At 39.2% G+C, this 57,671-nt stretch carries 52 protein-coding genes and 1 tRNA gene (1 of these 53 running past the window's edge); 30 read left to right on the forward strand and 23 right to left on the reverse strand.

Annotated elements, in window-relative coordinates:
• Positions 1 to 112 precede the first annotated feature (112 nt).
• Together M9949_05095 and M9949_05100 are read right to left on the reverse strand one after the other, a co-directional pair.
• Positions 113 to 544, reverse strand: a complete 432-nt coding sequence (locus M9949_05095) for a hypothetical protein (GenBank protein ID MCO5250783.1) — start codon at positions 542 to 544, stop codon at positions 113 to 115.
• A gap of 295 nt (positions 545 to 839) precedes the next feature.
• On the reverse strand, positions 840 to 2,027 hold the full coding sequence (locus M9949_05100) for an RHS repeat-associated core domain-containing protein (GenBank protein MCO5250784.1): 1,188 nt from the start codon (positions 2,025 to 2,027) through the stop codon (positions 840 to 842).
• Between the two features lie 293 nt (positions 2,028 to 2,320).
• Between M9949_05100 and M9949_05105 the strand changes: the two genes are divergently transcribed.
• Positions 2,321 to 2,692, forward strand: a complete 372-nt coding sequence (locus M9949_05105) for a VOC family protein (protein ID MCO5250785.1) — start codon at positions 2,321 to 2,323, stop codon at positions 2,690 to 2,692.
• A gap of 19 nt (positions 2,693 to 2,711) precedes the next feature.
• Here the strand turns inward: M9949_05105 and M9949_05110 are convergent, their stop codons facing one another.
• A complete protein-coding gene (locus M9949_05110; GenBank protein MCO5250786.1) occupies positions 2,712 to 2,912 on the reverse strand; it encodes a DUF2892 domain-containing protein in 201 nt (66 codons plus the stop codon).
• Between the two features lie 164 nt (positions 2,913 to 3,076).
• Here M9949_05110 and M9949_05115 point away from each other — a divergent pair, with 164 nt between their 5' ends.
• Complete coding sequence (locus tag M9949_05115) at positions 3,077 to 3,376, forward strand: metalloregulator ArsR/SmtB family transcription factor (GenBank protein ID MCO5250787.1); 300 nt, start codon at positions 3,077 to 3,079, stop codon at positions 3,374 to 3,376.
• Positions 3,377 to 3,386: 10 nt separating this feature from the next.
• On the forward strand, positions 3,387 to 3,677 hold the full coding sequence (locus tag M9949_05120; protein MCO5250788.1) for a rhodanese-like domain-containing protein: 291 nt from the start codon (positions 3,387 to 3,389) through the stop codon (positions 3,675 to 3,677).
• Positions 3,678 to 3,875: 198 nt separating this feature from the next.
• On the opposite strand, the gene M9949_05125 is transcribed toward M9949_05120, so the two are convergent.
• The 3 genes from M9949_05125 to rpmG all read right to left on the reverse strand — a co-directional run bounded on the left by M9949_05125 (position 3,876) and on the right by rpmG (position 6,985).
• Complete coding sequence (locus M9949_05125; protein MCO5250789.1) at positions 3,876 to 4,529, reverse strand: hypothetical protein; 654 nt, start codon at positions 4,527 to 4,529, stop codon at positions 3,876 to 3,878.
• Positions 4,530 to 4,531: 2 nt separating this feature from the next.
• Complete coding sequence (locus M9949_05130) at positions 4,532 to 6,121, reverse strand: RHS repeat-associated core domain-containing protein (protein MCO5250790.1); 1,590 nt, start codon at positions 6,119 to 6,121, stop codon at positions 4,532 to 4,534.
• Positions 6,122 to 6,805: 684 nt separating this feature from the next.
• The gene (gene rpmG / locus M9949_05135) at positions 6,806 to 6,985 is read right to left on the reverse strand and encodes a 50S ribosomal protein L33 (GenBank protein MCO5250791.1); all 180 of its coding nucleotides are present in this window, start codon (positions 6,983 to 6,985) and stop codon (positions 6,806 to 6,808) included.
• A gap of 122 nt (positions 6,986 to 7,107) precedes the next feature.
• On the opposite strand from rpmG, the gene M9949_05140 reads away from it, so the two are divergent.
• Positions 7,108 to 9,162 carry a TGS domain-containing protein gene (locus M9949_05140; protein MCO5250792.1) on the forward strand — a complete coding sequence of 685 codons (2,055 nt, stop codon included), beginning with the start codon at positions 7,108 to 7,110 and terminating at the stop codon, positions 9,160 to 9,162.
• A 9-nt stretch (positions 9,163 to 9,171) separates the two neighbouring features.
• Here M9949_05140 and M9949_05145 read toward each other — a convergent pair whose 3' ends face one another.
• Entirely contained in the window at positions 9,172 to 9,903 is a 732-nt protein-coding gene (locus M9949_05145) for an MtnX-like HAD-IB family phosphatase (protein ID MCO5250793.1), read from the reverse strand.
• A gap of 41 nt (positions 9,904 to 9,944) precedes the next feature.
• Between M9949_05145 and M9949_05150 the strand changes: the two genes are divergently transcribed.
• The 5 genes from M9949_05150 to M9949_05170 all read left to right on the forward strand — a co-directional run bounded on the left by M9949_05150 (position 9,945) and on the right by M9949_05170 (position 13,939).
• Positions 9,945 to 10,862, forward strand: a complete 918-nt coding sequence (locus M9949_05150; protein MCO5250794.1) for a phosphatidate cytidylyltransferase — start codon at positions 9,945 to 9,947, stop codon at positions 10,860 to 10,862.
• Between the two features lie 138 nt (positions 10,863 to 11,000).
• Positions 11,001 to 11,357: an NADH-quinone oxidoreductase subunit A gene (ndhC, locus tag M9949_05155; GenBank protein MCO5250795.1), complete on the forward strand. Its 357-nt coding sequence runs from the start codon at positions 11,001 to 11,003 to the stop codon at positions 11,355 to 11,357.
• Positions 11,348 to 11,926, forward strand: a complete 579-nt coding sequence (locus M9949_05160; GenBank protein ID MCO5250796.1) for an NADH-quinone oxidoreductase subunit B — start codon at positions 11,348 to 11,350, stop codon at positions 11,924 to 11,926. Before ndhC ends, M9949_05160 begins: the two co-directional genes overlap by 10 nt.
• Before the next feature lie 140 nt (positions 11,927 to 12,066).
• Positions 12,067 to 13,506, forward strand: a complete 1,440-nt coding sequence (locus M9949_05165) for an MATE family efflux transporter (protein MCO5250797.1) — start codon at positions 12,067 to 12,069, stop codon at positions 13,504 to 13,506.
• A 55-nt stretch (positions 13,507 to 13,561) separates the two neighbouring features.
• Positions 13,562 to 13,939 (forward strand): RidA family protein, encoded by a 378-nt coding sequence (locus tag M9949_05170; GenBank protein ID MCO5250798.1) that lies wholly within the window; start codon positions 13,562 to 13,564, stop codon positions 13,937 to 13,939.
• 275 nt (positions 13,940 to 14,214) lie between these two features.
• On the opposite strand, the gene M9949_05175 is transcribed toward M9949_05170, so the two are convergent.
• Entirely contained in the window at positions 14,215 to 16,590 is a 2,376-nt protein-coding gene (locus tag M9949_05175) for a T9SS type A sorting domain-containing protein (GenBank protein ID MCO5250799.1), read from the reverse strand.
• Between the two features lie 262 nt (positions 16,591 to 16,852).
• Here M9949_05175 and M9949_05180 point away from each other — a divergent pair, with 262 nt between their 5' ends.
• Entirely contained in the window at positions 16,853 to 18,070 is a 1,218-nt protein-coding gene (locus M9949_05180; protein ID MCO5250800.1) for a radical SAM protein, read from the forward strand.
• 348 nt (positions 18,071 to 18,418) lie between these two features.
• Positions 18,419 to 19,261 carry a hypothetical protein gene (locus M9949_05185; protein ID MCO5250801.1) on the forward strand — a complete coding sequence of 281 codons (843 nt, stop codon included), beginning with the start codon at positions 18,419 to 18,421 and terminating at the stop codon, positions 19,259 to 19,261.
• Positions 19,262 to 19,474: 213 nt separating this feature from the next.
• Here the strand turns inward: M9949_05185 and M9949_05190 are convergent, their stop codons facing one another.
• A complete protein-coding gene (locus tag M9949_05190; GenBank protein MCO5250802.1) occupies positions 19,475 to 20,392 on the reverse strand; it encodes a MerR family transcriptional regulator in 918 nt (305 codons plus the stop codon).
• A 347-nt stretch (positions 20,393 to 20,739) separates the two neighbouring features.
• Between M9949_05190 and M9949_05195 the strand changes: the two genes are divergently transcribed.
• Positions 20,740 to 23,028 (forward strand): DUF4397 domain-containing protein, encoded by a 2,289-nt coding sequence (locus tag M9949_05195; protein MCO5250803.1) that lies wholly within the window; start codon positions 20,740 to 20,742, stop codon positions 23,026 to 23,028.
• A 77-nt stretch (positions 23,029 to 23,105) separates the two neighbouring features.
• Here M9949_05195 and M9949_05200 read toward each other — a convergent pair.
• From M9949_05200 to M9949_05215, 4 genes are all read right to left on the reverse strand, one after another.
• Positions 23,106 to 23,178, reverse strand: a tRNA-Phe gene (locus M9949_05200).
• An 80-nt stretch (positions 23,179 to 23,258) separates the two neighbouring features.
• Positions 23,259 to 24,407, reverse strand: a complete 1,149-nt coding sequence (locus M9949_05205) for a thiamine pyrophosphate-dependent enzyme (protein MCO5250804.1) — start codon at positions 24,405 to 24,407, stop codon at positions 23,259 to 23,261.
• 1 nt (position 24,408) lies between these two features.
• Complete coding sequence (locus M9949_05210; protein ID MCO5250805.1) at positions 24,409 to 25,122, reverse strand: 1-acyl-sn-glycerol-3-phosphate acyltransferase; 714 nt, start codon at positions 25,120 to 25,122, stop codon at positions 24,409 to 24,411.
• A gap of 18 nt (positions 25,123 to 25,140) precedes the next feature.
• On the reverse strand, positions 25,141 to 25,464 hold the full coding sequence (locus M9949_05215) for a metalloregulator ArsR/SmtB family transcription factor (GenBank protein MCO5250806.1): 324 nt from the start codon (positions 25,462 to 25,464) through the stop codon (positions 25,141 to 25,143).
• A 216-nt stretch (positions 25,465 to 25,680) separates the two neighbouring features.
• Between M9949_05215 and M9949_05220 the strand changes: the two genes are divergently transcribed.
• Positions 25,681 to 25,881, forward strand: a complete 201-nt coding sequence (locus M9949_05220) for a hypothetical protein (protein MCO5250807.1) — start codon at positions 25,681 to 25,683, stop codon at positions 25,879 to 25,881.
• Positions 25,882 to 25,914: 33 nt separating this feature from the next.
• Here the strand turns inward: M9949_05220 and M9949_05225 are convergent, their stop codons facing one another.
• A complete protein-coding gene (locus M9949_05225) occupies positions 25,915 to 27,114 on the reverse strand; it encodes a 3-hydroxyacyl-CoA dehydrogenase NAD-binding domain-containing protein (protein ID MCO5250808.1) in 1,200 nt (399 codons plus the stop codon).
• Between the two features lie 16 nt (positions 27,115 to 27,130).
• Entirely contained in the window at positions 27,131 to 27,910 is a 780-nt protein-coding gene (locus tag M9949_05230) for an enoyl-CoA hydratase-related protein (protein MCO5250809.1), read from the reverse strand.
• Between the two features lie 391 nt (positions 27,911 to 28,301).
• On the opposite strand from M9949_05230, the gene rho reads away from it, so the two are divergent.
• Entirely contained in the window at positions 28,302 to 29,570 is a 1,269-nt protein-coding gene (gene rho, locus M9949_05235; protein ID MCO5250810.1) for a transcription termination factor Rho, read from the forward strand.
• A gap of 77 nt (positions 29,571 to 29,647) precedes the next feature.
• On the opposite strand, the gene M9949_05240 is transcribed toward rho, so the two are convergent.
• From M9949_05240 to M9949_05260, 5 genes are all read right to left on the reverse strand, one after another.
• A complete protein-coding gene (locus M9949_05240) occupies positions 29,648 to 30,298 on the reverse strand; it encodes a peroxiredoxin (GenBank protein ID MCO5250811.1) in 651 nt (216 codons plus the stop codon).
• Positions 30,299 to 30,385: 87 nt separating this feature from the next.
• On the reverse strand, positions 30,386 to 31,144 hold the full coding sequence (locus tag M9949_05245; protein MCO5250812.1) for an alpha/beta hydrolase: 759 nt from the start codon (positions 31,142 to 31,144) through the stop codon (positions 30,386 to 30,388).
• Positions 31,141 to 31,764 carry a glycerol-3-phosphate acyltransferase gene (locus M9949_05250; GenBank protein MCO5250813.1) on the reverse strand — a complete coding sequence of 208 codons (624 nt, stop codon included), beginning with the start codon at positions 31,762 to 31,764 and terminating at the stop codon, positions 31,141 to 31,143. Before M9949_05250 ends, M9949_05245 begins: the two co-directional genes overlap by 4 nt.
• A gap of 3 nt (positions 31,765 to 31,767) precedes the next feature.
• Positions 31,768 to 32,649 carry a sugar ABC transporter permease gene (locus M9949_05255; GenBank protein ID MCO5250814.1) on the reverse strand — a complete coding sequence of 294 codons (882 nt, stop codon included), beginning with the start codon at positions 32,647 to 32,649 and terminating at the stop codon, positions 31,768 to 31,770.
• Positions 32,636 to 33,253 (reverse strand): Maf family protein, encoded by a 618-nt coding sequence (locus M9949_05260; GenBank protein MCO5250815.1) that lies wholly within the window; start codon positions 33,251 to 33,253, stop codon positions 32,636 to 32,638. Before M9949_05260 ends, M9949_05255 begins: the two co-directional genes overlap by 14 nt.
• A 110-nt stretch (positions 33,254 to 33,363) precedes the next feature.
• Here M9949_05260 and M9949_05265 point away from each other — a divergent pair, with 110 nt between their 5' ends.
• The 9 genes from M9949_05265 (at position 33,364) to M9949_05305 (ending at position 45,791) form a co-directional block, all read left to right on the forward strand.
• Positions 33,364 to 38,775, forward strand: coding sequence for an MG2 domain-containing protein (locus tag M9949_05265; protein ID MCO5250816.1), 5,412 nt, complete (start codon positions 33,364 to 33,366; stop codon positions 38,773 to 38,775).
• Positions 38,772 to 39,740, forward strand: coding sequence for a tetratricopeptide repeat protein (locus M9949_05270; protein ID MCO5250817.1), 969 nt, complete (start codon positions 38,772 to 38,774; stop codon positions 39,738 to 39,740). Before M9949_05265 ends, M9949_05270 begins: the two co-directional genes overlap by 4 nt.
• Positions 39,741 to 39,804: 64 nt before the next feature.
• A complete protein-coding gene (locus tag M9949_05275) occupies positions 39,805 to 40,734 on the forward strand; it encodes a hypothetical protein (protein ID MCO5250818.1) in 930 nt (309 codons plus the stop codon).
• 1 nt (position 40,735) lies between these two features.
• Entirely contained in the window at positions 40,736 to 41,299 is a 564-nt protein-coding gene (gene rsmD, locus M9949_05280) for a 16S rRNA (guanine(966)-N(2))-methyltransferase RsmD (GenBank protein ID MCO5250819.1), read from the forward strand.
• Positions 41,300 to 41,359: 60 nt separating this feature from the next.
• Positions 41,360 to 42,403, forward strand: a complete 1,044-nt coding sequence (locus tag M9949_05285; protein MCO5250820.1) for a VWA domain-containing protein — start codon at positions 41,360 to 41,362, stop codon at positions 42,401 to 42,403.
• Positions 42,400 to 43,173, forward strand: a complete 774-nt coding sequence (locus M9949_05290) for a tetratricopeptide repeat protein (GenBank protein ID MCO5250821.1) — start codon at positions 42,400 to 42,402, stop codon at positions 43,171 to 43,173. The genes M9949_05285 and M9949_05290 overlap by 4 nt, the downstream gene beginning before the upstream one ends.
• A gap of 20 nt (positions 43,174 to 43,193) precedes the next feature.
• On the forward strand, positions 43,194 to 44,459 hold the full coding sequence (locus M9949_05295; protein ID MCO5250822.1) for a BatD family protein: 1,266 nt from the start codon (positions 43,194 to 43,196) through the stop codon (positions 44,457 to 44,459).
• Entirely contained in the window at positions 44,428 to 45,033 is a 606-nt protein-coding gene (locus tag M9949_05300; protein MCO5250823.1) for a hypothetical protein, read from the forward strand. Before M9949_05295 ends, M9949_05300 begins: the two co-directional genes overlap by 32 nt.
• Entirely contained in the window at positions 45,030 to 45,791 is a 762-nt protein-coding gene (locus tag M9949_05305) for a tetratricopeptide repeat protein (protein MCO5250824.1), read from the forward strand. Before M9949_05300 ends, M9949_05305 begins: the two co-directional genes overlap by 4 nt.
• Positions 45,792 to 45,800: 9 nt before the next feature.
• Here the strand turns inward: M9949_05305 and M9949_05310 are convergent, their stop codons facing one another.
• Both M9949_05310 and M9949_05315 read right to left on the reverse strand, forming a co-directional pair.
• On the reverse strand, positions 45,801 to 47,126 hold the full coding sequence (locus tag M9949_05310; protein MCO5250825.1) for a nodulation protein NfeD: 1,326 nt from the start codon (positions 47,124 to 47,126) through the stop codon (positions 45,801 to 45,803).
• Positions 47,127 to 47,131: 5 nt separating this feature from the next.
• The gene (locus tag M9949_05315) at positions 47,132 to 48,769 is read right to left on the reverse strand and encodes a C69 family dipeptidase (protein MCO5250826.1); all 1,638 of its coding nucleotides are present in this window, start codon (positions 48,767 to 48,769) and stop codon (positions 47,132 to 47,134) included.
• A 213-nt stretch (positions 48,770 to 48,982) separates the two neighbouring features.
• Here M9949_05315 and M9949_05320 point away from each other — a divergent pair, with 213 nt between their 5' ends.
• From M9949_05320 to M9949_05350, 7 genes are read left to right on the forward strand one after another with little or no spacing between them, the layout of a single operon-like run.
• On the forward strand, positions 48,983 to 49,978 hold the full coding sequence (locus tag M9949_05320; protein ID MCO5250827.1) for an AAA family ATPase: 996 nt from the start codon (positions 48,983 to 48,985) through the stop codon (positions 49,976 to 49,978).
• On the forward strand, positions 49,978 to 50,853 hold the full coding sequence (locus M9949_05325) for a DUF58 domain-containing protein (protein MCO5250828.1): 876 nt from the start codon (positions 49,978 to 49,980) through the stop codon (positions 50,851 to 50,853). The genes M9949_05320 and M9949_05325 overlap by 1 nt, the downstream gene beginning before the upstream one ends.
• A gap of 32 nt (positions 50,854 to 50,885) precedes the next feature.
• Complete coding sequence (locus M9949_05330; protein ID MCO5250829.1) at positions 50,886 to 54,254, forward strand: T9SS type A sorting domain-containing protein; 3,369 nt, start codon at positions 50,886 to 50,888, stop codon at positions 54,252 to 54,254.
• A 16-nt stretch (positions 54,255 to 54,270) separates the two neighbouring features.
• Positions 54,271 to 55,236, forward strand: a complete 966-nt coding sequence (locus tag M9949_05335) for a hypothetical protein (GenBank protein MCO5250830.1) — start codon at positions 54,271 to 54,273, stop codon at positions 55,234 to 55,236.
• Positions 55,229 to 56,224 (forward strand): VWA domain-containing protein, encoded by a 996-nt coding sequence (locus tag M9949_05340; GenBank protein MCO5250831.1) that lies wholly within the window; start codon positions 55,229 to 55,231, stop codon positions 56,222 to 56,224. The genes M9949_05335 and M9949_05340 overlap by 8 nt, the downstream gene beginning before the upstream one ends.
• Positions 56,221 to 56,847 (forward strand): N-glycosylase/DNA lyase, encoded by a 627-nt coding sequence (locus tag M9949_05345; protein MCO5250832.1) that lies wholly within the window; start codon positions 56,221 to 56,223, stop codon positions 56,845 to 56,847. Before M9949_05340 ends, M9949_05345 begins: the two co-directional genes overlap by 4 nt.
• Positions 56,848 to 56,861: 14 nt before the next feature.
• Positions 56,862 to 57,293 carry a hypothetical protein gene (locus M9949_05350; protein ID MCO5250833.1) on the forward strand — a complete coding sequence of 144 codons (432 nt, stop codon included), beginning with the start codon at positions 56,862 to 56,864 and terminating at the stop codon, positions 57,291 to 57,293.
• Here the strand turns inward: M9949_05350 and M9949_05355 are convergent.
• Positions 57,280 to 57,671, reverse strand: partial view of an aminodeoxychorismate/anthranilate synthase component II gene (locus tag M9949_05355; GenBank protein ID MCO5250834.1) — the 3' portion only. 187 nt of this gene lie beyond the right edge of the window; the window shows 392 of its 579 coding nt (coding positions 188-579); its start codon lies off the right edge, out of view; it ends in the stop codon at positions 57,280 to 57,282. The genes M9949_05350 and M9949_05355 overlap by 14 nt on opposite strands.

Genomic DNA, 57,671 nt, shown 5'->3' on the forward strand with positions numbered 1-57,671 from the left:
ATCCCCCTCCAGCCCCGCTCTCGTGGCGGGGCTGACCTGGGGGGGGGTATGGGTGAATTTTATTGAACGGGTCCTCTTAATAAATCATTGCAAACTGAGGGAAAATTTACTTTTAAAATTTATAATCTGTGAAACCGAAATCTTTTGTAAAAATACCATAACGTGCCAAATGTCTAAACCAATCAAATATAAAGTATGCATCTTTATCATAAAGGACATAATCAACATTCAAATATTTGCATTTTTGTTCGAATCTCCAAAATGACAATAAATTTGTGACAATGTCTTCGCTATCCGCATTAATCTTAATTATTGCAGCATCGAACATGAATCTGGGCTTTTGAAAACTGATTTTTATATTCAACTTTTCATCTCTCATGATTTTCATGCTCAATGCTGTTTCTGTACCATTATAAATGCAAATCGAATCTTTATCATCATAATATATGTATTTCATACGTGGATGCCCTTCCCATAAATCAATTGTATCAATATCCACAAAACAGTATTCAATGTAATATATTGTATCTAGGTGGTTTATCATATCAGGTAATGAACTGCTAGAACTTACTCTATTTATTAATAAAAGATACGGTTTTTGAAAATTTGAGTCAACTATATTTTTTAAATTCTTGAATTTTTGAGTTTCTCTGATATCCAGCAACTTGCTACTTACGATGACTGGATCTGAAATTAATGTGTCTAATAAGGAAGTAACAGCAAAATATGGATTTTCCAACCAAAAGAGTCCCTTTTGATTTTGTGTAAACAAATTCTGATAGTCAAGTAATACTACACTTACAATTATTAATATCAATTTAATATTATATTTCATTTTATCACCTTTTGTAATTTTTAGTTCTATAATAATGTTCTAAATTATAATCAGGGTGGAATAATTCATTAGTGGAAACTGGGATTATATATTCAATTTCCCGACCATTTGGAGAATAGAAAAAATATGAGCCTTGAATGATTTTCTCAGAGTAATGGTTAATGTTGCTAAAATAGTCTAACAAAACTGAATTCCCGAATTGTAAAGCCTGAAAATCATCTTCCAGAAAGTTATAAGTAACTCCATCTACTGTAAATGAAGAATGAACATTTCCATTTAAATCACCCGTAAGCCATTCAGTGAAATGATAGTATTCATGTGCTAATATATATAAATAACTTTTAGGGTCTGTTGAAAAATCAAAAAATGACTCTGGTAAATAAATATGATATTTATCTTTATCGTTCCTATCTTCCATTGCCCAACCTGAATTCCCACCTATTTTATGGTACACAAGTGTCTTACCCTCTTCTTTTGCTTTTTTATCAAAAGCAGTCATAGTATCGTCTAATAATTTAGATTTCTTTTTCCTTGTTTCCAAAATCTCTTTCTCCTCTTTTGATAGTTCCTTGGCATTCTGTAAATTAGGCTTTTGTCCATTTGATCCCCGTCCATCTTCTCCTGTTCTTCCACCTAATCTAACCATACTACCATCACTCAAAATCCAAGTTTCAATACCCATATAACGTAAATCTGTTGCATAGGCCATCCTTTCCATTTGAGCTCTTGAAGCTATAATGAAATTGTCCATTGCAATTTTTTTCATCATAAGTTCTTCAGTGGATTCATAATAAGTCTCGTATGCAAACCTTAAATCGTCATCTGAGAAACGTTCCATCAACCTATCTTGGTCTTTCTCGTTCTCAGGTATCAGCCCTGACGGGTCTTTCCAAACAAGTGGGGAATTGAAGGAATAATGATAGGTTGTGTGGCGTGGCATTGCCTCGAACAGCGGGTCAACACTCAGAAAACGCCCGAGCTCTGCCGAATACATTCGCATTCCCATTGCAAAGCAACTCGATTCGCCGTCGTATTCTGCGGTCGCAAATCCGTGTTTCGTCGGTTCGTCACCACCGTCCAACTCTCCGAAGGGCTTGTAGTCAAAGCTTTTGATGTCCTTCAAACCGACATCATCCCAAATCACTCTAAGCCCCTCTTGATAATTGGGGAATTGCTTTTGTGCTTTTACCACTCTATGCGAGTTGTTCCACATCGCGATATTATGAATTTAGTTTGAAAACAGAATCCAATTCTTTTTCACAAACATATGAAAAAAAAGTAAAGTAGCAAATTTTGAGATTGTTTTTGTCTTTCTCCCTTTCCTTCGGAGAGGGTCGGGGTGAGGTTTCTTAGTATTCCCACGAATAAATTCATGGGCTATGTTTCTTGCCCGTCCTGTCAGGTGTAACACCTGACGCGACAATCCAAACACTCTACAATTCCCATCTTCGTCCCTAATTTTTTCATTTTTGAAGGGAGAATGATATGAAATTAGGAGCATTTTCGATTAGCCTGAGTGTCAAGGATATTCGGGCATCGCAAGAGTTTTACCATACGTTGGGATTTATTGATTTTGGCGGCGATATTGAGCAAAATTGGCTGATAATGAAGAACGGAAACGCAATGATTGGGCTATTCCAAGGCATGTTCGAGGGTAATATAATCACTTTCAATCCGGGTTGGGACGAGCATGCGAACAATTTGGAAGCTTTCGACGATGTTCGCCTAATTCAAAAGCATCTGAAAAGCCATGGCATCAAACTCGAATCCGAAGCGGACGAAAGCACAACGGGACCTGCAAGTGTAGTATTGCTAGACCCCGACAAAAATGTGCTTTTGCTTGACCAGCACAGATAAAATTAGTATAATAGCGAGCTTACATTTTGCAGGTATTCATGCCCAAGATGGCGTAAAGTCCGCAAAGTTTGAATGTTGCAGTAAGTGCCAATATCACTGCGGCAACCAAGAATATTATGCCTAATGTGCCTGTTACGACGCCCGTAAAATACAAAATTGCTAATAAGATTGCGACCCCGAATCTTATGATTCTGTCTGTATTGCCTACGTTTACTTTCATGAGATACTCCAAATTGTATATTAATTGCAAATATTGCCATTTGTTCATATAGACGTTTTGCCAAACATTATCTTACAAACATATTTTCAAATATTCGTTAATTTTCAATTACACTTGAACTAATGTTCATTCGTTTATTAGTAAGATATATTTGGAGGAAATGAATGGAAAAATTTAGGGAATTGAGTGTAGATCAACTCGTTAAGATAGCAGATGTGCTGAAGACAATCGCACATCCTGTACGGCTCGATATTATCAAATTGCTCGAAAAGCACGACAAACTCTGCGTCAACGACATCGTGGAGCATACTAAAATCGAGCAATCGCTGCTGTCGCACCATCTGACAAAGATGAAGGACCGTGGCATACTCAGTTCCAAACGCGAAGGCAAGCACATTTTCTATTCCATTTCGATGACAAATATACCGAGCATTTTTGATTGTATGGAACGTTGTAAAATTTAATGGTGGACTGATGTCTTATAAGAATTTGAATTTAGAAGAATTTACGAATTTATCCCAATCTTTACCCGATGCGAAAGTCATTGATTGCCGTACTTTTGGCGAGCTGAAATTCAGAAGCCTCAAATACGACATTCACCTCGATGTGTCTAATCCGGGATTTTTGAACCAAGTGAAAGAGCTCGACAAGAGCAAGCCCTATTTTGTGTATTGCGCAAGTGGTGGCAGAAGCTCTATGCTCTGCAGCTACCTTGAGCGTTACGGTTTTGGCAATTTGTATAATCTTTCGACGGGTGTGATGTAGTTACAGAACAGCGTTCTGTCTTAAACATAGCCCACGGTTTTAACCGTGGGAAAATAAAGGAACCTCACACCGACCCCTCCTTGAAAGAAAATAAATCCCCCTCCAGCCCCGCTCTCGTGGCGGGGCTGACCTGGGGGGCGATAGTGGTAGTTTGATGATTTAAGGATTTCATATTTTGAAAATTACTATGATTATTATCTAATCTAACTCACGATCCTCATATTTCATGTACGGGATGCTGTCACCCCAAATTTTTGCACTTTTAAACGAAAGCAAATATAATCCACTTTTAGAGTCAATGATTTTATATAACTGTAAATATTCATGTGATGGATGTTTTAATATCAAAAACCTTGACAAGTCGTCATCATAATGAAATGTTTTATACATGTCATAATATTCCTTATAATCACAGATTAAAAAATCATAATATGTGTCATAACTAAAGCTCGTTATATCATTCTTATTTAAGTATTGAAATAGGAAGACAAATCTCTTCATAGTTTCAATATCAAAATTCATAAAATAAGAATCATTCGTCAATATTTCCAAATCTAATTTTCCAATTCTTCTCTCGTTGATTTGCAAAATACTATCTGCCGTTGAAATGTCAACAAAAGTGTTTTTAAGTCTAGGTAATGTAGAAAACATTTCTTTCATCAATAACTGCATACTTTGCAAAGAATCTCGAACATTTTCAATTGAATCATGGCGAAAAATAATATAGTTCCTCTCAGTTGGATTTTCTTTGTCTTTATGAAAAATAACTACGATAATTGCAAAAATTAGGTAAAATATTATAATTGACGCAAATATTTTGCCAATTAATTTCAAATCTCTTTTATCAAACATATCTATTTCCCCTCTATAAATTTCTTATATGAATGAAAATATCCACGGATGATCATTTTGCTATCTTTCCATTCATCAGTAAATCCAATAATATTCCACCAGTTCTTATGTGAACCTTTCCAAATTCCAAAAGCCCCTCCTCCCATTAGAGCTTCATGCAAATGTACACCACTTGCTTTGGCAGCGACGCCATATGCATAGTTTCCAAAATCGTCACCTTCAAAATATTTTCCTTCATACATTCCTCCACGCTTATATTTTGCAGTTTGCTTTAAATTCAAGAAATCAGAATTGTGCCCCATAAATTGAATTACACCGAATGGTAAAATATTCAGATTAAGCCCAAGTGATCCTGGTAGCAATCGATTATTAAACCTTCTAAAAAATCTGTCAATTTCCGTCAAATGTGTATTAAAGTCCTTTGTCAAATCACGTGGTCTTTCAGCTTCTACAATGACAGTTCCTTCTATGGAATAGCTTTTAATGAAATTTAGATACCAATCAGTAAAATTCTGTAACGAGGCATACGGAATTTTTGAAACTCCTTTTTTATCCTTTGAATCTTTATCACTCTTATTACTTTTCCCACTTCCATTATTTCCACCACCGCTTGCTCCACCACCGCTTGTACCAGCACCACTTCCATTCGTTCCACTTCCATCTCCACCGGTTCTTCCGTCAGATTCTCCTCCGCCGCCAGCACCGCCACCACCACCCCAGCCAGGTGGTCCGTTTGGGTTGTCACCTCGATTCATTTGGTCGTCAATAAATGCGTCATGAGCTGCAATTAGATTACCCCAAGAACAAGATTCAATAATTTCATATTCAAATCTATAAGAATCAATATGATAATTTGATTCGCTTAAATCCGGAAATTGCAATGCCATCAACCTATCCTGGTCTTTCTCATTCTCTGGCATCAGCCCTGATGGGTCTTTCCATACGAGTGGGGAATTGAAGGAATAATGATAGGGGGTGTGTCGTGGCATCGCCTCGAATAGTGGGTCAACACTCAGGAAACGCCCGAGCTCTGCCGAATACATTCGCATTCCCATTGCAAAGCAACTCGATTCGCCGTCGTATTCTGCCGTCGCAAATCCGTGTTTCGTCGGTTCGTCACCACCGTCCAACTCACCGAAGGGCTTGTAGTCAAAGCTTTTGATGTCCTTCAAACCTCCACTATCCCAAATCACGATACTCCGCACCGAGCCGAGATTGTCAGTGATATGTACCTCCTTCGTCGTGCCGTCCGCTTGGAACTGCAATTCACCACCGGCAGCATAATACTTGAATGGTGAAATATATACCCGTCGCCCGACATCAGTCTTGTTTTCATTCGGCTCTGTCGTTGTCGCCGTCTGCAATCCCTTGTAAAGCACGTAAAGTTCGCCTGCAACTCCCGAGAGCGAGTATTCCCACAAGTGAGCGTAATCATCGCCGAGGTCGTCCGTGCCGTCTCCATGAGGAGATATAAGCAATCGCTTTTGTTCACGAGTATCGAAAGCACCCTTGCGATACTGCCAGAGCCACTTTTGTGGGTCGTAGCTTATTGCATCGGGACTTGCGTATTCTCTATGCGAGTTGTTCCACATCGCGATATTATGAATTTAGTTTGAAAACAGAATTCAATTCTTTCACAAACATATGAAAAAATCGAATAGTAGCAAATTTTGAAATTGTTTTTGTCATTCTCCCTCTCCTTCGGAGAGGATCGGGGTGAGGTTCTTTGTTTTCAGATGTGCCACACCTCCGAGGTGTGGCACATCCATGACGTTGACATTCTTCTCCCACGGTTAAAACCGTGGGCTATGTTTTGGACAGAACGCTCTTGCAGTCCAAACGAATAAAATTCCCCTCTTGAGGGGTGTCTGCGAAGCAGACGGGGTGGTTGTTTTATATTCACCCACGGTTGAAACCGTGGGCTATGTTTACATCAATTTTTTAAAACCGTATCTTTGTCAAGGGATTTTAGGATTAATAAAAATACAACACACCCCCTAACCATCTTGATAGAGGGGGAAAGGCTTTTGGGGTTTCTTTGTATTCTTTGCGTGTCTTATTTTGCGTTATTTGCGGTTAATTGTTTTAATCCTGTCCATCACGAAATCTTGATAATCTTGTTCAGGACAAACAATCCTGTCCATCACGAAATCTTGATAATCCTGTTCAAGAATCTTCACCCAAACAACAAAAGGCTAAACGAAATTCAATTGAATTAGTTTAGCCTGTTATTAGGCGTATGCGTAGTAAAAGCACTATGAGGGGGCGCTGTTACTTTACTTTATTTCTTTGTGCAAAGTGTGTTTCTTCATGAATGGATTGTATTTCTTGAGTTCCAATCTTGAAGGTGTGTTTTGCTTATTTTTCGTTGTAGAATAACGTGAAGTCGGCACTCCTGCCGCTTTTGCCTCGGTACATTCGACCGTGATTATTATTCTCTGCTCTTTCTTTGCCATTTCTATACATTCCTGAGTAATTTACTATCAAAGAACTACAAATGTACGCAAGATTTTCCGAATAGCAAAAAAAATATTTAACTCTTTGTTTCGAGATTATAAGAAACATATTAACAGGACTTATGACGCTGGATATTGAAAATCAATTAGAATCTTTTGCACAAAGTTTCATCCCAACGCTCGATTTGGTGCGTTCCAAGTCTGTTTTCGAGGAAGTGAAGCAACTCAAGCTCGGCGATACGGCTCTGGCTACGGCTTTTCTAATCAACGCAGATTTGAGTGACCCGAAGACCAAAAAGCAGGTCGCAGAGACATTCGGTCAAAAAGTTGTTGATAATATCGAACTTTTGGGACGCATTGGCAAGGTGCAATTTATGGAAACTACTAAGAATATTGCGGCTTTGCGGAAGCATTTTATCGAATTGACCGAAGAAGTTGAAATTATTTTCATCAAACTTGCCGAACGTCTTTGCAACCTGAACTTTGCCGATAAAGAGCAGCACGAAGACATTTTGAATTTGTCCGAAGAGGCGCTCTATCTGTATTCTCCGATTGCACAACAACTCGGTATCCGGAAGTTTTACACCGAAATGGAGGATATCGCTTTCCGCAATCTGTATCCGGATGATTTCAAATATTTGGAAAAGATGATTGAAGCCAAACGCAATGTGTTCAACGCTAAATTGAATTCGATGCGGCACGATTTGAACAAAGTTCTGGAAAAATATTCGATTAAGGCGAAATTTCAAGCGCGTGTTAAAAGACCTTACAGTATTTATCGAAAATTGAAAAAGCAAAAAGTTCCGCTCGATAAAATCTATGATTTGCTCGCTCTGCGAGTGATTATTGATTCGGTAGAGCATTGCTATTTGACTCTCGGGGCGGTACATAGCAATTGGATACCGATTGACGGACGTTTCCGAGATTGGATTTCATTTCCCAAAGCAAACGGCTATCGCTCCATTCAGACGACTGTTGTGACTCGGAACGGCGACAAGTTCGAAATTCAAATCCGTACCGAAGATATGCACCAAGAAGCCGAATACGGTTCATCGGCACATTGGGCTTACAAGCAAGGTGCTCAATCAACTACAAATAGTTGGATTGTCAGATTGCGCGAATTTCTCGAAAATGAAGAATATTTCGACAATCCATATGAAGTTTTCGACAAGTTGAAATCGGAAATGAAGCGGGATTACATCAACGTACTCACACCAAAGGGCGAAATATTTTCACTACCCGAAGGCTCGACTCCTTTGGATTACTCATTTTCGGTTCATACGGATTTGGGCTATAGAACTACAGGAGCACGCGTAAACGGGAAATTTGTTAAGCTGAACACGGAACTAAAATCCGGCGACGTAATTGATATAATTAGCTCCAAAACTTCTACTCCGTCTCGTGATTGGCTTAAAATTGTCAAAACGAACCGAGCTCGCTCGAAAATTTTAAGATGGTTCAAGAAAAACGAGCAGGAAGTTTTCATTTTCGAGGGCAAAGTAGCTTGGGAAAAGCTCAAGACCAAAAATGTGAAAAAGCTCAAGGGATTTGACGACGAAAATAAATTCAAAAATGGATTGAACAAACTCGGCTATAAATCGCCCGATGAATTTTATTATGCGATTGCCAATGGCTCTGCGAAGTGCTCATTGTTCACGCTCAAAAGGATTTATCCTGATGCTTTCCGCAAGAAAGAGGATTCAGAGAGAAAATCAAGCAGTTCACACCCCAAAGATGTGATGCCGAAAATCAATGTTGAAGGTATGAGCGGAATTACAACCATTTTGGCTAAATGCTGCAACCCGATTAAAGGCGAGCCGGTCATTGCATACATCACAAAAAGGTCTGAACTAAAGATTCATTCGGCAAATTGCCAATATCTGAAGACTCAGAACCTTGACCAAAGCAATTTCAAAAAAGCCGAATGGACTGATGGCGACTCTTATCAAGTCGTCAAATTGCGGATTTTTGGCGAATCTTACTCCAATTTGCTTTCGATTGTTGTGGACGAAGCCGACCAATGCAAGTTGAGGATTATGGATTCCTCGCGAATTATCAATCGTGCTGCTACTACCGGCTTATTGCTCGAAATTGAGGTGAACGACATCAATCATCTAACGAAATTTACAAATAAATTGAAAAATCATAAGGCAGTCGAAAGCGTCAAGAGCGTCTAATTGTTTCAATTATTCTGTCTCGAATGCTTGTTTGCGTTTTACAATGGCAGCCCTACGTTGCTTCATTTTGACTTTTGCCAAAATCACATTTTCAAAAATATTTCGCACATCGAAAAAACTTTTGAATGGATAATGTGGCACTTTGTTGTTGTTGCAATATCGGGCAAGAAATTTCTTAGCGAAAATTATATCGCTATGCTCGGCGGCACAAAAATCCGAGTAACCATCGCCGATATAAACGATAATCGCATCTTCGGGCGAATTTGTTAGCAATACGTTCCGCTTGCAGGAGGCGCTCAGACAATTGCATGATTCATCTGCACCATAAAATTCGGGTGAAATTTTATTGCCAAAATTCAATTTATTGGCATACAAAGGCAATTTGGAAAGTCCCGCCAATTCAAGAAGTGGCTCGATATATTCGCGGTAGCCATCGCTGACAAGCGTTATTTCAATTCCGCGTCCCTGGCAAAAATGCACAAAATCCACAAAATAGGGGTCAATCTCAAATTCTTTAGCAAATTCGGCAATGATTTCCGGATTTAGCTTGTTGTCCAAAGTTTCGGTGATGCGGTACCAATAGGTTTTGATGTCAATTTCACCACTTTTGAGCTTTTTGCTCAATTCATCAAATTCTCCGAAACGCTTGAAAATTTCATCTCCTAAGTCCTTAGAAGTCACCGTTCCATCAAAATCACAGAAAATTTTTATTTCGAAATTCGAGTTTTTATCTACAGCCATAACATTTAAAAAGATTAAATTCTTATTTTGCAAAATTAATATTGGTAAAATTAAGAAAAAAGGCTGAACAATTGAACGAACTATCCAAACGTAGCTTGGTAGGTGTAATCGGAATTCCGTTAGCACTTATAGTGATTTACTTCGGCTCATGGTATTTCGCCGCTGTTGTGATTTTGCTCTCGGTGTTGGCTCTGTGGGAATATTATGTTTTAGCCGAAAGAAAAAACGCCCGCCCGGCAAAGTATTTCGGGCTTGTAATGAACGTAGCTATGCTGCTCAATTTTTTTCTATTTTTCGACAAGGGATATTTCGCCATAGTGATGTTTGCCCAACTAAGTGTATTATTTGTTGGCTCGATGCTCATTCAACTATATATGCGGAATGAACAAGCAATATTCAATTTAGCGACTACCGTTGCAGGCGTATTGTATATGACCTTCCTTTTGGGTCCCTTGCTTCTTTTGCGAGAATTTGCTTCAGTCATCCAAATGTTCGATAGTTTTGGGATGTCGGGTAATTATCTTAATAAACCAATATTTTTGGAAAACAGCACTTGGGGGATTTTTGTCATAATAATTTTCTTCTCAATTTGGATTTGCGATTCGGCTGCATATTTCATTGGTAAAGCTTACGGCAAAAAAAAGCTGTTCGCGAGAGTCAGCCCGAAAAAAACTTGGGAAGGAGCAATTGCAGGGTTCATATTCGCAGTTTTATCATTTTATGCATTCAGTCTATTCTTTTTGCCGGAACTGCCGGCAATCCATTCAATTGTACTCGGGATTATCGTCGGGACTGCGGGGCAAATTGGCGATCTCGCAGAATCGCAACTTAAGCGTGATGCAGAAGTAAAAGACAGTTCTGATTTATTGCCCGGACATGGTGGTGTGCTTGATAGATTTGACAGCATAATGTTTGTAAGTCCGATAATTTTGATATATTTACTCCTATCGAATATTTAATCAAATACGACTAATTTAGTCCAATTTTAAATATTTTTTTACGTCATTCTATCTAACACTTCAAATATTTTTGTTTATTTGGAATGAATGAGCTAAATTTGAACTTCGTAGAGTTCGTAATTTAAGGAATTTGAATAAATGTTAGTTGATTATTTACCGGTATTCATTATGATAGCCTTGGGTGCCATTGTCGGGGTAGCCTTTTTGTTTGGCTCAGAGTATCTCGGTGCAAGGCGTTCAACAAAAGTGAAGCAATCCACGTACGAATCGGGGATGGTTCCTCGTGGTACAGCAAGAAATCGCTTCACAATTAAGTTTTACATGGTAGCTGTAAGCTTTTTGATATTCGATATCGAAGTAGTGTTCATGTACCCATGGGCAGTGCAATTAAAGGAAATCGGCTTTACGGCTTTTTGGGCAATGTTAGTGTTCATAGTAATTCTCTTCGCAGGGTATTTCTATGAATTGAAAAAAGGAGGATTCGAATGGGATTAGAAAATATATTATCGAAAGATGGATTCCTCACCACATCGGTTGAGGCAATTGGAAAATGGGCACAAAAGAATTCGGCATGGCCCATGCCGCTCGGGATTTCGTGCTGTGGTATCGAGATGATGGCTTTCGCTGCTGCTCGTTTCGACGTGGCGCGATTTGGCTCTGAAGTATTTCGTATGACTCCGAGACAATCGGATATTTTGCTCGTAGCAGGTACCGTTACTTACAAGATGGCTTGGGTGGTTCGTAAAATTTACGACCAAATGCCCGACCCAAAATGGGTAATGTCTATGGGCGTATGTGCCAGCTCAGGCGGTATGTTCAGAAGCTATTCGGTTGTGCAGGGAATTGACCTCTTCTTGCCGGTTGATGTTTACATCTCGGGATGTCCGCCAAGACCGGAAGCCGTTATTCAAGGATTGATGACAATTCAGGAAAAAATCCAAAAGGCGCACCGACCCGATTTGATTAATTTGGGCAAAAATGTATCTATGACTCCTACCGGAGAAAAATTTGATTCTGATTTGGTCTTCGACCCCTTGAAATCGAAAAAATTAGTATTGAAATAAACGACAATAATTTTATATACAGGGCTTGATTATCAAGCCCTTCTTTATTTGTATCTACTGCCGTCATCAAAAGAAAAAGAGCCATGAATGCCGTTTTGCAAACATGGGTGAATTTTATATTGATAAAATAAAACGCGCGTATGAAGGAAAATAATTCTGAGCATTTAAACATATATGAGAAAGCGCCCAAACCGAACGATTCGATTTGGCAACAACTCAAAGACGCTATCAGAGGAACTGAAGCGGATTATACACAAATCACCATCAAGAAAGCTATTTTCTTATTGTCGGTGCCGATGATATTAGAATTGGTGATGGAATCTACTTTTGCCGTTGTTGATATTTTCTTCGTCGGCAAGATTGGTCCTTCGGCTGTAGCAACCGTCGGTTTGACAGAAACCTACTTATTCTTCCTCTATTCAATCGCAATGGGACTTTCGATGGCTGTAACGGCAATCGTTGCTCGGCGAATTGGCGAAAAAAGCAAGGAGGGTGCCAGCAAAGCCGCTGTCCAATCAATCATAGTCGGACTCGTTGCATCATTGCCATTTATGGTAGCGGGGATTTTCTACGCAAAAGAATTACTTGCCCTCATGGGTGCTGATGCCTGGGCTCTGGAACATGGCTATCGCTATACACAATGGATGCTCGGCGGTAATGCAGTGATTATGCTGCTGTTCATAATCAATGCAATATTCAGAGGTGCCGGAGATGCTGCGATTGCTATGCGAGTGCTGTGGATTTCAAACGGTATCAATTTGATTTTAGACCCGATTCTGATTTTCGGATGGGGACCGATCCCGGCTTATGGTATCGAAGGCGCTGCAATTGCCACAAACATAGGTCGCGGAACCGCTGTTTTGGTGCAACTTTTCGTGCTTTTCCGAGGTGGTAAGCATATCAAAGTCTTAGTTTCGCATCTTCGACTTGATGCAAAAGTCATGCTCAACATTCTGAAGACCTCAATCGGCGGTATCGGACAAATGTTAGTCGCAATGTCTGCATGGGTGTTTTTGATGCGTATATTGTCCGACGTTGGGAGCGAAGCCGTCGCCGGTGCAACAATCGCCATTCGCATTATGATGTTCATGATGATGCCTGCATGGGGGCTATCCAATGCCGCAGCAACATTAGTCGGACAAAACTTGGGCGCCGGAAGCCCCGAAAGAGCTGAACAAGCCGTCTGGAGAGCAGGATTCTACAATATGGCTTATTTGGTGTTGGTATCGGTGATATTTTTTGCTTTCAACGAAGAGCTGATGAATATTTTTACAGACGACGCCAAAGTCATTGCCATTGGTTCGGAATGGTTGCGAATCCTCTCGTTCTCATTTTTTGTTTACGGATGGTGGATGGTGACCGTTCAAGCATTCAACGGTGCCGGAGACACGCGTACACCAACTTTGATTAACATCGTATTTTTCTGGCTGATTCAAATTCCGCTTGCATATTATTTGGCGATACATTTGGATTACCAGCATACAGGCGTATTTTGGGCTGTTTTCGTTTCAGAAACCTCAGTAGGATTGTTCACACTTTGGATATTCACCAAAGGGCGATGGAAAACGATGCAAGTTTGATAATTCTTTGCCGAATCCGTATATTTGAATTTTGAATATACGGATTTAGCTTATAATGAAAACAATCACAATCGCGAACGCATTGCCGCCGGCAGGACATTACAGCCCCGCATTAGTCTCGGGTGGCTTAGTCTTTGTTTCGGGCATCTTACCAATTGACCCCTATGCCGGCACAAAATTGAACGATAAAGATTTTGCAACCCAAACCGAACAAGTTCTCGCAAATTTGGAATTAATACTGAATGAAGCGGGAAGCAGCTTATCGAAACTACTCAAAGTAACAGTCTATGTCACCAATATCAGCGATTGGGACGAATTCAACCGCCTTTATGCCGCCAAATTGGGCGACCACAAACCCGCCCGCACCGTCGTCCCCGTTCCAGAGCTGCACTTCGGACTCAAATTAGAGCTCGATGCAATAGCGCAGGTATGAGGGAGGGAAATTACATAGCCCATGAATTCATTCGTGGGTGGTGAATATGTAGGGACAGAACAGCGTTCTGTCCAAAACATAGCCCACGGTTTTAACCGTGGGATGGGGAAATTGTTAATTCATCCAATGACTTGAAGTATTAAGATTAATTTAATTGATTAAAGCTGTGACACAACTAAGTGGGAGTCATAGGATGAATTATAATGTCCCGTCAGGTGTTACACCTGACGGAAAAATGTAATCATTTAAATCAAACAAATCATAGTTCAGACAGACTACCACTTTACAAACTTCTCCACTTTATTGCCTATCCTAACGAAATACAAGCCAGTTTGCAGATGTTCTATATTCATCCGATGACTTGGAGTCATCGGATGAATTTGTTCATTTATCACACATTCACCCAGAGTGTTGAAGATTTTGATTCCTGATGCTTCATCAACCCCACGGTTAACCGTAGGGTTGATAATAATTTCGATATATTCGCTTGCCGGATTGGGATAGATAAATAAGCCATTTCCTCGGGACAGTATCGGTTCGTCTGTGTTTTCAACTGAACTTACAACTTTATCTTTTGTTCGCCATAAGCCCATATAGTTCATTGCGTATAGTTTGCCGTCATTACCGAGTTGCAACTCAGTGATTACGGATGGTTCAAGCAAACCCTTACTCATATTGTGAAAAGACCTCAAAGAATCTGTAGAGCGGTATATGCCACCCCAAGTTGGGGCATAGAAGTATCCGGTTGATAAATCTGTTATAATTTCTCTATAACGAGTTGATGTACTGTATCTAAAGGCTGAATAAATAAATTCATAAATCGGTTCAAGCGGAGCTTGATTTGTATATGTTGTCCATGTTCGTCCATGGTCTCTAGTTAATAGCATTAATCCATAACCTTGATATAATGCAAACCCTACACCCGTTGTTGAGTTGTATGTTGTATTAATATATGAGCTATTTTCTCTATTACTAAAGTAAGGGTTCAATGATTCATCGTGAACTAATTTCCAACTTTTTCCTTTATCGGTTGATAAGTGAACTTTGGCTGAATCTCCGATATATAGAAATTCATCATATTTGTTAAATCTAAAACAACCATCTGAATAACTGCCGTTATGAGGTAAATAAGCATTCTCTAATATTTCCCATGTTTCGCAATTATCTTTTGATTCCAAAATATAAAAATTTCGTTGATTATTATCTAACTCAACTAATCCACTTGCTAAGTATCTATGCTGATTTTTCTCAATCCAATTATAGATTGTAAATATTAAAATTGAATCATGAGCTATGAACTCTTCGTATTTATCAAAAGGAAATTGAGTGTGAACTAATCCACAACTTGAAAATCGAAGTGCTATTCTATCGTTTGGCAGAATTCTCATTTGACTTTGCGGAAGTTGTACTCTACACTCTGTCCAAATATTTTCAAGATTTATCCATTCGCCATCTTTATAATATAAATTCCCTCTCAAAATCTCTGATTTGGAATTAACCTGAAAATATCCACCCGATGCATTCAGAAGACCTGACCATGACGCTGTCCAATTCGTTTCTCCATCTTTCAGTCTGAACACTAAATTATCAAGACGATAAACATTGTTTGTACTGTCTATTGCTAAGTCATTACATCGGGTATATTGCAAATTATAGTCAATGTCCTCCCATGTTTTCATTGTATCTCGGGAGCGACGTAGATTAGGTCTATTATTCTCATTGAAACTTGTAAATGCGTAAAATTCTGATTCATCTCGTTTGAATAAACGATATGGTTGCAACATATTATTTACCATCTCTGTTAGTTCATATGACTTATTATCAATATCTATGACCATATTGCCTCGGTCAAGAGTTATATATAACTTTTTTTGTGAATAAATATAGGAAGTCGCATAAGGTTGAAGGCTGTTTTTCCCTATTTCAAAGAAAATACTACCTTCTGAATTTGAATAAAGTGTGTCCCATGATTGCCCGAGATTAGTAGAACGAAAGATGCATAAAAAAGGGTCATCAAAACCCTCCTTTTTTTGGAAAAAAGCAAATATCGTAGAATCCTCAATAATATAATTCACTAAAGAAAAATTATCCAATAGCTCTAATTTAGCATGAAATGTATCATTTATATAGTCATATCTAAAGATTGAATATTTATATTGATATTTTTGATTTATCTTGCTATATTCTTGTGAACTGCCCCAAATGTTACCGAATTTATCGATACAATTGATGTTTTGAAAATAGTATGGATCGCTAATACCTATAATAAAGGGGTAGGTTTCCCAATGTTTACCGTAATCTTTTGATATAACTATGTATTGAGCAACACCAGCGTCACCATACCATTGATTATACTCATAGCTCCGTCCTAAAATTGCAATTGTGTTATTCATAAGTAACATACTTCTTTCAACGTATATTAGCGAATCAGGCATATTAAGTCTCGCCCAGTTATCACCTTGGTTAGTTGATTTGAATACACCTGTGGGTAGAGATACAAAAAGTTCATTCCTATCATTTACTGCGATTTTGGACTGATAAGGTCCATAATATCCCGAATAATCCAACTTTTCCCATTCGGGAAAATCCTCCTGGGCGGAAAGCCGTAATTGTACAAATATAAGTATAAAAAATAATATAAATATCCTCATTTTCATTCACCAAAATTTCAACAAAACACGCCCTATATATCCTATGACACATGAAATCAAAATTTATCTCAGTATATTTTCAAAATTGTATAAAAAATAGAGTTCGTCATTTTGAGCGAAGAAGAATCCCACGAATAAATTCATGGGCTATGTTTGCGTTCTTCTTTATCTATGGGGAACTTTCTTTCATATTGATATTTTTTCTTATTTTTAAGTTTGTAAAAAAACTGTTTTGTAAATAAATTTTAAAATGAGATAAGCAATGAACACAGTCTTTTCTCCCACAAATCTCTACCGACTACCTTGGAACTTTGCCGACAATTCAATTTCGTGGCTCGAACCCACCAGCAAATGCAACTTATATTGCGACGGATGTTACCGCGAAAACCGCAACAACTCCCACAAAACTCTCGAACTGATTGACCACGAGCTCGATGTGCTCGAACGTTACCGCAAAACTGATGGCGTTTCAATCGCAGGTGGCGAGCCGCTTACTCACCCCGACATTGTCGAAATCGTCCGAATGGTGCGTAAACGCGGCTGGAAACCGATTATCAATTCAAACGGCGCCCTGCTGACAATTGAAATGCTGAAAGAGTTGAAAAAAGCCGGCTGCGAAGGTTTTACTTTCCACGTTGATAGTGGGCAAAAACGCCAAGGATGGACGGGCAAAAACGAGATTGAGCTGAACGAACTGCGACTTACTTATGCCAATATGATAGCCGAAGTTGGTGGACTATCGTGCTCTTTCAATGCAACCATATATCCGGACAACATCCAATACGTGCCGGATTTGATGGAATTTGCCCAGCAACACATTGATAAAATTCACGTGATGGTGTTTATACTTTATAGAATGGCAATTTTGGGCAAAGATTTCGATTTCTATGTAGGTTCAGAAAAAGTAGAATTCGACGAAATGATGTACTCGAAAAATGACGATAATCGCCGTACCGACATTACCTCGCCCGAGCTTGTGGAAATCATCCGACAATATGACCCGAATTTTACTCCATCGGCTTTTTTGAACGGTACAGAAAAAGTGGACAGCTACAAATGGCTCTTCACCGGAAGAATGGGCAATAAGCACCAAGTTTTCGGGCATATCGGACCGAAATTTATGGAAATCGTCCAAACCTTCAAGCACCTATTCACAGGCAGCTATTTGGCATATTCGAACCCATCGCTATTGAAAATGGGACGACTCTATTTCCTACTATTGCCCTTTGACAAAGGCATTCGCGAAGTGGCAAAAAAATATTTCCGCTCTATCTTCGCTAATCCGCGTGCATTCTTCTCGCGCATACATTTTCAATCAGTGATGATAATCCAACCCGCCGACATTCACAAGGACGGACGAATAAATATGTGCGACGGATGCCCCGACATTACAGTTTGGAACGACGAACTCGTATGGTCCTGCCGAATGGAAGAGCAAAATCGTTGGGGGCAAAACATTCGCATGGTGCCGAAGGAGTAAGATTTGCAACATAGCCCATGAATTTATTCGTGGTGTGAAGAATTTTAAGAAAAGACAACCACCCCGTCTGCTGGCGCAGACACCCCTCAAGAGGGGAATTTAAGTCGTAGGGACAGAACAGCGTTCTGTCCTTTTCATTTTGAACAAGATTATCAAGATTTCAGGATGGACAGGATTTTATTATCGAAAACCACGAAGTGGTAAAATATGAATAGCCCCGTATGAAATGCGGGGAACGATTTATGAGCGAATCAATCTGCTCCCTGAGCTTGTCGAAGGGAGAACGCTTCAATAAGACAAAACATAGTTTGAAAATTTGATACTATTCTTTTTTTTCATATGTTTGTGATGGGAATTGTTGGAAACAGAAATGAAAATTTTGTTAAAAGGGAAAAAATGAAAGCGTTCATTATATTATTCATATTTCATTGGGCATACTTTGTGTTCTGCGAGCAAAATAATCCTTTCTTTTTGCAGCTGACTGAAAAGTGGAAAACATCACATTTAGAATATACAAATAATTATTCCAAATATATTAACACACCTTTAAGCGAACAGGCTTTTGCTTGGAGTTGGGGTAATTTCTACAAATTTTATTATAATGATACCAATGTTTACACAAAATACCAAAAACGAAACAATTTGTTAAATGAATATTTAAACGGTATTATAACATCTGAGCATACTGTATTTCGTATAATCAATAAACAGAACTATCAAGGTTTAAATTTTAATGATCATGAAGAACACATAAGACAAACACCAGATATTGTATTTATTTATGGAATCGACGCTATTTATAGATTGGTATACTGCACTGAAGATTTGAAAATCATTGACACATTGATAAATTTGAAAAGGATTGATTTTGATTATTTATTATATGAAAATAATTATGAAGGATTTGAAAGTGAACTTGAATGGAATACATTTTTAAAGATTTATTCCGGTGTTGGGGTATCAATAAGTGTTTATACACCTGAAAGCAATTTTATTGCAGGCGCTTATAGATTTTGGAATTATAAAGACGATAAAATAGTCGGATTCAACAATACATATGGAGACCCAAAGACTGCTCAAGAATTAAGAAAATTGATGAGCTATTTGCTTGAATTTGGTATTTTTAAGGATGGGCGTAAAGCTCACTATTATATTGATGATTGGTTGAAGAAAGTACAAATTCAAGAATAAAAGAGAATCACAATGGTTGTGAGTTCAACATCAACAGTTTCCCCACTTCCACCACCCACGAATAAATTCATGGGCTATGTTTTTTTTTTCGATTTGCCTAAACAAAAAAAAGATGGCGTAATGCCCTCCTTTTGTGTGAAGAGTGGTCAGAGAGAGAGTTGCCAAGTTAATTTTCAATAACAATGCATAAAATGAACTTAATACCGTTTGAAGCTAAGTTTTGAGAAAAGCTTTTTCCAATTGAGGTACAATTGCATTAATATCGGTAATGTAGTTTACTCCAAGCAAATTCAATTTCTCTCCAAAGGAATCATTTAGATTTCCACCTACAAGTATAGGTGCTTTATTAATATATTCTCTGAGTCTTTGAAACTCTGTGAGAAGAAAACTATCAATTTCAGGAATAATAATAGAAATTACAATAGCATCTGCCCCCGATTTCAAAAATGATGCAGCAATTTCCTCTGTTGGTGAATTGGCACCTAAATATATTACTTTATAACCTCCTTCGCTTATTAAAACAGATGCAGCAAGAGCACCTATCTCATGGTATTGCCCTGATAGGGTGCAAACAACAACTTTACGGCTTAACTGATATTTTTTGTTGTTTTCCCGCATGTTTGTCAGATAATTTGATATTATTGCTGAAATAAAATGCTCATGAGAAATCCTCATTTCTCCACTTTTCCATTTTGCTCCAACTTCTCTCATTAATGGCAAAATTATATTATTGATAATCATAGGCTTTGAATAATTAATTCTCAATTCACTAATTAATGTCTTTATACTTTGCTCATCATATTTCTCGACTAAATTTAACAAATCCACAACCAAAGTATTATGCGAAGAATTACTGATATGCTCTTGAGAGTGCTCTTCATCAAAATCAGTTTTTTTTACAATTAGCGTCCTCAGTTCTGAATCAGTTAAGTTGACTATGTCAGAAATCCTAAACCCAAAATTTCTAACCTCTGATAAAAGGCAAAGCCTTGTGATATCTTCTTCGGAATATAATCTATGGTTTCCCTCTGTTCTTTCAGGTTTAAGAATATTATAGCGATTCTCCCAAGCTCTGATTAGAATCGGTGTTAGTCCTGAAAGTTTTGATGCCATTTCAATCGAATATTTCATGTCATGTTTCATATTTATCAATAAATATCTATACATAAAGTCGAAAAATCTATACGTAAATTGCACAGTATATGAATATCATATAAAAATTTTAGTATATTTATACAAAACTTAAAATATAATTATACATATATCGTTTTGTACTTTGTAATGGATAAAATATTGATGATTAACCTATACAAATATTATACATAACTTATTTTGGAGATCTTATGAATTTATTAAAAGCAATGATGGTATCACTAGCTATAGTGATTTTAACAAGTTTAAGCTTAACAGCTCAAACCGCCAGAGTACAGGTAATACACAACTCTGCAGATAAGGCTGCTGCAGAAGTTGATGTATGGTTGAATGACGTTAAACTTTTGGAGAATTTTGCCTTCAGGACAGCTACACCATTCATTGATGCACCCGCAGGAGTTGAGTTTACTGTTGCCATTCAGGCACCAGGCAGTACAAGTCCTGAAAATCCTATATGGTCAGAGAAATACACCTTAGCCGAAGGAGAAACCTATATTCTTGTAGCTAATGGTATTGTAAGCGCTTCAGGTTACGAACCTTCAAAACCCTTTGACATTTATGTTTACAATATGGGAAGAGAGGAAGCAAGTACATCAAGCAATACAGATATACTTGTACACCATGGTTCAACTGATGCCCCAACTATTCAAGTAGTTGAAGCTGGTGTTGGTTATGGTAGAATCATTGATAATATTTCTTATGGAGAATTTGACGGCTATTTTGAATTACCCACTTCAGATAGATACCGTCTAAATCTTTTTGAAGCGGTGAACGGAACTTTTGCAACTTATGAAGTTCCTTTGTCTTCCTTGGGATTAAATGGAGATGCGATAACAGTAGTCGCATCCGGATTTTTTAATCCTGAAAATAATAGTAATGGTGAAGAGCTAAGTTTATGGGTAGCCCTCCCAACAGGTGGTGAGCTTATAGAGCTACCATTGATTCCACAGCAAAATGAATTTGCTAAATTACAAATCATACATAATTCTGCAGATGCCGCCGCCGCTACAGTAGATGTTTGGATAGAAGACATCAGGATAGAAGACTTTGCTTTCCGTACAGCTATTCCATTTGTTGAAGTTACTGCAGGTTTAGCTACCATTGCTATACAGCCCACCGGTAGTACAAGTCCTGAAAATCCTATCAAGTCGAAAGAATTTCTATTAGAAGATGGTGAAACCTATATAATCGTTCTTAATGGTATTGTAAGCCCTGATGGATATAACCCACAAGAAGAGTTTGATATTTATGTTTATGCAATGGGCCGCGATGTTGCTATGAGTGAAAATAATACAGACGTTCTCGTTTTTCATGGAGCGACTGATGCACCAACTGTAGATGTAGTTGAAGTAGGTGTCGGTGCCGGAACCATAGTTGATGATTTATCATACAGCGAATTCCAAGGTTATTTAGAATTACCTACTGCAGATTACAAATTAGAAATCAGAGATGAAACAGGCACTGTAACAGTAGCAAGTTATTTAGCACCATTAAGTACTTTGGGTTTGGAAGGAGAAGCTATCACAGTTATAGCTTCAGGTTTTTTGAACCCTGCTAATAACAGCAATGGCTCAGCATTTGGCTTGTGGGTAGCTCATCCATGGGGTGGACCACTTTTAGAACTACAACCTGTAACAAGCGAAACTTCTACATCACGTGTACAAATCATACATAACTCAGCGGATGCTGCTGCCGCTAGCGTTGACGTTTGGTTAAATGAAACTAAACTTTTGGAAAATTTTGCCTTCAGGACAGCTACACCTTTTATAGATGCACCTGCAGGAGTCGAATTTACTGTTTCCATTCAAGCACCCGGCAGTACAAGTCCTGAAAATCCTATATGGTCAGAGAAATACACCTTAGCCGAAGGAGAAACATATATTCTTGTCGCCAATGGTATTGTCAGTGCTTCAGGTTACATTCCTGTACAACCATTTAACCTTTATGTTTATGATATGGGACGTGAAGCGGCAGTCGATAACATGAAAACAGACGTATTGGTTTTTCATGGTTCAACTGATGCACCTAAAGTAGATGTAGTAGAGACATTAGTTGGAGCAGGCACAATTATTGACGACCTTTCTTATGGCGAGTTCTCAGGTTACTTAGAACTACCTAATGCAGACTTTATATTAGAAGTCAGAGATGAGACAGGTGAAGTAACTGTAGCTACTTATTCAGCCCCACTCAAAACTTTACAGGCTCAGGGTGCTGCAATTAGTGTATTTGCAAGTGGATTTCTAAATCCTATTCTGAATTCAGATGGTCCTGCTTTTGGTCTTTTTGCTGCTCTTGCTGATGGCACAGTTTTAGAATTACCTTTAACTAATATCGCTTCTGTTGATGAAATAAATGAAATTGGTTTACTGATTGAAAATTATCCTAATCCATTCAATGATGTTATTTCAGTTAATCTTAGTATTGAGCAGAGCGGCTTCATTCAATTAGACTTAGTTGATGTCTTGGGTAATGTTGTAAGCAAAGTAGCAAGTCAAAACATGACAGAAGGAGTTCATACATTTAGTGTTGATGCTAATTCACTAAATTCTGGTGTGTATTTCCTGAGAATAATGAGCCAAGGGAAATCCGGCATAAGTAAATTAGTTAAGTATTAAGAGTTAAAAAAAGAGAATAGTGTTAAAATAAGTAAACAAAAAAAAGAGGGCTTTGATGCCCTCTTTTTTTTGAATCGTGGTCAGAGAGGGAGTTGAACCCCCGACACGTGGATTTTCAGTCCACTGCTCTACCAACTGAGCTACCTGACCAAAATACAAGAATACAAAAGTAGCTATTTGAATTGAAATCACCAAATTTGTTCTGAAAATAGTGCGGAATTTTTGTTGAATTACACTTTTATATGCAAAATTTCCAATTTTTTGGATTCTGCCATCACGAAAAGTATGATGTTTAGCTCGTCGGCTCTTGTTTCGGAGAGTGAAATTTTCGTGGTTCTGTCTTTGTATGGCATTAGCAATGACTCAAGTAATGCGGTGTTTACGGGTTGACCGCCTGTGGCTCCGGCGATTCCGTTGTCGAAAAGCACTATTTTGAGCGGGATTTCGCGGTTGATTGCCTCTTGCAAGCCGATTATGCCGCATGATAAAAAGGCGAAATCTCCCAGCACTGCCCACGCTTTGGAATACCCGGCAAGGTATGCTCCGATTGCCGTTGGTATGCTTCCGCCCATGTGGAGCGTGATGTCAATGCACGAATACGGCTCAAGTGCGAACAAGGTCGGCAAACTTGTATCGCCGACTGTGACGTCGCGTTTTATTGTCTTGAAAATCTCGAAAAATGGAATGTAATCCTCTGTGACTCTTTGCCATTCGGGCGGCAATTGGGACATTTGCGGCAATGTTGGCTTTGGGATGTCATCATGCGGTTGCGATGCAATGCGGCGTTGCAAGACTTGATATTGATAATCTGCGAGTATTGGCGTGACCAGGTTTTTGTATATGTTGCGGCTGTATGGCTTGGTGCATTGCTTGTGTTTCATTTCTGAATATGCGCCATCGCTCTCAATATCTGCTGCATCAACCACGATGACGCAGGGCAGTTCGCTATTTTCGGATTTATTGGTAGAATCAATCAATGAGTGCTGAATGTTTGCGGGCGTTGAGACAACTGTCGGAAGATTTGCACCTCTGACTATTGGCACTATATCAAAAATATTGTCGGAGTGAGTGCCGGTTTTGTCGTCGAAAATGATAAATAGGAGCGAAGCGTTGACTCCGGACGTCATCACATCAATTATGCAGTTCATGGATTTGAGCAAACCGTGAGTTTTGATGATGACGGCTGCTCTTGTTCCGGTAATTGCCGCACCAGCTGCCACTGCCGAAGCAATTTCTTCGTGATAACTGATTGTGAGTTGATTGGCGAATTTTTCGTTCAATAGCTCAAATGTCTGATTAGCACCATATCCCGGCACATATGTAATAACTCGGTAATCCAAATTGTACAAAGTTTCTGCGATTATTTTGGCTGTTGTCATTTTATTTCTCGGTGTCGAGGTGTTGTTTCATCAAATCGAAAGTTTCATTCATCAATGTGTTTATTCCGGCTTCTCGGATATAATCAATGTCAAATTGCTTTACAAATGTGAGTGTAACAGTTTGTGGGTTGATTTCAAATTTTCCTTTGGGCATTACATCGGCTGTCCCTTTGATTGCAAGCGTTACGATGGCTTTGCTGCTTTTGGTGGCCAGCAGGAAGGCACCTTTTTTGAATTGACCCAATGTGCCGTCTTCGGAGCGAGTGCCTTCGGGGAAAATTATGACCGAATCGCCGTCACTAATTGATTGGACAGCATGGCGAAAGCTTTGCATAGCATTTTGAGGGTCTTCTCTTTTGACCGATATGAAGGGTGACATTTTCAAGCACCACCCGAAAATCGGGATTTTCTCGAGTTCTTCCTTGTACATTATTCGCGCATTATCTTTCAGCGAGGAAAGAAGTACGGGTATATCGTAAAGGGAGGTATGGTTGGAAATATATACAACGTTTGAAAGTGGGTATGCCACTTCTTGAGTGTTTAATTTGACTTTTATGCCTGAAATATCGAGCAATAATTTTGACCAAACGGCTGCGAGACGGTGAAATTGATGTTTGCCATAGAAGAGCATAAGCAATATTGTGGCGAATGCAAAGAAAATCGTAACAACTGCAATCAGAATTAATCGCGATATTGTAACGATTTTTTTTACCATTCTAACCCAAACCTAATGCTAATTTTTATTCAATCCGTTAGCACACATGACGTGACAAATCTTAAGAATTGTATAATCTCTGATAGTATAGTATCGTAGCAAGCCCTGAGCACGGGAATCTAAGAAACCGCAAGATTGGAGCACCTTGAGTTGCTTAGAAACATTTGCTTGTAACAACCCTGTTGAATTTATAATATCGGTTACACATTTCTCTCCTGCAAATAAGCATCTTAAAATCTTGAGCCGAGATGGCTCAGATAATGCTTTGAACACTTTCGACAAGTGCTCGATTTCGATATCGGTCAAGTCTGCTTGAGCAGGTTCTAATAAAGTTGCTTTCATATCTTATACGCCTGTAACAATAAAAGTCAATTCTTGTCAATTAATGTTTCAAATATACTAAAAAAAGGATAAATAAAGTGAATAATAACAGTTTTAAAGGATATATATACTACAAAAAACGTTAAAAACAAATTCGTCGCAACTATAAAATAATTTTGGTCTGTATCGTGTTAAATGTTTAGCTATAATAATTTTATAAAATATTTTTGAAAAAAGATGAATACCCATATACATACATGCGATACTTGTGGCGATGCAAAAGAAATCTATTTATTGCCAAACGAAAAGGCAGAAGATCTGGACGGTTGCGTTTGTTCACGAGATATTAAAAAAATCGGCAGACATGACGAATCAAGTTTATTACGTATGATTGACCGCGATATCCGCCGTAAAGAAAGAAAAGAAAGCTCTCTATAATTTTGTAGCTTTACTAATTCTCAAAAGTTTTATCTAAAAGTCTTTGGCGTTTGGATAAAACTTTTCATTTGTTTTAGCCATTTTCGCGATTATTGGTGATGTTCTGTAACGGTCTTCGAGATACATATCGTACAAATCATTAAGCCTTGAAGCTACGAAATCCAATCCTAATTCATCAGCCCATTTAAACAGTCCTTTCGGATAATTTACACCGTTAAGCATTGCCAAATCAATGTCTTCTTTGCTTGCGATATTGTACATTAAAGTGTCTGCAGCTTCATTGATGAGCATCACGATTATCCGTTCAAAAATCATACTGTCAAGTTTTGAGTCAGCTTCGAGCTCGTCTAATTTGGCATTTTGTAATTCCATATAATCATAGAATCCTTTGCCGGATTTTCGCCCGTATAATCCTGCCTCGACATAACGTTTTTGGGTGATTGACGGCTTGTAGCGTTGGTCGTAGTAAAATTCGCGGAAAACGGTTTCCGTGACTTTGTAATTTACGTCATTGCCGATTAAATCCATCAATTCAAATGGTCCCATACGGAATTTGCCGATTCTTTTCATAGCGTAATCAATTCTCGGAATGTCTGCGATTCCTTCTTCGTAAATTCGGAGTGCTTCGCCATAGTATGGTCGAGCAACTTTGTTTACGATAAATCCGGGAGTGTCCTTGGCGACAACAGGAACTTTGCCCCATTCTTTCATCAAATTGAATAATACTTCCTTCACTGAACAACTTGTCAAGATGCCGGGTACAATCTCCACTAATGGCATAAGTGGTGGTGGATTGAAAAAATGCAGCCCGATTACTCTTTGTGGGATTTTGCAAGCGGCTGCTATTGAAGTAATCGAAAGCGACGATGTGTTCGTTGCCAAAAAGCAATGCTCGTTCACCAAATCCTCAAGATTGGCGAAAAGCTCTCTTTTGACTTCCAAATCTTCCACAATCGCTTCAATGATTAATCCCATCGAAGACAAATCATTGATAGAGTTTGTGAAACTAATCCGAGAAAGAATATGTTCCCCATCGCTTTGTTCAATTTTTTGTTTTTCGACTAACCTGTTGATTACTCTTGTCAAATTGTCGTGTGAGCGGTTCAATTGCTCTTTTTGTTGGTCAAAAATAACGACTCTATGACCAAAAGTTGCAGCAACTTGTGCAATTCCTGTGCCCATAGTTCCGGCACCAATAATGCCGATAGCAACGTGTTTGTTAAAATTTATCATACTATAGTCCTCCATATTACATGCCCTTGTAAATAGGTTTGCGTTTTTCTAAAAATGCACTGACCCCTTCTTTGTAATCGTCGGAGTTTGATGCAATGTTTTGTAATTTCATTTCCTCTTCGAGTTGAGTTCCTAAGTCATTATCTATTGTTGTATTCAACAAATGCTTTGTCAGAGCCAATCCTTTCGTGGGTCTATCAGCCAAATGATTAGCCATAGCCTCAGCTTCGGCAACAAATTCTTCTGCCGGAAAAGTCTTGTAAATCATTCCCATTTCCTCGGCGGATTTGGCATCTACTTTCTCGGCAAGAAACATCAGTGCCGATGCCTTTGCCATGCCTACTAAACGCGGTAAAAAGTATGTACCGCCGCTATCGGGAACGAGCCCGATATTTGAAAAAGATTGGATAAATGAGGCTTTGTCGGAGGCGATTACAATATCACACGCAAGTGCAATATTGGCTCCTGCTCCTGCTGCAATACCATTGACGGCAGCAACAACGGGCTTAGGGATATTGCGGATTAAGTTTATAATAGGATTGTATTGCCTGATGATAATATCGGTCACTTCATATTTACCACTAATTGCTTCTTCCAAATCCTGACCCGCTGAAAAGGCTCTGCCTTCGCCTGTGATTAAGATACACCTTACTTGAGTATCTTCAGTTGCTGAATGGAGTGCCTCTTGCACTTCGAGAGACATCTCACGGTTGAAACTGTTCAACACATCGGGGCGGTTCAAAGTTATATAGGCTACTTTCCCCTTTATATCATATTTGATAAGCTTATTATCCACTTTTTATCCTCTTTGTTTTATATATTTGACGAAAATAACACATCAAAGTTATTTTTTACTTGCATTTTATTGTAAATTTATTACTTTTACATACAGAATAATTTGTAAATGCAATAATAGTATGCAATAAGTGTCTTTTCAACAATTATTAATGACTCTTTGAAACAAATCTAAAAACTGATTTCGGCTTTTTATACCCAAACTCGAATATGTTATCACCCAAAAGCGAAGCACATTTTCCAAACTTAATCAACAAATCATGAATATTATTAATACTAATATCTAACATTAAAATAGGATTTCTATGGCTAGAACAGCTGCAAAGAACGACATACCGGAACCGGTCGAAGTACCAACGGCAGTCGAACCGGAGCACTCTCCGACAGCATTAATTGACATTAATGAAATGAAGGGCAAAAAGATTGCCGAACTGACATTGATGGCTAAATCACTCGGCATCAGCGATTTTGCCGACTTACGTAAGCAGGAACTTATCCTGAAAATCGTTGAAGCTCGTACAGTACAAGCTCAAAAAGAAGTGCCGCTCGAAGGACTTATCACAAGTGGTGGCGTTTTGGAAGTGCTAAGCGAAGGATACGGATTTTTACGTTCCGTCAATTACAATTACTTGCAATCACCCGATGATATTTACGTGTCGCCTTCGCAAATCAAGAGATTCAGTCTCAAGACCGGCGATACTGTCAAAGGGCAAGTTCGCCCGCCAAAAGAAGGCGAAAGATTTTACGCTTTGCTCAAAGTTGAATCAGTCAACTTTACAGAGCCCGAAAAAAACCGCGAACGTATTTTGTTCGACAACCTCACACCACTTTATCCCGACGACAAATTCAAATTGGAAAAGCTCCCAAGCGATTATTCAATTAGGGTCCTTGATTTGTTAAGTCCGATTGGCAAGGGTCAAAGAGGTTTGATTGTTTCGCCTCCGAAATCGGGTAAAACGATATTGTTGCAACAAATCGCAAACAGTATCGCGTATAATCACCCCGAAGCAGTTTTAATCGTGTTGTTGATTGATGAACGCCCTGAAGAAGTGACCGATATGGAACGCTCTGTGAAAGCAGAAGTAGTGTCTTCGACTTTTGACGAACCACCTGACCGTCACGTCCAAGTAGCTGACATGGTCTTGGAAAAAGCGAAAAGACTCGTCGAAGCAAAGCAAGACGTTGTGATTTTGTTGGATTCAATCACGCGTTTGGCTCGTGCACACAATACGGTTGTTCCTCACTCAGGTAAGATTCTTTCCGGTGGTGTTGATGCAAATGCACTTCACAAACCAAAAAGATTTTTCGGTGCTGCAAGAAACATCGAAGAGGGCGGTTCGCTAACAATTATTGCAACTGCATTAATCGAAACAGGCAGCCGTATGGACGAAGTAATCTTTGAAGAATTCAAAGGTACGGGCAACATGGAATTAGTTCTCGACCGCAAACTTGCCGACCGTAGAATTTATCCTGCTATTGATGTGAACCGTTCCGGCACAAGACGCGAGGAATTGCTCTTCAGCCAAGACGAATTGACAAGAATTTGGATTTTGCGCAAAGTTCTAAGCGAAATGCAATCTGTTGACGCTATGGAATTCCTCTTGAACAGAATGAGAGGCAGACGCACAAACAGAGAATTCTTAATGTCTATGAATAGCTAAAAGTTAATTTGCATTTTTAAAATGAAAAAGGCTGTCTCAATTGATTGGGACAGCCTTTCTTTTGTTTTCCGGATGCATTATTCTTTGTTTTTCAAATCGCGATAGCAGAACCACCAATCGTAATTGTCATAGCGGCTTTGTTTGTACTTAGCCGATTTGATATCCGATGCCGGTGGAACAATAACTTTATCGCCGATTAGTTCGTTGTTGGGCCAATTTGCAGGCATTGCAACGTGTTCTCTGTCTGCGATTTGCATTGCGCGAACCATACGGAGCAATTCATCGAAATTACGACCTAATTCTTGCGGATAATAAACTATCGCTCTGATTTTGGCTGAATCGTCAATAATAAATACCGCACGTACAGTATTAGTGCCTTTGCCCGGATGAATGAACCCGAGACTCTTAGAAATATCGCCATTATCGGCAATAATCGGGAATTCGATGTCAACTTTCAAATTTTCCAAAATCCAATCGTGCCATTTAATATGCGAATAAACTTGGTCTATACTCAATCCGATTAGCTCGCAATTCAATTTGCGAAACTCGGGGTAGCGATTTTGGAATGCTACAAATTCGGTTGTACAAACAGGAGTAAAGTCGGCAGGATGACTGAATAAAATGAACCATTTTCCTGCAAAATCTTTTGGCAAATTCATCGTGCCATGAGTTGTTTTAACTTCCATATCGGGGAATGTATCGCCGATTAGCGGAATTCTGTTTTCCATAAACACCTCTTTTTATTAATTTAACAATATTTTTAAGACTCGAATTAAATACAGATATGAAGAAGTTTTCATAAGTTAGATATTGTATCAAATTTTCAAAAAATCGAGGGCTAAAGGTCGAAATTTTTCTCTCTTTGTAATCATGAAAGTATGCTTCCCTTGGTCGAACATCATCAATTTTGAATTTGGAATTTGGGGTGCAAGGGCTGTCATTTTTTGCTCCAAATCTACAACGATTTTATCCTTTCGAGATGCTGTTATCAATACATCAGCAGTAATTTCGCTCAAATTGCCACGTACCGCATTGATTTGTTTTTGTGCAAGATTGAGCAACATTTCATTGTCGAGGTCAACAATGCTTTCCCAATCTTCGCCGCTCTGATTGAGCCAATAGCGTTGCATCAAATAATTAGACTTTCCTTTGAGTCGCCCTTTTACGATATATTCGGCATCGTCTATGGAAAGCTCAATTCCGAAAAAGCTATCGGCGATTAATTTCGAGACAAGCTCGGGCTTTTGCACTGCCATATTTAGCCCCACAAGAGCACCCCCACTTGTGCCGATTACGTTTAATTGACTAACTCCAAGCATCTCCGCTAATTCAATCGCACAAATAGCGTTGTAATGCCAAAAATTTTCATCGAATTTGTCAACTCGGTCTGATTTCCCATGTCCGGGATAATCAAAAGCTATAACTCGGAAATGCTTTGCAAAAAAATCAAAATCTTTGTCGAATAATTTTGATGATACAGTATTGCCATGCAAAAGCATCAATGCGTCGCCTGTGCCCTGCTCCGAATAATAAACATCATGCCCGTCAAACTTGAAATAGCCATCTTTTTTCATGAATTTTCCTCTGCTTTTACATATTCCATCAGTGGTTTAATATGACGTATAAGTATAACTATGCAAACCGCAGCTACTAAAATTTTGAATTGCATATGGTCGGTAATTGGCATAAAAGCAGCAATATCTAACAATTTGTCGGGAGTGGAGAACACCATAATCGGCGTAGCCACTGTGGCGATTGCGTTAGCAATGTGAATATGTCGCTTGATTACATAATAAGCTGTCAACCATAACAAAAGCCATAAAATCACAGGAATCGGGTTTAGAACGAGAAATACACCCACTGTCGTAGCGAGACCTCTGCCGCCTTTCAATCCCATGAAAATACTGAAATTATGTCCAATAACAGCCCATAATCCACCAACAGCCATATCTGTATATGTGACATCGGGCAACAAACTGATAAGCAAGACAGCAATTGCTCCTTTGGCAACGTCGGCTAATAGTACGAATATGCCGATTTTGCGGCTGCCTGTGCTTTCGTAGCTGTTCATAGCGCCCATATTTTTGGAGCCTTCGGATAATATATCAATTCCATTCAATCTTTTGACTATCAAGAAAGCAGAGGGAATCGAGCCGATTATAAGTCCGATAAGCATTGCAAAATATAAATTCATAAATTAGTCCCTCACTTTTAGAAATTTGATTTGCAAATATGAAAAAACCAACAGTATAAAAAACAATACAAAAGCAATTGCCGATGCATAGCCCATCATATCGGTTTTTTCGAATGCATTTACGAAAACCAAATACACCAGTGTTGTGGTCGAATCGAGCGGTCCTCCCTTTGTCATCACAAAAATTTCGATAAAAACTTGGAAAGATTTTATAGTATTGATAACCAGCACAAATAGCAAAGTCGGCTTAATCAATGGCAGCGTGATATAGAAAAACTGCTGCACAGGGCTTGCACCATTCAATTTTGCCGAATCATACAAATCTTCGGAAATTGTTTGCATCCCTGCGAGAAACAAAATCATGTAATAACCAATGGAAATCCACACGTCCATTGCCATAATCGAAAGCAATGCTGTAGATGTATCAAGCAACCACCCGCGTTCCGGGAATGGCATTCCGAACATTGACAGTATGTTGTTGATATATCCATCTCTTGCGTAAAGATTCGTAAAAATAAGCGAAATCACTACTAAAGATGTCACTGTCGGTAAAAAATATGATGCTCGGAAAAACTCCTTGAATCGAATCAGTTTATTGTTCAAAATAGAAGCAAGAATTAGTGCAATCGCCGTCGTAATGGGAACTGTACCCAAAGTGAATATCGCCGTGTTTTTGAGTGCCACCCAAAATACCGAATCGCCAAACAAATTTTCATAATTTGACAAACCAACGAAAGTCGCAGTGTTAGTGAGCGTTTTGTAATCGGTCAAGCTGATATAAATCGCGTAAAAGAGCGGATACAACCAAAATACTGCCAGTACTATTATCCAAGGCATAAGTAGAGTCAATGTATTTGCATTGTCGCGAACTCTATGATTGAGCATTTTCACCCCGAAAGCGTTTGAGCATCATATAGAGCAACTGAACAGGCAGCCCGACAATATTATAATAGCACCCATTGATATGGCTTACAAATAAAGCTCCGAAGTCATCTTGGATACCGTATGCACCTGCTTTGTCCATAGGCGAACCACTTTCAATATAAAGCCAAATTTCTTCGTCCGATAGTTCGCGAAAAGTAACATCAGTAGTTTGGAAATCGGTAATCCAATTCTGGGAGACAGATTCAACAATTGATAAGCCGGTATAAACTTTATGCGTATTGCCCGATAAGAGCTTCAAAATTCGGTAGGCATCATCACGGTCAGTTGGTTTGTTCAATATCACACCATCAATGACCACAATCGTGTCTGCCCCGATTACAAGTGCAGGAGTGCTGATTCCTCCGGCAATATCATCTGCCTTCGACCACGCAAGGTGTATGCAATAAGCTTCTGGCGGAATGTCTGTATCAATCTCTTCGTCTATATCCGAAAATTTTGTAGTGAATTCTAAGCCCACCATCGAAAGCAATTTTTGGCGTCTCGGCGAACGAGATGCTAAAATAATCGGGACATCTATGTTCAAAATTTGATTTATCGTTTTCATATTTTCATAAATTGTATTAAGTTTGATTACAAAATAATACAGTTATTTGCAAAAATTCAAAAATTTTGGTTTTTTCTTAAAATTCATATCATCATCGTAGGGAGCCAAATATGTCGAAATTAATTTATTTTATCTTAATTGTTGTGTTGATTTCATGTTCATCATCAGACAGAATCAACGTCTCCAAGTATAACTTCCAAGACCAAGGCGAACTTCTCGATTTGAATTATTTGCTTTTTGAATTCGATAAAATTATGATTCCCACCGATAGAATAGGGAAAACTCCAAAAGAACTCCCGTTTAAGGTTTATCCCAATACAAGAGGCAATGTTTATTGGAAAAGCAACAACACGCTAATTTTTTATCCATACGGCGGATTTAAAGCCAATACTGACTATATAATCGAATTCACGGATAATTTGACTGAATATATGCCGGTCAAATCGCAAATGCCGTCGAAGAAAATTTATCGCTTCCATACTACTTATACTGACATCAAGTCTGTAAGTACGAATTGGCACAAGGCAAACCAAAACGCTCCTACATTTTTGGTTTGTGATATTCAATTCAATACCGAAGCGATTTTTTATGATGTGAAAAAAGTGAGCAAGGTCAAAATCAACGGCAAAGAATTTAATATCAGTTCTGCTCGGTGGCAGCGGAGCGACTTTCTAAAGATGCAAATCGCGATTGAAGATGTTTTTGATGTAGAGGGAAAGGAGCTCTCGATTGAAATTCCATTTGAATTTGAGCAATCGGACGGCAAAATGAAAACTCGAAAAATGAATTATAATGGCAAGATACCGCTATTGAGTGATTTCGGGATGACAGAAATTATCGTGAATAATTCGATTGACCAACGCGGATTATTATTACGATTCAATCAAACATTGAACAAAAGCGCCGATTTAGCAAATCTAATAAATGTCAATCCTCAAATCCCCTACGAAATTGAAATTTATGGTAATGAAATATATCTGAACGGCATTTTTGTTCCTGAAACCAATTACGAAGTAACGATTAATCAATCTTTTGAAAGCATTTTCGGAATAAAGCTCAAGGCTGAACTGAAGCACACAGTATTTGTACCCGAAATGGAAGCCCAAATTGTTTTGGCAGACCCATCATCGCTTTATTTATCATCCAGAGGTAACAAACAAATTGGAATCAAGCTCGCCGGAGTAAATAATTTGCAGGTGAATGTTTTCAAAATTTTCGAGAATAACCTCATCCGTGCTTTGATGGGATACCAAAATATTGATTATTCAGGTAAATATGACGAAGAAACGGGTAACTGGTACGATGCAGTAAATATCTCGAGCATTGGCACAATGATTACCGAAAGAGCCTACAACACTTCCGAACTGAAAACTGCCGATAATATCAAATTGCTCGATTTTAATTTCGCCGATGCTATAAATATCAACGGGATTTATTTGCTCGAAATTTTCGACAAAGATAAGCCTTGGGTGCGACAAGTCATGCAAGTATCGCTTTCGGACATCGGCATAATTGCAAAAGTCTCGAATGAGCAAATCGCTGTTTATGCTAACTCTTTAGTCAACACCGAACCTATTTCAAATGCAACTGTCAGAATCATTTCGAGAAATAATCAAATTGCTGAATCGGCTCGCACAGATGGACGTGGAATTGCAATACTCACAAATGACAGAGCAAAGCAACAGGGATTTAGCCCATCAATTATAAGCGTCGAACACAATGGCGAAACGAATTATTTATTCATCGAATCTTCGACTTTAGTAAGCAAATCCGGGCTCAATGTAACCGCCGGCACCGAAGTCACAGATTATTATTGCTTCATGTACGGCGAACGCAATTTGTATCGTCCGGGCGAAACACTCATCATCAATGGAATTGTTCGTGACAAGGAATTGAAGCTCTTAGGCGATTTGACATTAAAGCTCAAAATCATGAATCCATCGTGGCAACTTTATAAAGAGTTTCGTGTGAAATTGAATGAGCAAGGAAATTTTGAAGTAAAAGATGAATTGGCTCAAACATTGAAGACGGGCAATTATGAAGTGCTTTTAGATTTGCCGAACGATGTAAATATTGGAAAATATAGTTTTTCGATTGAAGATTTTGCTCCCGAAAGACTTAAAATTACTGCAACTACTGACCGAGAAAGCTACACGCCACAGCAAGACGTGAATCTGAACATACAAACGGATTATTTGTTTGGTATGCCGGCACAAAATCTAAGCGGAGAAATAAGCTTCGAAACAAATTCGGGCGATTTCACTTCGGAAAAATTCGAAGATTATGACTTTACGCTCCGAGGCGCCGGACGGGTAAATGATTACAGTTTCCGCCCGATTGTTAGCGATAACGCAGGCAATACTAAGGAAATCTTCAAAATTGATGAATTATACCAAAATATGGGGCTTATTTACTTGCACATTGGTATCAATATGCAAGATGAAACCGGCTCCGATAACCGGATTTATTTGGTGCGGAAAATCCATACACAAAACACTTATGTCGGCATCAATAGTAAAATGGGAGATTGGTTTGAACTAAATCGCCCAATAATCACTCCAATTGTCGTTTTGGATAAAGAAGGCGAAGAAAGCGAATCCGAAATTAACATTGATATTTACAAAATCACCTATAGCACTGCCTTACGTTCATCGCGGAATTATGATTATCGCTACGAATCAACCAAAATCGAATCAATTGTCAGTTCCGAAACCATAAAAGCCAAAGGGCAGTATAATCACAAATTTACTCCCGTCAGCTCCGGTGAATACGAAATCAGAGTCCGCCAGAATAATTCTGTGGGCTATGTTATGAAACAATTCTGGGCATACAGATACGGATATGCCGAATCCGCAGGATTCAACGTTGACAAGGAAGGCAAAGTCATTGTAAGTGCCGATAAAAAAGATTACAAACCCGGCGAAACTGCGAAGCTACTATTCAAAACTCCCTTTGACGGGAAATTATTCGTTAGTATCGAACGCGAGGGCGTTCTGGAGCATTTTGTCTTGCGCACGGCTGATAATGCGGCATCACTGAATATTCCCATTAAAAATGATTATCACCCAAATGTATATGTATCAGCGATTTTAATCAAATCCGTTTCGAATAATAATTTCCCTCTCAATGTTGCTTACGGATACCAAGAATTGACAATTAAGGACGAGCAACGCTATTTGCCGATTGAAATAATTGCCGATGAGACGAGTCGCTCTACGACTAAGAAAAAAATCAAAATAAAGACTTTGCCCGAAAAAGACATCAACGTCACAATTGCAGTCACTGACGAAGGGATTTTGCAACTGAAACGCTACTTATCGCCCGCACCCTATGATTTCTTTTATGCTGCCCGACAATTGGACGTGAATACTTATTCCGGCTATACCAAATTATATAAAGAGTATAAGGCTCGCAGCGGTCAATTTGGTGGTGACGGTGGGGAATTAGCTTATATGAAGATGTTGGATTTGCAGAATCCATTTGTGGATAAAGCCGTTAAATTGCTATCTTTCTGGAGTGGCAATCTCAAAACCGATGCAAACGGAATGGCAGAATTTGAAATTGATTTGCCGACCTTTTCCGGTGCATTGCGTATTATGGCAGTTGCATACAAAAATGACAGATTCGGTTCCGCCGAAAAGATGATGAAAATCGCCGACCCGCTAATCGTAACTCCGGCATTGCCACGCTTCTTGTCAATCGGCGACGAAGCTGAAGTGAAAATCAATCTTAAAAATTTGACAGACAAGAAAAAAAGCGTCAAAATTGAGCAGAAAATTGATGGGGATTTGCTCTTTGAGCCATCATGGAAAAATAGCATTACACTTGAACCAAGAGCAGATATTTATATCGCCGCAAAGCTCAAACCGGGCAAAATGACCGGAAGCCACAAAATCACTTTCAATGTCAGCGACGGGAACGACAAATATTCAATCGAACGCTTGGTCAATGTGCGAATAGCCACAAATATCGAACTGAAAAGCGAATTCGCAGAAATCAAACCCGGGCAGACTGTCACAATCAAATATCCGCAAGGATTTATGCCAAATATGTCCACGAGTGTTTTGACAATCAGCCGCCAACCGTATATTGAATTTTTCGACCGAATTGACTTTCTGACTGATTATCCATATGGATGCACCGAGCAAGTCATATCGTCAGTTTTCCCCTTGCTCGTATATAAGGATTTCAAGGAATACACCAAAAATTCAACTGTAAAATTGACAGACTTGGGCATAACGGAAAGAGTAAATAATGCAATTAAGCAAATCAGCGCCCTGCAAAATCAAGGTGGAGGTGTCGGATTGTGGTCGTCAGGCACAAGCGATATTTGGGTTTCTGCGTATGCCTTACATTTCTTGACTGAAGCAAAAAATCGCGGCTATAATGTGAATGAAGACGGTCAGAAAGCTCTGATTAATTACCTAAAAAGCATTTTTTCGATGACAGAATCTTACAGTCGGAATGAGAGTGATTTATCGAAGTATAATTCTGCGGACAGGTACAAACTCGCTGCTTATACATGTTTTGTGTTGGCTCGTGCCGGCAAACCCGAACAAGCACTGATGAACTTTTATGCGGAATCTGCCGAAAATATGCCATATGACTCGAAAGTGCTATTAGCTTCTGCTTTTTTATTGAGCGGAAACATACCCGCATTTTACGCCCTGATGCCAAATACAATCGAATCGAGCAAAATGAAAGACGATATGACTGACGTTTACGGCTCGAAATTACGCGAACTTGCCTTGTTGACCTATGCTTACAGCACCGTGAAGGGCAATGACGTTTACACTTCAAAACTTGCCAATCTGCTAACGAGCGAACTCCGTCGCAAGAAGCATTATACTACTCAAGAAGCTGCATTTACTCTGCTTGCAATTGCCAATATTATGGAAAAGGGAAGCGGCGAATCATCTTACAGTTTCGACGGGAAAAATACGAATCTAAATGCTAACAATAAATTTGTCAGCCACAAAATTACTGCCGATAAAGAAGTAACAAATACAGGAAAAAATTCAATATGGTACAGCTTGCAATCGAAAGGTTATTCCCAGGAAGCCAAAAAATCTGAGGTATCGAGTTTTGTTGCCGTCGAGCGAACCCTTTATAATCAATCCGGCAGCAAAATCAGTGCAAATCAAATTGTCAGAGGTGAGCGGATTTTTGTCAAACTCAGTGTCAGGCTTAAAGACGGCTTGAAATCAATAGACAACCTTGCAGTTAGCGAGATGATTCCCGCAGGTTGGGTGATTGAAAATCCACGATTGTCAAATACTGCCAAGCCTTCGTGGATAAAAAATGTTGATGAACCATTTTACGCAGATTATCGCGACGACAGGGTAAATATGTTTGCAAACGTACGGGGCAATGTCGAATTTTTCTATGTTGCTCGTGCAGTAAGCGCCGGGCATTTCAAGTTCGGTCCTTTGACAGCTGTTGGCATGTACAATCCTGAAGTTTATTTCTCGGGGAAATCATCCGAAGTGCGAATCACCGAAAAACCCAAAGGAGGAGTTTGATTAAAAGTTGTCGCCAAATATTGACTGCGGCTATCATCGCCAAGGATAACGAGAAAACAATCGCCAATATGATTAACTCGCTGAAATTGTATTGCGGGCGCATCGTAGTTGTGGATACAGGCTCGAGCGATAAAACTACTGTGATTGCTGCATCGCTGGGAGCCGACGTTTACTTTAAACTTTGGGATGATGATTTTTCATCTGCTCGAAATTTTGCGTTGGCGCACGTTTTCAGCGATTGGATTTTGACTATTGATACCGATGAAATTTTATCCAAATTCGATGTCGGCGAATTTTTAGATTACGCCAATGACCCGCAAATTGGCGGCATAAATGTGATTATAAAAAATATGCTCGGCGACGGTCTTGAATCAAAGCACAGATATACCCGAATTTTCAGGAATAAAAATTATATCCGATTTGAAGGAAAAATACACGAACAAATCAATCAATCAATTGTGAATAATGATTTGCAAATAATTGAAAGCAATATTGAAATCACTCATTACGGCTACGAAAAAAACGACAAAATCAAAAACGACAGGAACATAAAATTGCTCCAAAATGAGTTGGACGAAAATCCCCAAGACGATTTTGCTCGTTATCATTTAGCCCAAAGTTTGTTCAATGCTAAGGATATTGAAAAAGCTGACAAAATTTTTCGTGAAATAAGATTCTCGAATGATTTATCGCGCCAACAAAAGGACACAATCCAATTGCGATTGGCACAAATTGCCTTGGACACGAACAATTTTGACGAAGTGCTAAATCTATGTGCAGAAATATCCGATGATTACGATATTGGCGGATTGCAACTTTTTGTTAAAGCTATGGCTTTCTATTTCATAGGTGATTATTCACATTTTTCAAGTATTGTGAAAGATTCGCGGATTGATTTATCGGCTTTGGTCTCAAAAGAAAACTTAGAGACACTTCGAGAAATAAGCATAAAAATTAGGCATTGATTTTGTAATTGGTAGTTTTTTTGATACTTTGGTAATTGGAAAATTAATTTGAAGGAAATAATTAATGCGTCGAATGCTTTCGATTTTCTTTAACATAGACCGAACTTATCTGACCGGAGTGTCAATAGTTGGTAGCACATTGTCTTTGGACTATATCAATTCGACTATTCACAAAATTGATTTCGAGAACACACAATCCGAAGAAACCCAAAACGGAATGACAGAATTGATGAATATTATCAACGAAATGGATTTCAAACCCGATGAAGTATCGGTTACCTTACCGTCCGAAAGTGTTTTGGTTTCGAAATTCCCGGGCAACGTCAATATGAATGAAAAGTCTCTGAAGGCTCTCGTAGCTTTGGAATTGAGACAAACATATCCGCAATTTAATTTTGATGATTTTTCGATTCAACTTGTACCGATGACCTCGCAAAATTCGAAAAAACAAATGATGTTAGCAGTCATAATCACAAAGGAAGATTTGAAATTCATTCAAGATTTGCTCGCGCCTTTGGGTAAGAAAATAACAAAGTTCGATATCAGCCAAATGAACGCTCATAGTGCCTTTATCTACAATTATCCCGAATTCAGGTCGGGCAACATTATGATTTTGGGCTTGCAAGGGCAATTCATGGACATCAGCGTAGTGCTCGACGGGCTTCCGGCATATTATAATTTGATTAGATATGAGGGTTTGGATTCCCTGCACGAGAAAATCCAAAATGAGTACAATCAAATAGTCCCCAATCTCTGCGATAATCTTGATGCGATGTTATATTTTGGTTCAAGCATGACAAAAGATGTATCAACTGAGTTAAACCGTATTTCCGGCAAGCTTGATATTGAAGATACGAAAAGATTGAACGGCTTCAGATTGATGAAAAGCTCCTTAGATGAGCGGGAACGAGAGTACTGTTCGCGGACATTGCAAATTTATCCGGCTTGTATCGGCGGATGTCTTCCTACAAAACATACAATCATGACTTTGTAAAATGCGATTGACAACCGGAATCTATGGTGGTTTGCATTACTCTGGAAAAATCCCGAGTAATATCCGACCCACTTCCGACAAAACGAGGCAATCAATTTTCAACGTTTTGTCAAATCTCGTTGATTTCGATGATTGCATATGCTTGGATTTATGCTCAGGAACAGGAGCGTTGGGTTTTGAAGCATTGAGCAGAGGTGCAAAGCACCTAACTTTAGTTGACAATTCCAAAAAATCTTGCGATATCGCCCGCGATGTTGCAAATCTATTCAAAATCCCAAAAGCCGATTATTCCATCATTTGCAGAGATGCTTTGAAGTTTGTAAAAGATTACCCCGATGACAGCCCAAAATTCGACTTGATTTTCTGCGACCCTCCGTACAAAATTGATATCATCAATCCATTATTGATATTGCTCGGCGAAAAAAGTATGCTAAACGATGATTCTGTCATAACATTAGAATATGCAAAAGACATGAAATTGCTGATTCCGCCCGCGTTCAGGAGCATATCGCATAAAGAATTCGGCGAGACGCAAGTAGAATTTATCGAAATTGTAAAAGCGTAAAATTACACTTACAAATTGGTGTTTACGTCAAAATAATTGATTTATAAGAAATGAAGACTTATGATTAGATTCGAGAACATAGAGTATTTATATGCTTTTGCAGTAATTCCTTTACTGCTTATTATTTATATACTTTACAGGTTTTCACGTGGTAGAAGACTGAAAAAAATTGGCGATATGCACTTGGTGAAATTGCTGATACCCGATACCTCAAGCCATAAAGCAAGATTGAAATTTACGATTATGTTGCTTGCAATATCAATGGTTATCTTAGCATTGGCAAATCCTCAAATCGGCACACGATTAGAAGAAGTTAAGCGAGAAGGGATTGAAGTTATCATTGCGGTTGATGTTTCAAATAGCATGTTAGCGGAAGATGTCCGCCCAAACAGGCTCGAACGGGCAAAACGCTCAATTAATCGATTGCTTGATAATTTGGGTGAAGACAAAGTCGGGCTGATAATTTTTGCAGGGAAATCATTTTTGCAATTGCCTCTGACTACGGATTTTGCCGCAGCAAGGCTGATAACTTCCACGATTTCGACCGAAATGGCTGGAACTCAAGGCACTGCGATTGGTTCGGCAATTGATTTGGCGGTTTCGTCTTTCTCTCAAGATGTGAGTATAAGCAAAGTGCTGATAATTATGACCGATGGCGAAAATCACGAAGATGACGCACTCTCTGCCGCCAAACGAGCTAAGGAGCAAAACGTTGTGCTATATACAATTGGCGTTGGCAACTCCGAAGGTGCTCCAATTCCGGTTTACCAAAATGGCAGAATTACCGGTTACATGAAAGACAAAAATGGCGAGAATATAATAACTCGATTAGACCCGGCAGTTTTGCAAGAAATTGCACTTGAAACCAAAGGCGAATTCTTTCGTTCTGATATAGGTACAGATGTCGAACTAACGGAGCTCGTCAATCGCGTTAGCAAGATGGATAAACAAGAGTTCGAATCGAAAGTATTTACTAACTACGAAGACCGTTTCCAGATTTTCGTAGCTTTAGCCTTATTTTTCTTACTTTTAGAATTAGTATTTTCGGAAAAAAAGAATAAATTTATTGCAAAATTGAATTTATTTGTAGCAGGTAAAAAATGAAAAGTATTATTATCATAATTATGTTTGCTTTTGCAATGATTTCGACTTCCTGGTCGCAATCAACCAAATCTTTCATTCGTGAAGGAAATGAGAAATTCAAAGCAAAGCAATTCGAGGAAGCGGAAGTAAAGTACCGTAAGGCACTCGAAGTCGCTCCCGATTATCGTGCCACTTTCAATCTCGGCGATGCACTTTACAAAAACGAACAATATGCCGACGCAATCAGCAAATTCTCCGATATTATATCCCAAAAGCCGGACAAAGCCACAACATCTAATGCATATCATAATTTGGGCAATGCTTATTATAAATCCGATGATTTCGAAAAAAGTATCGCTGCTTATAAAAATGCTCTCAAGTTGAATCCGCAAGATAATGACACCCGTCATAATTTGGAAATGGCACGAAGAATGCTAAAGCAACAACAAGAGCAACAACAAAACAAATCCGATAATAAGGATGATAAAGACGAAGACGGCGATAAAGAGCAAGAAAAGCAGGACGGAGATAAAGACCAAAATCAGCAAAAGCAAGATGAGCAGCAAGGGAAAAATGACCAACAAAAAGATGAGCAGCAACAAAATAATGATGGCGACGGAAAAGAGCAGCAAGGACAAGAACAGCAGAAGAATCAGCAAAACAGACAAAAATCCGAGATTTCTAAGGAAGATGCTGAGAGAATTTTGGAGGCTTTGAAAAATGAAGAGCTTGACGTACAGAAAAAAGTTCTGAAAAAGCAGCAAAGGCGTCCGAGTGAGAAAAATTGGTAATAAATGAGATAAAGAACAAAATGAGAAACAAGTTTTATTGCATTTCGATATTGCTCTTTTTGATGACTGTATCCACATTTGCACAAGAATTTGTCGCAAGTGTTGACCGCAATCCTGTTCCGGTTGGGGAACGTTTTACAGTTTCATTTACCATAAACGGTGGCGGTTCTGATTTCAAAGGTCCCGATTTCAAAGGTTTTACCGTATTAGGCGGACCAAACCAATCGCAGAGTATTCAAATAATAAATGGCAGAACTACTCGGACATTTACTTTATCCTATATGTTGCTTGCAGATAAAACCGGTACTTTCACGATTGGTCCTGCATCTATTGTTAGTGACGGGAAAACGTTAAAAACCCAGCCTCTTTCCATCAACGTTTTACCTGAATCCGAAGCTCAAAAAGAGCAACGCAAGCAAGAGCAGGAACAGGAAAAAACATTAAACCAACAAGCTCTTGATATACTGAAGAAAAATATATACGTCAAATCAAGCGTTTCCAAACGCAGTGTTTTCATTGGCGAACAAATCACAGCAACATACAAACTCTTCATTCATCCCGAATTGAACGTAATGCAACTTTCGCCAACCAAAGTACCGTCCTTGAATGGCTTTTGGAATCAGGACTTACCGATTGACAAACTACAATGGAAGCGTGAAGTGGTGAATGGAGTTACTTTCAATACTGCGGTTATAAAGCAAGTGGTGCTTTTCCCTCAACGTTCGGGCAATTTAGTCGTTGACCCCTACGAATTCAATTTTACTGTCAGGATGAGAGTACAAACATCGCAACGTTCACGAGATTTCTGGAGCTTTTTTGACGATTCTTTCTTTTCCGGAAATAATTTTCGCGATTTTGAATACAAATCGAGCTCCGAACCACTACCGATAAAGGTTTCTGAATTTACCGAAAACCGTCCACCGGAATTTGCCGGAGCCGTTGGTGATTTGAAAATGGAAGCATTTTTGGACAAAACGAAAACTAAAACAGGTCAACCCGTTGCTCTGAAAGTGAAAATTGGCGGTAGAGGTAATTTGAAGCTAATTCAGCCTTTGGCAATTAATTTTCCACCGGGATTTGAAATTTACGACCCGAATATAAGTGATAATATCTATACCACTGAAAGCGGAATGTCCGGCTCAATGACATTTGAATACCTAATCATTCCCAAAAATGCAGGAAATTTTAAAATTGAACCTGTGAAATTTACATATTTTGATTTAAATTCGAAGCGTTTCAAAACCTTGCAATCAGATGCATCTTCAAATCGAAGTCGAAAAAGGTGATGATAATTTCGGTGGAGCTATTACAGGTGTTCGCAAAGAAGAAGTTCAGCTAATCGGTAAGGACATTCGCTACATCAAAACCAAGACTTCATCGCTCAACCGTAATAAAGATAGCTTCTTTGGGTCATCGGACTACGTCGCTATGATGCTCGCACCATTCATAATGTTTGGCATATTTTTTATAATTTGGCGACGCAAAAAGCACGAATCTTATGATTTGAATTTGCTTCGCAATCGCAAAGCTACAAAAATTGCCAAGAAGCGACTTTCACTTGCCAAATCGTTGATGAAGGATAATAGCAATTCGGATAAATTTCACGAGGAAATTAACAAAGCTTTGTGGGGATATTTAAGTGATAAACTCAGCATTCCAAATTCGGAATTGACCAAAGACAAAGCAAAGGAAAGTTTGCTCGGAAAAGGAGTCAGCGAAGATTTATCTTCCGAATTCTTGCAAACTCTCGATAATGCCGAATTTGCGAGATATTCGCCATCAAGCAACAATCACAAGCTCGATGAAATTTATGGCTCTGCCGTCAAAGCTATAACTCAAATGGAGGGAGCTCTAAGATGAAACTAAAATTCTACATTTTAGCCTTTTGTTTGCTTTCTATGACTAATGCAGTATTTTCGCAAACTCCCGAGGAGTCATTCGAAAAAGCGAATAATTATTACATCGCCGGAAATTACGAACAAGCAATTGAATCTTACAGAGCAATTATTGATGACGGCTACCAATCCGCCGAACTATTTTACAATCTTGGCAATTCATACTTCCGAATGGAAAAAATTCCTTCGGCAATATTGTATTTCGAACGTGCAGCAAGATTAGCTCCGAGTGATTCGGATATTGAATTCAATCTAAAAATCGCTAATTTACGAATAGTTGACAAATTTGAAACAGTTCCAAAATTGTTCATTGTCGAATGGTACGAATCGATTTTGGGCTTTTTGTATTCCGGCGTTTGGGGCTGGGTTTCAGTAATCTTGCTTTGGGCATCACTACTGTTTCTGGCGCTTTTCATAATTAGCGGTACTACATTCAGAAAAAAGTTCTTATTTCTACTTGTTGTATTAGGATTTATCGGAACCGTTCTGACATCAATCATAGCTTATAATGCTTACTACAACGAAACGAGTCGCGAATTTGCCATCATTTTTTCGACAAGCATCTATGTCAAGTCTGCCCCCGATGAAAGCTCGGTAGATTTGTTGATACTCCACGAAGGCACAAAAGTAGAAATCACGGACAAATTAGAGGGCTGGTCAGAGATATTACTCGAAAATGGCAACAAGGGTTGGGTGCCTGCGAGCGTACTTGAAGTGATATAATAGATTGCCCTACACTTTCTTTACAATCAGAGTGAATCCTTCGATTGCAGTGACTGTGACTTTGTCGCCGATTTTGATGTCATCGTCGGATTTTGCTTGCCAAAGTTCGCCGTAAACGTGGACTTTGCCACCTGTGCCTTGCACAAAATCTGTGCGAGCAGTGCCTGTCATCCCGATTACTGCTTGTGAGCCACCCTCTTTTTTTCGGGATTGAGCTTTTATGCCATAATAAGCCAATATTGCTACAAAAACTGCCGTAGCCAGCGTAACAACAACTATCAGTGTCATAGATATCCTCATGAACTCTAATGGTGAATCAATCAGTAATATTGAACCAAAAAACAAAGATACAACACCGCTTACAGACAGCAATCCATAGCTTTGGACAAAAAACTCTATCACGAATAAAATGAAAGCCAAAAGTATGAATGCCACTCCGACCATATTGACGGGCAACATCTTGAGCGAATAAGCCGCTAAAAGCAAAGAAATACCGCCCACAACACCCGGAGCTATCGAACCCGGACTTTTTAATTCGAAAATTAATCCGTAAATACCTAACATAATCAGCAAATACGCAATATTTGGGTCGGATAATGTCATCAAAATATGGTCGCGCCAAGATTTTTCGATTTCGATAATTTCGACATCTCTCAATCTCAGCTTTTTTTGCCCTGAAGCAGTTGTTACTACCATTCCATCGGCAGAATCAAGCAAAGATTTGACGGAAACAGCTATAAAATCAATCGCTCCTTCGGCTAATGCTTCGGTTTCGGTAGATGAGATGCTGGATTCGACTGTTTGTTCAGCCCAAGCAATGTTGCGATTTCGTTTTTCAGCAATTGTTCGGATAAAAGCTTTGGTATCGTTTACAATTTTTGAAGTCATAGCTGAAGAAGAATCACTCGAACCGTCTATCCCGACAGGGTGTGCAGCTCCGATATTTGTGCCCGGCGCCATTACTGCCACATGTGCAGCAAGAGTGATGAATACACCTGCCGAACCGGCTCTTGAGCCTCCCGGTGCAACGTAAACAATGATTGGGATTTTCGAGTTTAGAAATGTACTTACAATATCGCGAGTGGATTCTAACAATCCGCCCGGTGTATTGAGACGCAATAGCATAGCTTCGGCGCCCATTTCTTCTGATTTTTCGAGTGAAGTAATTATGTACGATGCCACAGCCGGACTTATTCCGCCTTCGATTGTTATCATCGTAACAGAAGCATTCCGGATAATATCATTTCCCTCTTGAGCAATTGTTGCATTAGGAGCGGTTGTCACACCGCTCCATATTGCAAAACAAACTATCGCCGCTATGAGGGCTTTTTTCATCAGATTTACTTTAATTCCTTTTTCATCTTCACATCGTAATATCCGGGACGTTCTTGCACAGCGCGACGGAAAAATTCATCTCCATAGCCTACGCCTTTTGGATGGCGTCCGCCTTCTACATTAACGTCATTGATGTAGCCGTCATTGTATTTCACAACGAGATACTCCCACAATTGTCGCCAACGATTGACAGTTTGCTCAAATTGGCTGACAGAATAATCGGTTAAAAAGCCGATTGCTAAGTTTTTGTCAATGTTGTAGAGCTCGACAGCAGCCTTATCAATAGCATTTTGTGATAATGTGAACTTGTCTTCAAGCTCGGATTGGACTACTTGAATATCTTTTACAATATATGAATATTTAGTATAAGCAAGATTTGCAACTAAATTGAAAACCCAAAAAGCCGAATTTAGGCTGAATTCTTTAATCGAGTAACCCTGACTTGATGGTGGCGGTGCGGTCATGCTGCAATATAGCGGTACGTAAACATTGGTATAATTATCATCAACACCGTACCAGAATACTCCTCCAATTTCGCGTGGCAACCACGAACGGCTTTGCGAAACAAAAGCGAATGCAGTTTGTTGTGTCGAAATCGGGCGTTCCCATCCGTAAGAATTTACTGTATCGCCTTCCAATTTGAATCCGAGAGGTTTCCAACGCACCGGATTGCCGTAAGGTTCGGCGGCAAGCCCTTTGGTCAAATCCCAAGGAGTATCGTTGAAATGGTCTCTCATCAAATCTATAACATCGGAAACTTTCAACTTTTGGTCAGGTTTGATATAAAGCGGATAAGGTGTGGCGTTTTCGACAGCGCGCCAGTAATCAGGCGATAAATTCGCTTTGGGAGCAGCGCGACGGAATAAACTCCAAACTCTGCCTTCGCAGAATAGCAAACCACCCGGATCGAGAGGATTATATGTATCAGCAAATGAAAATTCGCCATCTTTTTTAGGGTCGTAATATCCATTTTTTTGTGCAAATGAAATCACATCTTTGGAATAAATACAATTGTTCGGGTCATTCAATGGGAAATTACGAATACGAGCTTGGTTTGCGTGAGCAGCAATGTAACCGTCGGGAATTTTGACTGCAACCCATACGGCGCCCTTTTCCTTGCCACCTTTGCCAATCATTTCGAGCATCCAAACTTCTTCAGCATCGGCTATCGAAAATGATTCGCCTGTGGAATAATAACCGTATTCAGCGACGAGGTCTGTCATGACTTTGATTGCTTCACGAGCAGTTTTGCTACGCTGCAAAGTGATTCTCATCATGCTGCCGTAATCCATAATGCCGTTTGTATCGCGTAACTCTTTGAGACCTGTAAAGGTTGTTTCGCCGATTGCAACTTGATATTCATTCATATTGCCGATAACAAGATAAGTCTGTTTGACCTGCTTGATTTTACCTAAATATTTACCTGTGTCCCAATCATGAATTTCTAAAGAATCATTGTCGCCCCAAGTAGCTGCCGGCAAATGAACCAAAGGCTCCATAAATCCACCCGCATCAGCGTTATATGTTATCATCGTCGAGCCGTCTGCAGACGCTCCCTTTGTAACCAATAAGTTAGTACATGTATATGCCTGATAGGAGGCAATCATAAAAATAGTGAGTGTTAAAATTATTTTTCTCAACATAAATAAATCCTATTAAATTTAACTTAATTCTATAAATTACGAACAAATATATTTCTGCAATATAAGGTATTTGGGCAAATAAGGCAAATTTTCTGCATCAGAACTTTGATTATTCTCGAAAAATCGTACAAAATCGTACTCTTTATCATAATTTTCGTATCTTGTATTCGTTATTTTAAAAATAAAAAATGTAATAAATTATGCTTCAAGGAGATTGATTTAATGAATGACATTAATGAATTGAACGAAAGAATCAGGCAAGAAAGCGCTTTCGTTGACCTTTTGATGAACGAAATAGGACGAGTCATCGTTGGGCAGAAATATATGGTAGAGCGTTTGCTGATAGGCTTGTTATCCAACGGTCACGTGTTATTGGAAGGCGTACCGGGATTAGCTAAGACGCTGGCGATTAAGACGCTTGCTCAAGCTATTAACGGAAAATTCAGCAGATTGCAATTTACTCCCGACTTATTGCCGGCGGATTTGACTGGGACTATGATTTATAATCATAGCAAGGAAGATTTTACAGTCAAGAAAGGTCCATTGTTTGCTAATTTTATTCTTGCTGACGAAATCAACCGCGCCCCCGCAAAAGTCCAATCGGCATTGCTCGAAGCTATGCAAGAGCGTCAAATCACAATCGGCGATGACACTTACAAACTCGAAGAGCCCTTCTTAGTTCTTGCTACCCAAAACCCGATTGAGCAAGAAGGTACCTATCCATTACCCGAAGCCCAAGTTGACCGTTTTATGCTCAAACTCATTATTAATTATCCGACTCGAGACGAAGAAAAATTCATCCTTCGCCAAAACATTGCGAAAGAATTCCCAACAACCAATGCAGTTCTCAACTTAGACGAAATCCTCAAAGCCCGCAACACCGTAAAAGAAGTGTATATGGACGAGAAAATTGAGCAATATATACTCGATATAGTATTTGCGACTCGATTCCCACAAGAATACAAGCTGAGCAAACTCAATCAATTAATATCATTTGGGGCATCGCCTCGCGGTTCAATAAATTTGGCTCTTGGTGCAAAGTCCTACGCATTTGTCAAACGTCGCGGCTACGTAATACCCGAAGACGTGCGAGCAGTATGCCACGACATTCTCCGCCACAGAATCGGCATCACTTACGAAGCCGAAGCGGAAAACATTACATCGGAAGATATTATCAATGAAATTTTAAATACCGTCGAAGTGCCATAATGGATACTACCGAATTAATCAAAAAAGTTCGCAAAATTGAAATTAAAACACGCGGTATCACAAAGCAATTATTTTCGGGTGATTACCACAGCGTGTTCAAGGGGCGTGGTATGGCATTCAGCGAAGTTCGTGAATATCAAGTCGGCGACGACATTCGCTCTATTGATTGGAACGTAACGGCACGATACGCAAGCCCTTATGTCAAAATTTTCGAGGAAGAGCGCGAACTCACTGTAGTTTTGCTTGTTGATATTTCGGGCTCGCAGAGTTTCGGAACTCATAGCCAATTCAAACGAGATTTGGTTACCGAACTTTGTGCAGTGCTGACTTTTTCGGCAATTCAAAATAATGATAAAATTGGAGTTTTATTTTTTAGCGATAAAATCGAGAAATTCATACCCCCGAAAAAAGGCAAAACTCATGCTTTGCGAATTATTCGCGAATTACTCGAAATCACTCCGAGCGGAAAAGGTACCGACGTAGGCAATGCACTGAAATATCTGACTAACGTTATGAAAAAGCGAAGCATCGTTTTTCTCGTTTCCGATTTTATTTCAACGGGATTTGACGAGCATCTCAAAATAGCCTCTAATCGTCATGACACGATTGCAGTCCAAATTTACGACAAATACGAAGAAGAGCTCCCCAAAGCTGGTTTAGTCCGAACTTATGACCCCGAAACGGGCAATATGGATTGGATTGATACTAATGACAAAAATGTTCGGCAAGAATATAAATCTTGGCGAGAATCAATGCAAAAGAATTTAGCAAATATTTGCACTCGAAATAAAGTTGACATGATAAAAATCAGAACTGATGAATCATATATAGCTCCGCTCCAGAATTTCTTCAAAAAGCGTGAGAGACGGAAATAGTTTTAATTAATAAATTTACCAAGGATACCGAGATGAAAAAGATTACAATTTTAATGAGTGTGTTGTTTATTGGCGTTTTTTTATCGTTCATTTTTTATGGCGAGAACAACAAAATCAAACCCACATCATCAAGCATTTCGGGACCTTCGATAACTAAAGAAAAGCACCGTTGGTTTATAGAACGTTACGCAGACCCTGCGACCGGAGAATTACCACCTCATATTAATTCAAGAGTTTTGGAATATATCAATTCGACTTTCATCCCCAAAGATGAGAAATTACTCAACGAAATGTTGATGAGCGAAGACATGTGGGATGTTCGCGGACCATACGAAATTGGCGGCAGAACCCGTTCTCTTGGCATTGACATTCGAAATGAAAATATAATAATCGCAGGTGGTGTATCGGGTGGAATGTGGCGAAGTGTTGACGGTGGAGCCTATTGGGCGAAAACTACTCGCTACGACCAATTGCATTCCTCAACTTGTTTGGTTCAAGATACTCGTCCCGGAAAGGAAGATAATTGGTACTATGCCTCCGGTGAATACTTTGGAAATTCCGCTGCTATTACAGGCGATGGCGTTTTCAAATCCACCGATAATGGTCAATCTTGGGATGTATTGCCCGTAACTTCGACAAATAAACCCAATAACTGGGATAACCCATTCGATTATTGTTGGAACATTGTAACAGACCCAACTGCTCCATTGGACCGAGATGACCTTTACGTTGCTGCTGCTAATTATGGTATTTTGAAGAGTACAGACGCAGGCAACACTTGGACTACCACTTTGGGAGCAGGTTCAGGAGCCAGACAAGCGGATATCGCCGTTACTTCCGATGGTGTCTTTTATGCAACATTATCATCAAATACTTCACTAACAAAGGGCATTTATCGCTCCGAAAATGGAATTGATTGGACAAATATTACTCCGCCCGGATTTCCAAATGTTTACGAAAGAGTTGTAATCGGAATTGCTCCATCGGATGAAAATCAGGTCTATTTTGTGGGCAATACGCCCGGTTTCGGCAAATTAACCCATAACAGTCGTCGCGATTCGCTCTATCATAGTTTGTGGCATTATACATATTTAGGCGGTAACGGCGCAGGCGATAACGGTCGCTGGGAAGACCGCTCCATGAATTTACCTAAACCTGACAGCACCAAAGGACAAATGAATTCGCAATGGGGATATAATCTGGTAATCAAAGTCAAACCAGATAATCCTGATATAGTCTATCTCGGAGCAGTTGCATTATATCGTTCAGATAACGGATTCCGCACTCCTGATTTTGCTTGGATTGGCGGAACTTGTCCATTTGAAGATTGCGACTATAATTTCCGCTATCCCAATCATCATGCAGATAATCATGCAATTGTCTTTTCACGCCACGATTACAATCGTGTTTACACAGGCTCCGATGGCGGTGTGCATGTGACTTTAGACGGTGAAGCAGATGTCGTAGAGTGGATTTCCTTGAATAATGGATATTATACAACTCAATTTTATTCGATTGCGATTGAGCATTCTGAACGCAACAGCATTGAAATTATCGGTGGAATGCAGGACAACGGCACTATGATAGCCAAATCAATGAATGTGATGGACAGATGGACAGAGCCATTGCGAGCAGATGGTTTTTGTTGTCAAATTCCTGCCGGTGCAGAATATTACTATGCTTCGCAAAATTCCTCATCTCAACCTGCTATCAAAATTTTCCGTGTCAAACAAGACGAAAACGGCAACAATCTTATCCAAACGCGAATTGACCCAATCGGTGGCAGAGATTTTATCTGGAATACACCGTTCATACTCGACCCGAACGACAACAATCGGATGTATCTCGCAGGCGGCAAAATGGTATGGCGAAATAACGATTTAACTTCGATTCCGATGGTTCAGTCTGTTGACTCGACATCAATCGGCTGGGATAGCCTTTCAAACACTCGGATTGATTTTTCATCAAACTTGCAAACCGAGAGAATAACGGCAATTCAAGTTTCGACAAATCCTGCCAACGTATTGTATTACGGCACTTCACGAGGCAACATTTTCAGAATAGATAATGCTGATGTCGGCGATCCAACTCCGGTGAATATTACTCCTTCGGGCATAACTATGGGCTATGTGAGCAGTTTTGCCATAGACCCCGACAATGCAAATGATGTGATATTTTCGTACAGCAACTACAATATATTAAGCGTATTCCGCTCGACTGATGGTGGCGAGTCGTGGGTTTCGATTTCCGGTAATTTAGAGGAAATGCCCAACGGCACAGGCGCCGGACCAGCCGTTAATTGGATTGAAATCCTGAAGCAAGGCGATACCAAAATTTACTTTGCAGGCACAAGTATTGGGCTTTTCTCCACTACTTTCCTTAATGATAATTCGACAGTTTGGAAAAAAGAGGGCTTGAATGTAATTGGCAATGTGGTGGTAGATATGATTGATGCTCGGCATAGCGACTCTTTTGTAGCAATTGGAACTCATGCTACAGGAATGTATTCGGCTTTTTACGAATTCGATGCACTGTTCGCAGGAAATGTCAATCTGACTTATCCGGCAAACAATGCTCGTTTTGTAGTGGATTCCGTTCATTTTAATTGGAGTGAAGCTGCAAATGCAGGATTTTACGAATTGCAAATTTCAAAAACATCTGATTTTTCGGAAATTTACAAAACTATTCATGGCATCCGAACCAATACCGCAGTTGAAACTTTGCTTCCCGATGGAAGAGAAGAGTTTTATTGGCGAGTTAGGGCTATTAGCTCAAATGGTGCAGGTGATTGGTCTCAGGCGTGGAAATTCACCACAATCGCCGAAGCCCCGACTTTGCTTAGCCCTGAAAACGCAAATTTGTATGTGCCATTAACTACTACTTTAGAATGGTCGCAAGTTGAGGGAATCAGCCAATATCGTATTCAGTTTAATTCTGGTTTCTCGATTCAAAATCCAATGATTGATACGATTGTCACAGGGAATTCATTGCAAATAAGTGATTTGAATTTAAATACTCGATATATTTGGAGAGTTTTATCAATCGAGGAAGGTCACCAAGGACAGTTCTCCGGACTTTCTTATTTTATGACGAGAGAACCCACCAGCGTAGCGGAAAATTTGACAAATCTCGTGAATGTAGTTTTGGCGCCCAATCCCGTTGCTGATTATGGTAATTTGAAATTCCAACTGAATGCCGAAGCCTCGATAAGTGCCGAGATATTCGATTCCGGTGGCAGATTGAGAGCGACCCTTATAAACCAACAATTATATCCGGGCAATTACAATTACCCGCTGAATTTTACAAATTTGCCTTCAGGCTCCTATTTTGTTCGATTTGTCCAAAATCAAGGCAGCTTGAAAATGAATGTTCAAACTATTCCAATTAATATTGTCAGATAATCAAAATATGAGCAGTATGAAAATAATTGCATTTATAAGTTTTTTATTATTTTTATTAGTTAATCTTTACAGCCAAAATCCTGAGATTAAGGTTAGTGCCGATACTAATAATGTACTAATCGGCGAGCATGTTAAGTTGACTTTTGAATATTTGGGTCAGTCCGGCGATAAAGTCACTTTTCCGATTTTGGGCGATACTTTAGGTCCATTTGATATAATCGAAATAGGCAATATTGACACGAGCAAAAGCGATAGGAATTTGATTTTGAAGCGAATTGTAACAGTGACCTCGTTCGACACAGGACTGGTCAGCCTTCCGTCAATTCCATTCGTTTACGAGCGACAAGATTATGATTCTCCCTTTGTTGCAAATTCCGATGAGCTAATTTTGTATTTTGCGACTGTCCAGCTTGATTCTGCTGCTGATTTGAAAGACATCAAAGGTCCGATTGAAATACCAATCACATTTGCCGAGCTTTTGCCTTATATTTTGATAGTTTTGGGAGTGGGCTTGCTTATTGTTGCAATTGTGGTGATACTTTATAAACGAAAGCGTAAAGTTAAAGTGCCAGTCATTGAAAAGTATGACCCTACTATTCCGGCGGATTTGGAGGCATTGCAAGCGCTAAAAGAATTGGAACACAGAAAGATTTGGCAAACAGGACGGCACAAGGTCTATCATTCGGATTTGACAGATATTTTGCGAACATATATTCACCGAATTTACGACATCAATGCCCATGAATTGACAAGCGATGAGATTTTAACCGAATTGCGGAGCAAAGAGCCTTCACCCGAAGCATTGGATATTTTGCAGAAAATATTGTCAATTGCCGATTTGACCAAATTTGCCAAATTTACACCGTCTGACACACAAAATCATGATAGCATGACTATGGCAGTAGCCTTTGTGAATCAGACTAAATCGAGAATTATGTTGGAATCAAGCGAAACATCAGTGGAGGAAAAAAACAATGTTTGATGGAGTAACTTTTGCAAATCCCGAGTATTTCTATGTAATGCTCGCAATTCCGATTTTTTTGCTTTGGTATATTTTGCGTCAAAAAAAGCAATATGCTACGCTGACAATTCCGACTGAGACGCCTTTCAAGAATGCAAAACTTTCGCCTCGTAAAATTCTGCGGCATTTTCCGATTGTATTACGAGTGGCTGCATTTGCACTTTTGGTAACGGCTTTGGCACGTCCTCAGACATCGTCAAGCTCGCAAACTGTCTCGACCGAAGGGATTGATATAATCATGGCAATTGATGTTTCGACTTCGATGTTGGCAGAAGATTTTAAGCCAAATAGAATCGAAGCTGCCAAAAAAACAGCAACTGAATTTGTCGAAAATAGATTAAACGACCGCATTGGTCTTGTGGTTTTTGCCGGTGAAAGCTTTACACTATGCCCGGTGACGATTGACCATGCTGTCTTGAAAAACCTGCTTGCTACGGTAAAAGAAGGCATGGTGGAGGACAATACTGCAATTGGAATGGGTCTGGCAACGGCTGTTTCGCGACTTAAAGACAGCAAAGCAAAAAGCAAAGTAGTGGTACTGCTGACTGATGGTGTAAATAATGCGGGCTTCATTGCTCCTCTGACAGCTGCTGAAATTGCCCAAACATACGGAATCAGAGTTTATACAATTGGCGTCGGTACTCGCGGTATGGCTCCTTACCCCATCAAAACGCAATTCGGCACTCAATATCGCAATCTCGAAGTTCAGATTGACGAGGATATTTTGAAGCAAATTGCAAGTATGACTAATGGGAAATATTTCCGCGCCACAAACAACAAGGTTTTGCAGGAAATTTATACAGAAATTGATGAATTAGAAACCACCAAAGTGGATGTCTCTGTGTTCAAGAAATTTCATGAAGAATTTCCGCCTTTTGTAATGATTGCCTTTGTTTTAATTTTTATCGAACTATTATTCCGATATACTTATTTGAGGACATTACCTTGAGCAAAGCTCTACCGGTCGAGCTACAAGCAAAATTTTCAGAGATTAGGCACGAAATCACGTCAAGACTTGAGCATTTTTCGCAAGTCAAAGTTGAGCATTATTTTTACGAATTATGTTTTTGTATTTGCACACCGCAATCAAAAGCCCAAAACGCATATTTAGTCCAACTTGCATTGCAAAAGCTCAACTTCCGCAATAAAGAAATCGACCCAACTCCTTTGTTGCGAAACCCTGCGAATTATATCAGATTTCACAACCAAAAGGCTCGCCGATTATTAGAAATGCGTGAGCAATATCCCGAAATCGAACAAGTGCTGCGTTCCGATGATTCACCGGTTGAAAAAAGGCGATGGCTGACTGAGAATCTAAATGGCTTTGGGATGAAAGAAAGCAGCCATTTTCTTCGGAATATCGGATGTCGCGATTTGGCAATTTTAGACCGTCATATTTTGAAGCATCTTGCTAATTGCGGACTTTATGAGGAAATTCCCAAACTCGGCACTAAAAGCAGATATTTAGAAATCGAAAAAGATTTTAAAAATTATGCTGCCGACTTAAACGTTACTATTGACGAATTAGATTTGCTGTTTTGGAGTTACGAAACAGGTGAGATTTTTAAATAAATTAGCTGAAAAAGATGACAATAGAGGATTTGAACTCGGATTCGAGAATCGAAAAGATAGAATTTTCAAACGGATATTTGCAATTTTACTGGGAAGATTATTTCCAGGACAGAATTTTCGAATTGCGGATTAAGACTGATTATTGCTACGTCAACACGCGAATGGAAGAACTGGCATATGAATTTTGCCGATTACGCAAATTTGATTTGAAAGACTATCTAAAAATTGACGAAAAATCGCAATTGTATCTGATGCCTGCTGATTTTGTTTCGCAAATGAAAATCGCCCGCAACAAGATGAATCTTGCCGTTGGGCTGAACTCCACTGAATGGCGACACTTTTTCCAAGTGCAAGGAGATGGTTTGGTGCTTGCTTGTCCCGTCAAAAATTGGGATAATGTTGATATTGAAGAAATCGGAACAATGATAAATATCAATCCGAATTAAGCCAATTTTCAAGCATTTTGCCGCCTTGCTTTGTAATAATTGATTCGGGATGAAATTGGATACCACACACATCATCACTCTTGTGACGAAGCGACATTATGATTCCATCTTCAGAATATGATGTAATTGTAAGAGTTTCGGGGAAATCAGACTCTGCAACTGCCCACGAATGATAACGACCAACAAGAATCGGTTTTTCGAGACCGCTAAAAAGCTTTTCATTTTCATCGCAAATCTGAATTTCAGATGCAATTCCGTGTCGTACTTGGGGCAAATTCAACAATTCACCACCATAATATCTGGCGATAATTTGATGTCCGAGACATATTCCAAGAAACTTTTTTGAATGTTTGAATCTATTCAATAAGGCATAATGCT

The organism is Candidatus Kapaibacterium sp. (genome assembly GCA_023957315.1).
Classification (GTDB): Bacteria; Bacteroidota; Ignavibacteria; order Kapaibacteriales; family UBA2268; genus PGYU01.

Bases quoted from the DNA above. Each gene is read 5' to 3' on its own strand.
- M9949_05095 (MCO5250783.1), bottom strand. From the start codon at position 544: ATGATAAACCACCTAGATACAATATATTACATTGAATACTGTTTTGTG.
- M9949_05105 (MCO5250785.1), top strand. From the start codon at position 2,321: ATGAAATTAGGAGCATTTTCGATTAGCCTGAGTGTCAAGGATATTCGG.
- M9949_05110 (MCO5250786.1), bottom strand. From the start codon at position 2,912: ATGAAAGTAAACGTAGGCAATACAGACAGAATCATAAGATTCGGGGTC.
- M9949_05115 (MCO5250787.1), top strand. From the start codon at position 3,077: ATGGAAAAATTTAGGGAATTGAGTGTAGATCAACTCGTTAAGATAGCA.
- M9949_05120 (MCO5250788.1), top strand. From the start codon at position 3,387: ATGTCTTATAAGAATTTGAATTTAGAAGAATTTACGAATTTATCCCAA.
- M9949_05125 (MCO5250789.1), bottom strand. From the start codon at position 4,529: ATGTTTGATAAAAGAGATTTGAAATTAATTGGCAAAATATTTGCGTCA.
- M9949_05130 (MCO5250790.1), bottom strand. From the start codon at position 6,121: ATGTGGAACAACTCGCATAGAGAATACGCAAGTCCCGATGCAATAAGC.
- rpmG (MCO5250791.1), bottom strand. From the start codon at position 6,985: ATGGCAAAGAAAGAGCAGAGAATAATAATCACGGTCGAATGTACCGAG.
- M9949_05140 (MCO5250792.1), top strand. From the start codon at position 7,108: ATGACGCTGGATATTGAAAATCAATTAGAATCTTTTGCACAAAGTTTC.
- M9949_05145 (MCO5250793.1), bottom strand. From the start codon at position 9,903: ATGGCTGTAGATAAAAACTCGAATTTCGAAATAAAAATTTTCTGTGAT.
- ndhC (MCO5250795.1), top strand. From the start codon at position 11,001: ATGTTAGTTGATTATTTACCGGTATTCATTATGATAGCCTTGGGTGCC.
- M9949_05160 (MCO5250796.1), top strand. From the start codon at position 11,348: ATGGGATTAGAAAATATATTATCGAAAGATGGATTCCTCACCACATCG.
- M9949_05165 (MCO5250797.1), top strand. From the start codon at position 12,067: ATGAAGGAAAATAATTCTGAGCATTTAAACATATATGAGAAAGCGCCC.
- M9949_05170 (MCO5250798.1), top strand. From the start codon at position 13,562: ATGAAAACAATCACAATCGCGAACGCATTGCCGCCGGCAGGACATTAC.
- M9949_05175 (MCO5250799.1), bottom strand. From the start codon at position 16,590: ATGAGGATATTTATATTATTTTTTATACTTATATTTGTACAATTACGG.
- M9949_05180 (MCO5250800.1), top strand. From the start codon at position 16,853: ATGAACACAGTCTTTTCTCCCACAAATCTCTACCGACTACCTTGGAAC.
- M9949_05185 (MCO5250801.1), top strand. From the start codon at position 18,419: ATGGGAATTGTTGGAAACAGAAATGAAAATTTTGTTAAAAGGGAAAAA.
- M9949_05190 (MCO5250802.1), bottom strand. From the start codon at position 20,392: ATGAAATATTCGATTGAAATGGCATCAAAACTTTCAGGACTAACACCG.
- M9949_05205 (MCO5250804.1), bottom strand. From the start codon at position 24,407: ATGACAACAGCCAAAATAATCGCAGAAACTTTGTACAATTTGGATTAC.
- M9949_05210 (MCO5250805.1), bottom strand. From the start codon at position 25,122: ATGGTAAAAAAAATCGTTACAATATCGCGATTAATTCTGATTGCAGTT.
- M9949_05215 (MCO5250806.1), bottom strand. From the start codon at position 25,464: ATGAAAGCAACTTTATTAGAACCTGCTCAAGCAGACTTGACCGATATC.
- M9949_05220 (MCO5250807.1), top strand. From the start codon at position 25,681: ATGAATACCCATATACATACATGCGATACTTGTGGCGATGCAAAAGAA.
- M9949_05225 (MCO5250808.1), bottom strand. From the start codon at position 27,114: ATGATAAATTTTAACAAACACGTTGCTATCGGCATTATTGGTGCCGGA.
- M9949_05240 (MCO5250811.1), bottom strand. From the start codon at position 30,298: ATGGAAAACAGAATTCCGCTAATCGGCGATACATTCCCCGATATGGAA.
- M9949_05245 (MCO5250812.1), bottom strand. From the start codon at position 31,144: ATGAAAAAAGATGGCTATTTCAAGTTTGACGGGCATGATGTTTATTAT.
- M9949_05250 (MCO5250813.1), bottom strand. From the start codon at position 31,764: ATGAATTTATATTTTGCAATGCTTATCGGACTTATAATCGGCTCGATT.
- M9949_05255 (MCO5250814.1), bottom strand. From the start codon at position 32,649: ATGCTCAATCATAGAGTTCGCGACAATGCAAATACATTGACTCTACTT.
- M9949_05260 (MCO5250815.1), bottom strand. From the start codon at position 33,253: ATGAAAACGATAAATCAAATTTTGAACATAGATGTCCCGATTATTTTA.
- M9949_05265 (MCO5250816.1), top strand. From the start codon at position 33,364: ATGTCGAAATTAATTTATTTTATCTTAATTGTTGTGTTGATTTCATGT.
- M9949_05275 (MCO5250818.1), top strand. From the start codon at position 39,805: ATGCGTCGAATGCTTTCGATTTTCTTTAACATAGACCGAACTTATCTG.
- rsmD (MCO5250819.1), top strand. From the start codon at position 40,736: ATGCGATTGACAACCGGAATCTATGGTGGTTTGCATTACTCTGGAAAA.
- M9949_05285 (MCO5250820.1), top strand. From the start codon at position 41,360: ATGATTAGATTCGAGAACATAGAGTATTTATATGCTTTTGCAGTAATT.
- M9949_05290 (MCO5250821.1), top strand. From the start codon at position 42,400: ATGAAAAGTATTATTATCATAATTATGTTTGCTTTTGCAATGATTTCG.
- M9949_05295 (MCO5250822.1), top strand. From the start codon at position 43,194: ATGAGAAACAAGTTTTATTGCATTTCGATATTGCTCTTTTTGATGACT.
- M9949_05300 (MCO5250823.1), top strand. From the start codon at position 44,428: ATGCATCTTCAAATCGAAGTCGAAAAAGGTGATGATAATTTCGGTGGA.
- M9949_05305 (MCO5250824.1), top strand. From the start codon at position 45,030: ATGAAACTAAAATTCTACATTTTAGCCTTTTGTTTGCTTTCTATGACT.
- M9949_05310 (MCO5250825.1), bottom strand. From the start codon at position 47,126: ATGAAAAAAGCCCTCATAGCGGCGATAGTTTGTTTTGCAATATGGAGC.
- M9949_05315 (MCO5250826.1), bottom strand. From the start codon at position 48,769: ATGTTGAGAAAAATAATTTTAACACTCACTATTTTTATGATTGCCTCC.
- M9949_05325 (MCO5250828.1), top strand. From the start codon at position 49,978: ATGGATACTACCGAATTAATCAAAAAAGTTCGCAAAATTGAAATTAAA.
- M9949_05330 (MCO5250829.1), top strand. From the start codon at position 50,886: ATGAAAAAGATTACAATTTTAATGAGTGTGTTGTTTATTGGCGTTTTT.
- M9949_05335 (MCO5250830.1), top strand. From the start codon at position 54,271: ATGAAAATAATTGCATTTATAAGTTTTTTATTATTTTTATTAGTTAAT.
- M9949_05340 (MCO5250831.1), top strand. From the start codon at position 55,229: ATGTTTGATGGAGTAACTTTTGCAAATCCCGAGTATTTCTATGTAATG.
- M9949_05350 (MCO5250833.1), top strand. From the start codon at position 56,862: ATGACAATAGAGGATTTGAACTCGGATTCGAGAATCGAAAAGATAGAA.